The following is a 57,671-nucleotide window of genomic DNA, read 5'->3' as shown; positions in this document are numbered from 1 at the left end:
CCCATCAGCCGGGTCGGCCTCTACGTACCCGGGGGCAGCGCGCCACTCCCCTCCACTGTGATGATGCTGGCTATTCCAGCAGCTCTCGCCGGTTGCCGTGAAGTGGTGCTCTGCACCCCGTCCCCGGCCAGCGACGAGATCCTGTTCGCCGCCCGCGCCTGCGGGGTCGAGAAGGTGTTCGCCATCGGCGGCGCCCAGGCCATCGCCGCCATGGCCTACGGCACCGAAACCATTCCCAAGGTGGACAAGATCTTCGGCCCGGGCAACGCCTATGTGACCGAAGCCAAGGGCCAGGTTTCTCGCGACTGGCGCGGCGCCGCCATCGATATGCCGGCCGGCCCCTCCGAGGTGCTGGTGATCGCCGACGAGAGCGCCAACCCCGCTTTCGTGGCGGCGGATCTGCTCTCCCAGGCCGAGCACGGCCCCGACAGCCAGGTGGTGCTGGTGACCACCTCGCCGCTGCTGGCCGACGCCATCAACGGCGAGATCAAGCGCCAGCTGGCCAAGCTGACTCGCCGCGACATCGCCGCGCAGGCGCTGGGCAGCAGTCTGGTGATCCTCTGCGACGATCTGGAAGAGGCGTGCACCATCTCCAACGCCTACGCGCCGGAGCACCTGATTGTGCAGACCCGCGCTCCCCGTGATCTACTGGATCAGCTTGAGAATGCCGGCTCCATCTTCCTGGGAGCATGGACGCCGGAATCGGTCGGCGATTACGCCAGCGGTACCAACCACACCCTGCCCACCTATGGCTATGCCCGCACCTGCTCGAGCCTGGGCCTCGCCGATTATCAGCGCCGCTACACGGTGCAGGAGCTGAGCGAGCGCGGCATTCAGGGCCTTGGTCCCATCGTCGAGCGCATCGCCCAGGCCGAGGGGCTTGATGGCCACAAAAATGCCGTCACCCTCAGGTTGAACGCCCTGGCCGCCACGTCCCAACAAACAGCACAGCAGAAGGATTTGTCATGAGCATTGCCAACCTGGCGCGCCGCGTGGTGCGGGCCCTCACCCCCTATCAATCCGCTCGCCGCATCGGCGGCAAGGGCCACGTCTGGCTCAACGCCAACGAGGCGCCGCTGGCCTATCCCTTCACCATTGAGGGCGGCCGTCTCAACCGCTACCCCGAGTGCCAGCCGGCCGAGGTGGTGAACGGTTATGCCGCCTACGCCGGAGTCAACCCCGATCAGGTGCTGGTGAGCCGCGGTGCCGACGAGGCCATTGAGCTCTTGATCCGCACCTTCTGTGAAGCGGGTGAAGATCAGATCCTGATCTGCCCGCCCACCTACGGCATGTACGCCATCAGCGCCGAGACCTGCGGCGTCGGCATCGTCGAGCAGCCGCTGACCGCCAGCCGCCAGCCTGACTGGCCCGCCATTGCCGATCGCCTGTCCGACGTGAAGCTGGTGTTCCTCTGCTCCCCCAACAACCCAACCGGGGATCTGGTGGGCCGCGACGGTCTCATCGCCCTGCTGGAGAAAGCGCGGGATCGCGCCATCGTGGTGGTGGACGAGGCCTATATCGAGTTCTGCCCCGAGGCGTCCGTGGTTGACCTGCTGGCCCGCTTCCCCAATCTGGTGGTGACCCGCACCCTCTCCAAGGCCTTTGCCCTGGCGGGGATCCGCTGCGGCTTTACGCTGGCCAGTCCCGAGGTGATCGCCATGCTGGCCAAGGTGATCGCCCCCTATCCCATCCCCGAGCCCATCGCCCAGATCGCGGCGCAGGCCCTCTCCCCCATGGGACTGGAACTGATGCAGGAGCGAGTGGTGGAACTCAACAAGCAAAAAGCCGCCTTCAAGGCCGCGCTGGCAACCCTGCCCTGCGTGAAGGAGGTGTTCGAGGACAAGGGCAACTTCGTGCTGGTGCGCTTTGTGGATGGCGCCGCCGTCTTTGCCGCCATGAAGGCCGCCGGCATCATACTGCGGGATTTCTCGACCAAGCCTGGCCTGGACAACAGCATTCGGGTCACCATCGGCTATCAGGGCGAGATGGATGCCGTACTGGCCGTATTGCGTGACCAGCCCTCTCCCTCTTTTTAAGACAAGGATGTAGCGATGAAGACCCCGTTTTTGTTTATCGACCGCGACGGCACCCTGATTGAAGAGCCGGTCACCGACAAGCAGGTGGACAGCCTCGCCAAGCTGCGCTTCGAGCCCATGGTGATCCCGGTGCTGCGCGAATTGCAGGCCGCCGGCTACGTGCTGGTGATGGTGACCAACCAGGACGGGCTGGGCACCGCCAGCCTGCCGCTGGAGAACTTCCAGCCCCCCCACGCCCTGATGATGCACCTGTTCGAATCGCAAGGGGTGAACTGGGAGCAGGTGCTGATCTGCCCGCACTTCCCCACCGATGGCTGCAGCTGCCGCAAGCCCCACCTCGGGCTGGTGAAGGAGTACCTCGCCTCCGGTCGCATCGACTTTGCCAACTCCTTCGTGATTGGTGACAGACAGACCGATCTGCAACTGGCCGACAACATGGGCATTCGCGGCATCCGCTACCACCCGCAGGATCACGATTGGCTCGCCATCCGTGATCAGCTGCTCGCCAAGGGGCGCACCGCCGAGGTGGAGCGCTACACCAAGGAGACCCGTATCCAGGTGGCGGTGGACTTGGACAAGAGCGGCGGCAACCAGATCGCCACCGGCATCGGCTTCTTCGATCACATGCTGGATCAGATAGCCACTCACGCGGGCTTTCGCCTCAAGCTGAAAGTCAGCGGCGATCTGCACATCGACGATCACCACACGGTGGAAGACGTGGGGCTGGCCCTGGGTCAGGCCCTGCGCCAGGCCCTTGGCAACAAGCGCGGGATCGGGCGCTTCGGCTTCGTGCTGGCGATGGACGAGGTGCTGGCGGTGATCGATGGTCGTCCCCGCCTGGTTGACGGCGCCAATGACAGTGCCCAGGCCCCCTCGTTGACCGAGCTGGACGTGGCCACCGCGCTCGACTTGAGCGGCCGCCCCTACTTCGTGTTCGACTGCCCGAGCGGTTTTGGCCGCGACAGCGTGGGCGAGATGGCCACCGAGATGGTGCCCCACTTCTTCCGCTCCCTCTCGGACGCCATGGCCATCACACTGCAGATGAAGGTCGGCAGCGGCAACACCCACCACCAGGTGGAGGCGCTGTTCAAGGGCTTTGGCCGCGCCCTGCGTCAGGCCATTCGGGTGGAAGGGAGCGAGCTTCCCTCCAGCAAGGGAGTGCTGTGATGGATGTGAGCAAGCAGAAGCTGGTTATTATCGACACCGGCTGTGCCAATCTGGCCTCGGTCAGGATGGCGTTCGAGCGTCTCGGCGTGCAGCCGCAGGTCTCCCGCGAGGCTGCCGACATCGAGCGGGCGGACAAGCTGATCCTGCCCGGCGTCGGCACCGCGGTGGCCGCCATGAAGAATCTCAACGAACGGGGGCTGGTGCCCCTTATTCGCGCCGCCAAGCAGCCGCTGCTCGGTTTTTGCCTCGGCATGCAGATGCTGGCGGAGGCGTCCGAAGAGAGCATGGCTACCGATGGCAAGACCCATGCCTTGATCGATTGTCTTGGCATAGTACCGGGCAGGATCAAGCTGATGGAGGTGGGCAACCTGCGCCTGCCCCACATGGGCTGGAACCAGATTGAGCACGACGAGAGCCATCCTCTGCTCAAGGGGATCCCGAGCGGCAGCTACTTCTACTTCGTGCACTCCTATGCGCTGGAGGTGACCGAAGCGACGCTGGCGACCTGTGACTACGGCACGCCTTTCACCGCCATCGTGGGTGGGGTTGCAGAGCGCAGCAATTTCTTTGGCGCCCAATTCCACCCGGAGCGCTCCGGCGCGGCCGGTGCCCGCCTACTGCAAAACTTTTTGGAGCTGTAACAAGGATGATTATCCCAGCCATTGATCTGATTAACGGCCAAGTCGTGAGGCTCTATCAGGGCGACTACGGCCAGAAGACTGCCTACAGCGACAGCCCACAGGCCCGCTTCGACGAATATGTCTCCCAGGGGGCGGTGCAACTGCACCTGGTGGACCTTGATGGTGCCAAGGATGCCAAGGCGCGCCAGCTCCCCCTCATCGCCCAGCTGCTGTCGGCCACCGAAGCGCCGGTGCAGGTGGGGGGCGGTGTGCGCAGCGAGCAGGATGTGGCAGACCTCTTGGCCGCCGGCGCCAGCCGGGTGGTGATCGGCTCCACCGCCGTCAAATCGCCGGCTCTGGTGGCCAGCTGGATGGAGAAATACGGCCCCGAGCGCATCGTGCTGGCGCTGGACGTCAACATTGATGCCCAGGGCAATCGCCACATCGCGGTGGCTGGCTGGCAGGAGAACAGCGGGGTGACCATCGAGGCGCTGATCGAGCGCTTTCTGCCCGCCGGTCTCAAGCACGTGCTCTGCACCGACATCAGCCGTGACGGCACCCTCTCAGGCACCAATGTTGAGCTCTACCGGGATCTCTGCGCCCGTTATCCTAGCGTCGGTTTTCAGGCCTCCGGCGGCATTGGCGGCATCGAAGACATCGAGGCGCTCAAGGGTTCAGGGGTCAAGGGGATCATCCTCGGCCGCGCCCTGCTGGAGGGCAAGTTCTCGGTAGGGGATGCCATCGCCTGCTGGGGGAATGGCAGCCTGTAAGCAAGCCGCAGCATCGCCATCAGGACGTCGATTGAGAGAGAGGCTCCCTGCCGGGTCGTCCGGCCGGAAGCCTCTTCATCAAGGGGTAAATCGGGGTAAGTCCTTATTACTTGGTAACAATTGACTCTATACTCGAATTCACTGAGACAACGTCACGGAGGACCTATGTTTACATCTCACTCCGCCACCATCCTGATTGTCGATGACTCACCCGAAAATCTGATGGTGCTGACCGACCTGCTCTCTCCCACCTATCGGGTGCTCGCCGCCCAGAGCGGGGAGAAGTGTCTGCGGATCGCCACTGGCAAGACAATCCCGGACCTCATCCTGCTGGATGTGATGATGCCTGGCATGGACGGCTATGAGGTGCTCAAACAGCTGCGTATTACCCCTGCCACCAGTCGCATTCCGGTGGTGCTGCTCACCGCCCTCGCCGACCCCCAGAGCGAGGAGTACGGCCTGTCGCTGGGAGCCGCCGACTACATTACCAAGCCCATCAAACCGGCCATCGTCCAGGCGCGAGTGCGCACCCAGCTGGAGGCCAAACAGGCCCGCGACGGCCTGCAGAATCAGAATGCGGCGCTGGAGGCCGAGGTGGCACGCCGGATGACCGAGAACGACCTCATCCAGCAAGTTTCCATCCGGGCGCTCGCCCATCTGGCGGAGATCCGCGACCCCGAGACTGGCAATCACATCTTGCGCACCCAGGGCTATGTCAGGCAACTGGCCTGTGCGCTGGCCAGTCATCCCCGTTTTACCGACACCCTGACCCCCCGCTACATCGATCTGCTGAGCCGCTCGGCGCCGCTGCACGACATCGGCAAGGTGGGCATTCCGGATCAGATCCTGCTCAAGCCGGACAAGCTGACCCCGGCGGAGTGGCAGATCATGCGCACCCACGCCAAGCTCGGCAGCGACGCCATCGAAGAGGCCGAACGGGACATCGAACAGCCGCTGGTGTTTCTCACCCTGGCCAAGGAGATAGCCCACTGGCATCACGAAAAGTGGGATGGCAGCGGCTATCCCGACGGCCTGCAAGGGGACGCCATCCCGCTCTCGGCCCGCCTGATGGCACTGGCGGACGTGTTCGACGCGCTGATCAATGTGCGGGTCTACAAGGCGGCCATGCCTTATGAGGAGGCGCGCGCCCTGATCCTCTCCGGCAGCGGCCAGCATTTCGATCCGGATGTGGTGACGGCATTCGACAACCACTTCGAGCAGTTCGTCGCCATCGCCGAGCGCTACCAGGATGACAATGAGGCCAGACATGGCTGAGCAGCCCTCGTTGACCCGGGCCCATGTGCTCAACGTCGTGCTCACCTATGCCGCGGTGGCGAGCCTGTGGATCCTGCTCTCCGACAAGGCGGTGGAGTGGCTGTTCAGCACCCCGGCCCAGTTCGCGCTGGCCAGCACCATCAAGGGGTGGCTGTTCATCCTCATCACCGCCACCATGCTCTATACCATGCTGCGCCGGCGCATCGACCAGCCGACGGTGACCACTTCCCCTTCCCGGCGCCAGCTGCTGCCGTTCGTGCTGCTCAACGGCCTGATCCTGACCCTGACCGCCATGGCCATCGCCCAGAACATCAACCTGACCCAGGACAAGGAGGCCGCCCGGCTCGAGACCATTGCCGATCTCAAGAGCAAACGCATCACCGAATGGCTCAGCGCCCGGGAATTTGACGCCCACATTTTGTTTGAAAATCCGCTATATGCGGCCCTCTATCGCGAAGCCCAGGCCACCCGGGCCGGTCACGCCAACCTGATGACCAAACTGGACGAATTTATCTCCATTCGCCGCTTCAGTGCCGCCAGCGTGCTCTCGCCAGAGGGCAACCTGCTGTGGCACACCCCGGATGCCAGCGGCCTGAGCGCCCAGTTGCGCGCGGCATTGAAGGATGCCAAAAGCGGCAGCATCACCCGGGTCGGCCCCTATCTGGACGAACAGGGTCAAGCCCGCCTCGACTTTATCGCCCCACTCCCCATGGCAGGCGACAAGTCGCCTTTCATCGTGCTGCAGATAAGCCGCAGTGACTGGCTCAACAACATTCTCAAATCCTGGCCGGTGCCGGACAGCAGCGGGGAAGCCCTGCTGTTTCGCCGCAGCGGCGATCAGATCCAGTTTCTCAATGATGTGCGCTATCGCCCCGGTTCGGCTCTCACCCTGCATTTGCCCGTCAGCAGCAAGGAGCTGCTGGCAGCCCAGTTCCTGCAGCAGAGTCGCAATGAAGAGGGCAAGGCGCTCTTCTTTGGCAAGGATTACCGCAATACGCCGGTGTTTGGCACCGTACAGCCGGTCATGGGTACCGACTGGTATCTGCTGGCCAAGATAGACAAGGCCGAACTCACCCGGGCGGAGCTCAAAGAGAGCGTCTGGATCGGGCTCATTGGCCTGCTGGTGCTGCTTATCGCCAACACCGGCATCGTGCTGCTGCGCCAGCACACCCGGCTGCAGATGGCCGAGCAGGTTCGCCAGTCCCAGGCCGGCCGCCTGCAGGCGCTGCAACTGCTCTCCGCCATCGCCGACAGCTCGGAAGATGCCATCTTCGCCAAGGACAGAGAGGGCAAATACATCCTGTTCAATCGCGCCGCCAGCCAGTTCGTCGGCAAATCGGCCAGCGAGATGCTGGGTCAGGACGACATGGCCATCTTTCCCCCCGATCAGGCCCGCATGCTGATGGCGCTGGGTGAACAGGTGATCGCCAACAACCGGGTACAGACCCAGGAGGAGTACCTGACCCTGCCAGGCGGCGAGCGGGTGTTTCTCGCCACCAAGGGGCCGCTGCAGGACAGCGATGGCCAGGTGATAGGCATCTTCGGCATCTCTCGCGACATCACGGATTTCAAGCGGGCCGAAGCGGGCCTGCGCGAGCGGGAGGGGCTGTTTCGCGCCCTGGTGGAGCAGTCACTGGCCGGCATCTACATCATCCAGCAGGGCCAGCTCTGTTACATCAACCCAGGTTTTGCCCGCCTGTTCGGCTACGCCTCGACCGCCACCCTGCTCAAAATTGGCACCCTGCACGCCCTCGCCAGTCCGAAAGACAGCGCCAGGGTGGCTGAGCAGCTGCAGCGCTGCGAACAGGAAGACAGCGAGATCCACACCCGCTTCACCGCCCTGCACCACAACCACCAGAACATCGAGATGGAGCTCTATGGGCGCCGTGTCGATTATCGCGGCCAGCCTGCCGTGCTTGGCCTGCTGCTGGATGTCACCGAGCGCGAACAGGTCGAGCAGGCCCTGACCCGTCAGGCCAGCGAGCTCCGTCAGCAAAACAATGAACTGGAGCGGTTCAACAAGGTGATGGTGGACCGGGAGCTGGCCATGCTGGCCCTCAAGCACAAGATCAACGAGCTGTCGCTTCAGCTCGGGCAACAGCCCCCCTATCCGCAGGCCCCCACCCCGCCGGAGGAGTCCCTATGACGCGCTGGTCTTCACTGTGGCACCTTCGCCAACCCAGACAGCGCTGGGGTGTCTGCCTGTTGGCCGTGCTGCTGCCCGTGCTGATGCTGCAGATCCGGGTCCAGCTGCCCATCGCCTTTGGCGAGCGGCCGCTGCTGGTGCTGTTCATGCTGCCCATCACCGTCTGCGCCCTGCTCGGTGGCCTGCTGCCCGGCCTGCTCTGTACCCTGGTGAGCGGTCTGCTCACCACCTACTTCCTGCTCGCCCCGCTTCACGAGCTGCGTATCGGCGCCGGCCAGGATCTGGTGCAGTGGGGCATTCTGATCGCCAACGGCGTTCTTATCAGCCTGCTCAGCGCGGCCGTGCACCGCTCCCGCGCCCGGGAAACCCAGCGCTGGCAAGAGCTCAGCAGCATCCAGTCCCGCCTGCAACAAAGCGAGACCCGTTTTCAGGCCACCTTCGAGCAGGCTGCGGTCGGCATCGCCCTGGTCTCCCCGGATGGCAAGTGGCTGCGGGTCAACCGGCGGTTGTGCGACATGCTGGGCTACCAGGCCGACGAGCTGATGGGCATGACCTTCCAGCAGATCACCCACCCGGATGATCTCTTCATCGACCAGACCTATGTAGCCCAGATGCTGGCAGACGAACGTCAGCACTACACCCTGGAGAAGCGTTATCTGCGCAAGGGCGGCGAGGTACTCTGGATCACCCTCACGGTGGCGCTGGTCAAGGATCTCAAGGGGAAACCGGATTACTTCATCTCGGTCATCGAGGATCACCAGCAACGCAAGGAGACCGAAGAGGCGCTGCGCCGCAACGAAGGGATCCTGCGCGAATCCCAGCACCTGGCCAAGATCGGCAACTGGCGCTGGAACATCGCCGATGACAGCCACTTCTGGTCGCCGGAGATCTACCGCATCTATGGCCGCGATCCCTCCCTGCCCCCCGCCATCTACCCCGAGGTGAGGAAGTACTTTACCCAGGATGGCTGGCGCGCCATCGCCCAGTCGGTCGAACGCTGTCTGCAGGATGGTCTGCCCTACGAGTGCGATGCCGAAGTGATCCACGAACAGGGCGAACCAGTCTGGATCATCGCCCGCGGCGCCGCCCTGCGCGCCAACGACGGCACCATCGTCGAGCTGTATGGCACTGTGCAGGACATCACCGAACGCAAGCTGGCAGAGCAGCAACTGCTGCACAACCAGCAGGTGGCGCTCGATACCCAGCGCCGCGCCAGACTGGCGGCGCTCAACCTGATGGACGATGCCATCAGTGCCCGCATCCGCGCCGAAACCACCAGCAGTGCCCTGCGCGAGAGCGAGCAGCGGCTGCTGATGGCTCAGGAGGGAGCCCACGTCGGGATCTGGGAGTGGAACATGCAGGGTGGCCGGCTCTTCTTCTCGCCCGAATGCGCCCGCCTCTATGGTCGCAGCGCCGAACAGCTCAGCGAGTTCAAGCAGTGGCACAGCTGCCTGCACCCGGACGACAAGCCCCGCCTCGACAAGTTGCTGGCCGAGCTGCCGGCAAGTGGCAAACCCATCGAGATTGAATTTCGCATCCTCTTGCCAAACGGCGATGTGCGCTGGCTCAGCAGCAAGGGCAGCATCTACCGGGATGCCCAGCAGCGCCCGCTGCGCCTGCTCGGCATCCACCTGGACATCACCGAACGCAAGCAGGCCGAGCAGCAGTTGCGCCAACTTTCGCTCGCCCTGGAGCAGAGCCCGGATGGCGTCTTCATCACCGATACCCAGGCCCGCATCGAATATGTCAACGTCGCCTTCCTGGCCGCCAGCGGCTACCAGCAGAGCGAGGTGATAGGGCAGACCCCTTCCCTGCTGCGCTCCGGCCTCACCCCAAAGGCTACCTACATCGCCCTGTGGGATGCAATCAAGCGCGGCCAGCGCTGGCACGGCGAGTTCATCAACCGGCGCAGGGACGGCTCCCACTATCAGGTGCTTGCCACCGTCTCCCCCATTCGCCAGGAGAACGGGGCCGTGACCCACTATGTAACGGTGCAGGCCGACATCACCGAGAAAAAGCGGCTCGGCGAGGAGCTGGACCAGTACCGCTACCACCTGGAGGAGATGGTCAACGAGCGCACCCTGCAGCTGGCTCAGGCCCATCAACGGGCGGAGAGCGCCAACCGCGCCAAGAGTGCCTTCCTGGCCAACATGAGCCACGAGATCCGCACCCCGATGAACGCCATTTTGGGGCTCACCTATCTGCTCAAGCGCGATACGCCGGATCACACCCAGCAGGAGCGACTGGAGAAGATCGACAACGCCGCCCAGCACCTGCTCACCATCATCAACGACATCCTGGATCTCTCCAAGATCGATGCAGGCAAGATGGCGCTGGAGCAGAGCGACTTTTCCCTTACCGCCATGCTGGACAACGTCAGCGCCCTGATGAGCGAGCAGGCGCGCGCCAAGGGGCTCACCATCATAGTCGACATCGGCGATACCCCGGCCTGGGTACACGGCGACATCACCCGCCTGCGTCAGGCGCTGCTCAACTACGCGGCCAACGCCATCAAATTCACCGAGCAGGGCTCGGTCACCCTGCGGGTCCGGGTGGATCGCCCGCTTGCCGGCGGCTATCTGCTGCGCTTCGAGGTGGAGGATACCGGCATCGGCATCAGCCCGGAGCAGAGCGAGAAGCTGTTCCAGGCTTTCGAACAGGCGGATGTCTCCACCACCCGCAAATATGGCGGCACCGGCCTTGGGCTGGCCATCACCAGCCGGCTTGCCACCCTGATGGGCGGGGAAGTCGGGGTCACCAGCGCCCTTGGCAAGGGCAGCTGTTTCTGGTTTACCGCCCGCCTCGCGGTGGGTCAGGGCGAACCGCAGCAACCGGCAGCGCTCGAGCAGACGGTGCAGCAGGCCCTCTTCTTTGCCAACCACGCCAGGGTATTGCTGGTGGAGGACAACGCAATCAACCGCGAGGTGGTGCTGGAACTGCTCAACAACAGCGGCCTCATCATCGAGACGGCGGTCAATGGCCAGGAGGCGCTGGAGCGCGTCAGCCAGCACGCGTTCGATCTCATCCTGATGGACATACAGATGCCGCTGATGGATGGCTACAGCGCCACCCGGGCCATCCGGGCCCTGTCGGGCTGGGAGCAGGTCCCCATTCTGGCGCTGACCGCCAGTGCCTTCGAAGAAGACAGAAAGGCCTGCAAATCCGCCGGCATGAACGACTTCATCGCCAAACCGGTGACCCCCGCCAAGCTGTTCGAGGCGCTGCAGCAGTGGCTGCCCAGCAGCACGGCCGCAGCTCCCAGATACCAGCGGCGGACGACCGACCTGCTGACTGGTCCCCTCACCCGCCTGCAAAATCTGCCCGGGCTGGATCTGCAACAGGGGCTGGCGGCGCTGCAGGGCAACCAGAGCAAATACGTCGCCCTGCTGCGCCACTTTGCCAGCGAGCACAGCCAGGACATGCAGCAGCTGGAGAGCCATCTGCACGCTGGCGACAGGCCAGCCGCCAGCCGGCTGCTCCACACCCTGCGCGGGGTGGCCAGCACCCTTGGGCTGGTTGAACTGGCCGCCCAGAGCCAACAACTGGAGCAGGAGCTGGCCAACAACAGCCAGACCCTGGCCGAGCGGATGGCCCCCATTGCCCGCCTCCTCAGCGAACTGCCAAGTCTGCTGGGGGAGGAAGAACCCAGTCCCGCCGCGAACGCCGCGCCGCTTGGCAGCCACTGGCAGCAACAGCTGCTGCGCCAGATTGAGGAGTTGCTGGTGCAGAGCGACACCGCTGTGATCCCGCTATTTGAGCAGTACGCGGCCCCCCTGCTGCTCGCCTTGGGGACGCCAGGCGAGATCCTGGCTCGCCAGCTGAAAGTGTTTGATTTTGATGGTGCCCTGCTCACCCTTCGTGAGCTGCTGGCTGCAGATGGCTCTCAGCCAGGCTTGAGCGGCCAGACGCCTGCTGGCACCAGCCGGCATCAAGGGCCGAGCAAGCTGGATAAAGGGTTGAATCACTGAATAAAGTCGTGCATATAGTGGTACTCCCCCGAGTGAAGACGCCGCCCGTTTCGGGTCTCTTTTTCCCGCTCAGGAACCCGCTGTTAAAGCATGCAAGCCACCTTTTTCACTCGCCGCCGGGCCCTGGGCCCGTTGGCAACAACGTTAGTTTTAACAGTGCTTTACATGGAGCAACGAGCATGTTGTCAAAGCGTATTATCCCCTGCCTCGACGTCAAAGATGGCGTGGTGGTCAAGGGAGTGCAGTTTCGTAATCACGAGGTGATGGGCGGCATCGTCGAGCTCGCCCGTCGCTACGCCAGCGAGGGGGCCGACGAGCTGGTGTTCTACGACATCACCGCCTCGAGCGATGAGCGGGTGGTGGACAAGAGCTGGGTAAGCCGGGTGGCCGAGGTCATCGACATCCCCTTCTGCGTCGCCGGCGGCATCAAGAGCGTGGAGGATGCCCGCCAGATCCTGGAGTTCGGGGCCGACAAGGTCTCCATCAACTCGCCAGCGCTGGCCGATCCCACCCTTATCACCCGACTGGCCGAGCGCTTCGGCGTGCAGTGCGTGGTGGTGGGCATCGACTCCTATTTTGATGCGCAGAGCGGTCACTATCAGGTCAAACAGTTTACCGGCGACGAGAGCCGCACCCGCACCACCGCCTGGCATACCCTGGATTGGGTGCAGGAGGCACAAAAGCGTGGCGCCGGTGAAATCGTGCTGAACGTGATGAACCAGGATGGCATGCGCCAGGGCTATGATCTCGAGCAGCTCAAGCTGGTGCGGGCCGTCTGCAAGGTGCCGCTCATCGCCTCCGGCGGCGCCGGTGCCATGGAACACTTTCGCGATGCCTTCACCCTCGCCGACGTGGACGGGGCACTGGCCGCCTCCGTGTTCCACAAAGGCCTTATCCCCATTCCCGAACTGAAACGCTGGCTGAAAACCGAAGGAGTTGCCATCCGTGAATAATCAAGCAGTAAACAACGAGCAGTCGCTCGCCGAACGCCTGGACTGGGCAAAATGTGACGGCATGATCCCCGCCATCGTCCAGCATGCCGCCAGCGGCGAAGTGCTGATGCAGGGGTTCATGACCCGCGAAGCACTGGCAAAGACCCAGGCCAGCGGCCAGGTCACCTTCTTCAGCCGCAGCAAGCAGCGCCTCTGGACCAAGGGGGAGAGCTCGGGCCATGTGCTTCAGCTGGTCGCCATCACCACCGACTGCGATCAGGACTCCCTGCTGATCGCCGCCAACCCCGTCGGCCCCACCTGCCATCTGGGCAACCCCTCCTGCTTCGACGGCCACCCCGTGCCGCCCCTTGGCTTCCTGGCCGAGCTCGAGCAGATCCTGGCAGCACGCAAAGGCGCGGATCCGGCCACCAGCTACACCGCCAGCCTCTATGCCAAGGGCACCAAGCGCATCGCCCAGAAGGTGGGTGAAGAAGGTGTCGAAGTGGCACTGGCCGCCATGGCGAAAGACAGGGAGGAGCTCATCAACGAATCCGCCGACCTGCTCTACCACCTCACCGTGCTGCTGCAAAACGAAGGGCTGGCGTTGAAGGATGTGGTACAGCGGCTTTATGAGCGCCACACCAAATAATCGTTGAACTCATATCGACAAAACGGGCCATCAGGCCCGTTTTGTTTTGCTCCTGTCGCAACCTCAACTGCCCAGCTGCTGACGCAGCATAAATTTCTGCACCTTGCCGGTGGAGGTCTTCGGCAGCGGGGTGAAGATGATCCGCTTGGGGGCCTTGAAGTGGGCCATCTGCTCGCGGCAAAACGCAATCAGTTCGGCCTGGGTGAGTTCACGCCCCTCCTTGAGCTTGACGAAGGCGCAGGGCACCTCCCCCCACTTCTCGTCCGGCATGGCGATCACCGCCACCTCGTCCACATCGGGATGGCGATAGAGCACGTCCTCCACCTCCAGACTGGAGATGTTCTCCCCGCCGGAGATGATGATGTCCTTGGATCTGTCCTTGATCTCCACGTAACCGTCCGGGTGCCATACCGCCAGATCGCCGCTGCGAAACCACCCCTCCGCCATCGCCTCGGCGCTGGCGACCGGGTTCTTGAGATAACCCTTCATCACCACATTGCCGCGCAGCACGATTTCGCCCATGGTCTTGCCATCCCGGGGAACCGGCTCGCCGCTGACCGGGTTGATGACCCGCATCTCCCCCTGCAGGGGTGAGGCTACCCCCTGGCGTGCTTTCAGACGCGACAACGTGGTGGCATCCTGCCCCTGCCAGCTTCTTTGCGGTTCGCACAGCACGCAGGGGCCATAGGTTTCGGTGAGGCCGTAAACGTGGGTCACGGCGATCCCCATCGCCTCCATGCCGGCGATCACGGTGGCGGGTGGTGCCGCTCCTGCGGTCATCGCCTTGATGGGGTGGTCGAGCCCGCGCTTGAGGGCCGGATCGGCGTTGTTGAGCATGTTGAGTACAATGGGGGCAGCGCAAAAATGGGTCACCTTGTGCTCGTGCAGTGCCTCATAGATGGCCGCCGCCTGCACATGGCGTAAGCAGACGCTCACCCCGGCCGTCGCCGCCAGCGTCCAGGGGAAGCACCAGCCGTTGCAGTGAAACATCGGCAGGGTCCAGAGATAGACGCTGTGCTTGGGCAGCTCCCAGGAGAGCACGTTGTTGACTGCATTGAGGTGGGCGCCGCGATGGTGATAGACCACCCCCTTGGGGTTGCCTGTGGTGCCGGAGGTGTAGTTAAGCGAGATCGCCTGCCACTCATCTTGCGGCAGCCAGCCTGGCTCATCCCCATTGCCCTCTGCAAGAAACGCCTCATAGTCGAGGTCGCCGACCAGCTCCCCCTCCCGATAGAGGGGATCGTCGATGGCGATGAGCAACGGCGCGAGTTCAATCAATGCCAGCGCCTTGCGCACCACGGCGCCAAACTCCCGGTCTACCAGCACTACCTTGCTCTGGGCATGCTGGAAGATAAAGGCCATCGACTCGGCATCGAGCCGGGTGTTGATGGTGTTGAGCACGGCGCCGCTCATGGGCACCCCGAAATGGGCCTCGAACATGGCCGGGGTATTGGGGGCGACGATGGAGACGGTATCCCCCTCACCGATGCCGCGCAAGCGAAGGGCCGAGGCCAGCTGGCGGCAGCGTCGCTCGGTCTGGGCCCAGCTCTGGCGCAGGGGGCCGTGGATCAGCGCCGGATAGTCGGGGTAGACCCGGGCGGCCCGCCCCAGAAAGCTGATGGGGGTCAGCGTCTGGTAATTGGCGGGATTTTTTTCCAGATCGCGCTGATAGATGTTCTGCTCTGTCATCGGGTTCCTTCCTTGCAGGTAGCAAAAACGGTGCGCTCCCGGGAGCGCTGGCAACCACGTCTGGCGTCCTGCCAGAGGGTGCTTATCGGAGATCACAGCCTAACGCGAGGTGATGGCCACAGGTATTAGCAAAACGTCTTAGAGGCGCCGTGCTGGCGCCGCTAATCTGACCGAACTGCATGCTGGTGCCTGTTTTTTCAGCGACAAATATCGACAGCCAATATCCTCGGCATAAAACCCGGCAAATAATGAATATGCTGATGCTTGCATGCAAACTGGCCATATCTGGTTGCAGGCTTGCCAATATGGATATATTTCGAAACATCGTCATCTGGATATTTATGGCATAAGCAAGCGCATCGGTTTATTGCCAACAAATTAATGGCAAACCTCTCATTAAATATATTTTGTGACGGCTTCCATAAAGCAGGCCCGTAGCGCTGTTCATGCTTCCCCTCGGTGGGTTATGGTTTCTTTGTGAAACAATCTACCGGATGTTCAATATCAGGCCAGATTTCTCGCCATACGATGCGCCACAACCAGTGAGTTTGCGCACTCCCGCTGCATGACGAAGGAACCCTATCGACCCGATATTCCGCCGAGCCCGAACCTGCTTTATCGAGGAGCATTTTATGTGTGCCGAGCCGAATACCCAGACCCGCAGACAATTTCCCACCGCGTTTACCATTTTGTTTTTGATCATGTTGTTGGCCATCGCCCTCACCTGGATAATTCCGGCGGGCGCCTATGCCAAGCTCTCTTATAATGCCGCCAGCCATATGCTGACCATCAACACGCCGCAAGGGGAAACCCGGCGAGTGCCCGCCACTCAGGATGAGCTGACCAGACTCGACATCAATATCGGGGTGGAGCAGTTCGTCAACGGCACCATCCGCAAGCCCATCGCCATCCCCGGTACCTATGAGCGGCTGGCCCAGGCGCCCAAGGGACTCTCCGACGTGGCGGTGAGCATGGTCAAGGGCACCATAGAAGGGGCCGACATCATCGTCTTCATCCTGGTGCTGGGGGGGCTCATCGGCGTCATCAACAAGACCGGCGCCTTCAATGCCGGGCTGGTGGCGCTGTCGCACAAGACCCGCGGCAACGAGTTCCTGTTTGTGGCGCTGGTCTGCTTTGTGATGGCGCTGGGGGGCACCACCTGCGGGCTGGAGGAGGAGGCGGTCGCCTTCTATCCCATCCTGGTGCCCATCTTTCTGGCGCTTGGCTATGACGCCATCGTCTGCGTGGGGGCCATCTTCCTTGCCGCCTCCATGGGCACCACCTTCTCTACCATCAACCCCTTCTCGGTGGTGATCGCCTCCAACGCCGCCGGCATCCCCTTTACCGAGGGGCTGAGCGTTCGCGCCGTTGGCTGTCTGGTGGGCACCCTAGTGGTGATCGGTTATCTCTACTGGTACTGCAAGAAGATCAAGGCCAACCCCGCCTTCTCCTATACCTATGAGGACAGAGAGAGCTTCCGGGCCCGCTTCCTGAAAGAGGGCTCCCTCGATGAAGGGGTCCCCTTCACCCTGCGCCGCAAGATCATCCTGACCCTGTTCATCCTCGCCTTCCCCCTGATGGTGTGGGGCGTCTCCATGGCTGGCTGGTGGTTCCCGCAGATGGCGGCCTCCTTCCTGGCCGTCGCCATCGTCATCATATTTATCTCCGGCCTCAAGGAGAAAGAGGCGGTCGAGGCCTTCACCCAGGGGGCATCAGAACTGGTCGCCGTCTCGCTCATCATCGGGCTGGCGCGGGGGGTCAACCTGGTGCTGGATCAGGGGATGATCTCGGACACCATCCTGGCTTACGCCTCCAGTCTGGTGGCCGGCATGCACGGTGCCGTGTTTGCGGTGGCCCAGATGCTGGTGTTCACCCTGCTGGGGCTGGTGGTGCCCTCCTCCTCGGGGCTGGCGGTGCTCTCCATGCCCATCATGGCGCCGCTGGCGGATACCGTGATGATCCCGCGCTACATAGTGGTGTCGGCCTACAACTGGGGACAATACGCCATGCTGTTCCTGGCCCCCACCGGGCTGGTGCTGGTCACCCTGCAGATGCTCGGCATCCAGTTCAACCAATGGGTCAGGTTCGTGCTGCCCATGGTGGGCTTCGTGCTGGGCTTCGGCGCCCTGATGCTGGTGGCGCAGGTGATGCTGATCTAGGGCACATGGCCCCCGCCCCGGCGGGGGTCATGCCTTATCAAGGGCGCAGATCTGGAAAGCCTAGTGGCGCACCCTGTGCTGCTGGCGAAAACAGAAGAGCTTGAGGCTGATGTCGGCAAGGTCGGCGGGCAGCTCCTGCGCCGTCTCACAGAGGGGTTGATAGAGGGAGTCCAGCAGCCGCTGGGCTTGTTCCCGGGTGATGATGCCGGCCTGCACGGCCGGTTGTATCCATCTTGGCAGCATCGACATATGAACCCCCTTGCTGACCGGATGACCGCAGCCGAACGGGCCTGACTGCGGGTGGCGCCTACCGGCTCACATGGGTGCGGGCCGCCAGAGACGCGCGATTGATCCTCTCTGCCAACAGAGCAAGCATAATGCTTGCCGTGATCTGTTATCGGCCGCCAGCCATCCTGGCAACAGTGATTTATCAAGCGGTTGGCGCACCCTGACTGGCCCTTGTTGACGACTAGGCCCCCCTTGTTTGCCACTGCGCCAGCCGGCGGTGGCAGCAGATTGGTGCAAAATGGGAAAACAGGCCCACCTGAATCGCAAAATGCCACTCGCAGATCGCGTTTGCTGCCTTCCCCCGCCCTTGTCGCCAAAGCCCGACACCTTTTTGACGAGGCTCTTTTCGGTGCAGTCAGGGGCTGTCGTGCCCGCACCGGCCTTGCCTTGTACCTCCTTGCCCTTGTGCCAAGATGACCGCAAGCAAGAGACGCATCCCGTGATGCATTTGAGGAGAAGAGAAAATGAACAAATCCATGTTGGCAGGAGTCGGGATCGGTGTGGCCTCTGCGCTGGCCTTGTCAGCCGCCGCCAGCGGATCCCTGTTTTCATCACAGCCTCAGTTCGCCGAAGTGCTGGCCAGCAAAGCGGTGACCGAGACCATCAAGACCCCCCGTCAGGAATGTCGCAACGTCAGCGTGACCCACCGCAAGCCGGTGCAGGACGAGCACAAGATCCTGGGTACCGTGGTCGGCGCGGCGCTGGGCGGGGTGCTCGGCAACCAGTTTGGTGGCGGCAACGGCAAGAAGGTGGCGACCGCTGCGGGCGCCGTGGCCGGTGGCTATGCCGGCAACCAGGTGCAGGGCAACATGCAGGCCGGTGATACCTATACCACCACCGAGCAGCGCTGCAAGACGGTGCAGGAGAGCAGCACCCGCACCCTGGGCTATGACGTCACCTACCGCCTCGCCGGTCAGGAAGGGGTGATCCGCATGAACAAGGCCCCCGGCGCCACCATCCCGGTCAAGGATGGCAAGCTGGTGATCGACGGCCCCCAGAGCGGCACCTAATCCCGTCGGCGTCTCCAGCTCAGAGGCCCATCCTGGTGATGGGCCTCGCTGTTTTCGGTACTTTGGCCTGCAACAGCAAGGTGGCTGACAACAGAAAGGGGCCCGCAGGCCCCTTTCTCATTGCTCAATCATCCTCAGTGGCGACCGAAGGGCCACCAGGACTTGTCGTTGTCCAGAATGTCGACCCGGGTCTCCTGCAGGTTACCCGGCTGGCCACCTTGCAATGCAGCCAGGCTCACCTTGAACTGCTCGGTCGGCTCAACAAACCAGTCATCGATGATCAGCACCTTGACCGACTTGCTGCCCCCCTCGCCCGCGGCCCAGCTCACCGATTGACCAAACCAGGGCAGGAAATCCAGCCCCCAGCGTGCCGTGACCCCGTCAAGGGCCACCCGGGCCCGGGCCGGCTTGCTCAGATCGCCGCTGCGCACCAGGGGGATCTCGGCAAACCACTGCCCCTCGTTCACCGTCAGGCTGGCGCGCGCCAGCGAGATGGTGGACGGCGCCAGCTTGTCCTTGATGGTCACCAGGGTCTGGTGCTGCTCGCCCAGGGTCGCGCCACTCGGGTCAAACAGCTCCAGGGTAAAGGTCTCGTCCCCCTCGTTCAGGGTGTCGCTCTTCACCGGGATGCTGATGGTCTGGCTGTCGCTCTGTCCGGCGGCCCAGTGCAGGGTGCCGGTAAGCGGCGCCACGTCGTTGGCATCGGCGCTGCCGTAGGCAATGCGGTAGCTGACGCTGGCCTCCCCATAGGTGCCGTCACGGCGCGCCACGCTCAAGGCCAGGGTGTTGCCCTCCTCCACGTTGGCAGCGGCGCTCTCGAGGCTCAATACCCCGGCGGGCGGCAGCGGATACTGAATGGCTACCAGCACGGGATCGTGATCCGAGGCGCTGAAAGGCCCTTCGGATTTCGCCAGCTGGCCGCTGTACTTGCTGCCGTACTCGAAGAAGTTGCTCTCGGCGGAGTTGATGTGCCAATCCTCGATGCCGATCACCTTGGCCGCGAGGCTCGGGTTTGCCAGGGCGTGATCCAGGTTGCCGAGCTCCCCTTCGTAGCTGTAGGAGTAGGTGTCAGTACCGTGGAAGCGGGTGTTGAGGTTGATAAGGCCATACCCCTTGCCAAGGGCACTGCCGCTCTCCTCGAAGGGCTGGCCCGCCAGAGTGGTGAAGGAGGCGCTCATGATCTGGCGCGCCTGGGCGGCCGGATCATAGTTGGTCAGCACCCGGATGGGATCCTCCATGCCGTAGGCGTTCATGTCGCCGATCAGCAGCAGATCCCCGGCCAAATCCTTGAGGTGCTCCCCCAGCACCTTGGCGGCAGAGACCCGCAGCGCATTGCAGTGGCCCTGGCCATCGAGGGGATCGGCAGTGGCGTAGTCGGGATAGTCCTCGAAGCAGGCGGAGCCCTTGGACTTCAGGTGGTTGACCACCAAGGTCAGCGGCGCATCCCCCTTGGGCGAGCTGAAGCGCTGCACCAGCGACTCGCGCATCCCCTGATTGATGGTCACCGGCTTGCCGCTGGCGTCCACCGCCTCGGCCTGCTGCACCGGCAGTGCGATAAGGCTGGCAGCCCCCTCCGGGGTCACCTTGGCGGGTCGGTAGATGAGCCCCACCGTGATGGCGTCGGTGCCAATCGGCTTGCCATCTGGCGAGGCAATCCAGCGGTAGTGATCCGCCTCATCCGGCTGGGCAGCGTTGAGGGCCGCCACCAGGTTGGCGATGGCGGAGTTGTCACCGTAGCCGTTGTTCTCGATCTCCATCAACCCCACCACGTCGGCATTGAGGCGGGTGATGGCGCTGACTATCTTGGTGCGCTGCAACTCGAATTCCGCCACCGTCGGGGCGCCCCGGTTGCTGCCGGTGGGATTGGCATCGCCCCCCACCACAGTGGTGAAGAAGTTGAGCACGTTGAAGCTGGCGACCCGCAGATCCCCCGCCTCGGCCAGTTCCGGCGTTTCCACCCGATCCCAGCCACTGTGATCTATCTGGCTGGCGTCAATGCGGTTGCTGGCCACCAGTCGGAACAGGTTGTAGGAGTAGCCAAGCGCCCCTTCCAGCCCGTTGAGCTTGTCGCCGATGCGCAGGTAACCATCCTCTGCGTTGAAGCCGGGGAACCAGGGCAGCACACCGTCCGGCGCCTTGGCGTCGGTCTCCACCACCAGCTGGTTCTGCTGGTTGCGCAGGGCCCAGTTGCTCGCCTCCTGGCTCATGGCGGCAAATTTCTGGGTCGACTTGATGAGCGGCGCACCATAGGCCAGCACCAGGTTGTTGCGCTTGCCGTCGTAATCGAAGCTGAAGTTGCGGGTGACCACCAGGCTGGAGCCCGGCACCAGCCGTACCTGCATCCCCTCGTGACGCTCCAGCAGCTGGCTCAGGCTCTCACCCGCTACCGGCAGCAGATCCACCGCGGCCGGAATGGCCCCCTGCGGCCGGGTCACCACCAGCTCGTCGGCGTTGAGCTGAGTCTGGTTGAAATACTCCTTCACCTTGCCCGAGACGCACACCTCGGCCCCCGGCACGACGGCAGCATTGGCCTTGGTGCTGTAGACGAAGAGGCCGTCGGAGGTGGCCGGATCGCCGTCCCCCAGCTCATCTTGAATGAAGAAGCCCTTGTAGAGACCGCTCACCACCTGGGTCACCACGCCGCGGGTGGCGTAGGCCTGTTCCGATTCGAACTTGCCGGCCGGCACCAGCGGGCTGCTGGTGCCTGAACCCTGAATGGCGGGCACCGGCACCAGGCTGTCCACCGGGCAGACGAAGGCGGGCGGCTGGGTGCCATCGCAGGGACCATCGCCACTGCAACCCAGGCCACTGGCGTCATCTTTCGGGGCGGCCACGTATTCGAGCGCCGGATCGAAGGGGGCGGTTGCATCGGTCCGGCCGGTGGTGACGGTGGCCTTGCGGCGCAGGGTCATGTCCAGAGTCGAGACGTTGCCCGACACCCAGGCCGTGCCCGGATCCACACCGACCTGGCCGAAGCTGTCCACTATCTCGCTGCCGCGATAGAGCACCAGGGCGTCGTCACCGTTGAACACCAGGTTGCCGCTGGTGCGATTGGCCTTGGCCAGGATCTCGCTGCTCGCGGAGGGGTTGGCCAGCACCAGGGTGGCGCCCGGGGCCAGCGTGCCTTGCAGCGCCAGGCTGTTGGTGGGCGATTCGCTGATGGGTTTGCCGTTGGCGTAGAGCGCCAACCGGTATTGGGAGAGATCGACGAGGTCGCCGCCGAGGTTGCTCAGCTCCACCGCCTTGTTGTTGCCCGATCCTTCCAGGTATTCGCTGATGAGCAGCTGTGCCTGTGCCGGTCCCGCCAGCGCCAGCCCGACGGCCAGCGCTACCAGAGAGTGTCTTCCTGACATGCCAGTTTCCTTTTTCTTTTTGATGTTATGTTTTGCGCCCCGCCAGACGGGCCGCAGCACCTGATTACAACCCTGATTGCGCATCATGGCAGCCTCGGCCGACCATGGCGCCTACTCTGCCCGTTTGCGCGAAGGGTCGCCGCGAGCTGGCTAACAATTACAGAAAAATGTTGCGCCCACGTGACAAAAAAGGGGGCTTTTTTCAGAACCCTCGCCACTATTTTCCGTTATTTCCCACCCGCCGGTATTTGCTGCCGCCAATAGGCAAAGGCGGCGCACAAGATGGCGACACAAGCTGACATATCGCGTAAAAACAGTCGCTTGCCACCCCACCAGCTGCCGCACGCAGCAGCCTGTTTATTATTCAGGCGAGCAGGCGAACGACACGGGATAAGTGCCCCCCATTGCCCGCCCGAAATAACGGGATGCGCGCTTGAGCGGCGGGGTGAAAATAACCTCCCGGCCTATTTCAGGCGCTGTCACCTCGCTGCCGAACACGGTTTGAGAAGCTAATCGAGGGGCGAACCCATCACCCCTTGCAGCACTTCTTCACCGCCCGCACCACGTTCTGATAACCGGTGCAGCGGCACAGATTCCCCGACAGGCCGCGGCGGATCTCCGCCTCGGTCAGCGGGCGGCGATCTGTCTTGTCGAGCAGGGCCGCGCTCGCCATCACCAACCCCGGGGTACAGAAGCCACACTGCACCGCCCCCTCGTCGATAAAGGCCTGCTGCACGTCGGAGAGCTCGTTGCCTCTGCGCTCCCCCTCCACGGTGCGAATGGATTTGCCATCGGCCCACACCGCCAGATAGAGGCAGCTGTCGATGGCCGTGCCATCCACCCGCACGGTACAGGCGCCGCACTCGCCAACACTGCACCCCTCTTTTACGCTGATAAGCCCCAGCCCGCGCAGGAAGTGAAGCAGCGACATGGTGGGCGACACCGCATAGGAATAGGGTTTGCCGTTGATCTCGCACTGGATCGCAACAGTGGGACAGCTTTGCGGTTGCATCATAGGATCTTGCCTCCGGCACGTTCGACGGCGCAGGCGACCACCCGCTGCGCCAGGGTTTTGATGAGGTGCAGGCGAAATTCCTTTTCTGCCCGCCAGGAGGAGCGCGGCGCCACATCGGCCACCACCGCCTCGGCAATCGCGGCCAGGGTGGCGCTAGTCAGCGGTTGCCCCTCGGCCGCCGCCTCGGCGTGCGGGGTGCGCACCGGCGTCGGGGCCGCCACCCCGTAAGCCAGCCGCAGGCGCTTGAAGTGACCATCCTCAATCTGGCAGTAGGCGGCGCAGCCGATGGTGGCGATGTCCATGGCCCCCCGCATGGCGTATTTGAAGTAGTGGGAGCCCACCTGGGGGTGCGCGTCCGGGGCAAAGTGGAATGCCACCAGGATCTCCGCCGGTTGCAGAGCCACCTTGCCGGGGCCGGTGTGAAAACCGGCGATGGGGATGCGGCGCGTGCCATCGGGGCCGGCGATCTCCAGCTCTGCTTCCAGCGCGACCGTGGGCGCTGCCGAGTCGGCACTGGTGGCGCCGTTGCAGATGTTGCCGCCATAGGTGGCGACGTTGCGGATCTGCGGGCCGGCGATGGTGGCGGCGGCTTCCGCCAGCATCGGCAGGCGGCGCTGCACCAGCTCGTTTTCAATCAGCTCGGTAAAGGTGGTGCCGGAGCCGATGCGAATCGAACCGTCGGCCAGCTCGCTCACCCCCTTGAGCTCGGGCAAGTCGTGAATATCGACGATATGGCGATAGGCGGCGTTGAGGTGATGAAGCTGGATCATCACATCGGTGCCACCGGCCAAGAGGCGCGCCTCGGGGTCAGCCTGGCGCAGGGCGACCGCCTCGGCCACGCTGTGGGCCTTGTAGTAACGGGCAATATCAAACATGGCGTTGCTCCTCCCCTGCTCCCTCGCCAATCAAACCCGCCGCGACAAACTCCCGGAACAGGGTCTTGGGGGTGATGGGCAGCTCGTTGATGGCGACGCCGGTCGCCATGCGAATGGCGTTACGGATGGCGGGGCCCGGCGAGATGATGGGCGGTTCCCCCAGTGATTTGTGGCCATAGACAGACTGGGGCTCGTAGGTCTGCACGAAATCGCATTCAAGCTCGGGCAAATCCAGCATGGTGGGGAACTTGTAGTCGAGCAGGTTGGGGTTGCGCACCACGCCAGTCTTGGCGTCGATGATCATCTCCTCGAACAGGGACCAACCGATCCCCATCCCCATGCCACCGTGCACCTGCCCCTCTGCCAGCTGCGGGTTGAGGATCTTGCCCGCATCGTGCAGGTTGAGAATGCGATAGATGGTCACCTTGCAGAGATCGATATCGACACTGAGATCGACAAAGGTGCAGCCAAAGCTCGGCGGGTTGGTGGTGGTCTTGTGGGAGACCTCGGAGGTGATCTGGCCGCCGATGGTGAGGTGGTAGTAGGCGTTGACCGACACCTCGGCGACGCTTATCAGCACCTTGTCCGGCGCACCGGCCAGCACCACGTAGCCATCGATCAGGGTGAGCGACCCCACATCCTGATGGCAGAGCTGGGCCGCCAGCGACAGGATGCGCGCCCGCAACTGCAGCGCCGCCTGATGGATGGCGGGGGCCGCCACATAGCTCTGGCGCGAGGCGAACGAACCCGGATCGTAGGCGGTGATGTCGGTGTCCTGGGTCGAGATGACCCGGATCTGCTCGAACGGGATCCCCAGGGTCTGGGCCGCCATCTGGGCAAAGATGGTGTCCGACCCCTGCCCTATCTCGGTGGCGCCGATCTGCAGATTGACGGTGCCATCCTGATTGAGCAGCATGCGGGCGCCGGCAATTTCGACCCCCACCGGATAGGTGTTGGATCCATAACTGAAACAGGCCACCCCGATGCCGCGCCGTACCCGGCTCGCCGGATCCTGTGCCAGACATTCGGCCTTGAGCCGCTCCCACTCGAACTGCTCGCCACCCCTGCACAGGCACTCGGGCAAGCCCGCGCTGTAGATGGTCTTCTGGTTGACCTGATTGACGTCCCCCTCGCGGGCCACGTTGGCGATGCGCACCGCAAGCGGATCCAGCCCCAGCTCGGCGCAGGCATCGTCCAGCATGCATTCGAGGGCAAACACCACCTGGGGCGCGCCGTAACCGCGCATGGCCCCGGCGGTGGGCAAATTGCTGTAGAAGGTTTTGGCGTCATAGCCAAAGGCGCTGCGCGGATAGAGGTAGCTTATCTTGTTGGCACCGGCGCTGGCGATGGAGTGGCCGTGGGAGGCATAGCCGCCAGTGTTGGAGAGCACGTCCAGCTGATAGCCCTTGAGGGTGCCATCCCGGTTGATGCCGAGGGTGCCGTCGATGGCAAAGCCGTGGCGGGTGCGGGAAGCAAAGAAGCACTCCTCCCGGCTCAGGGTCACCTTGACCGGCACGCCGCCGAGCTGGTAGCTCAAAAATGCCGCCATCGGCTCTTCCAGCACATCCTGCTTGTTACCAAAGCCGCCGCCCATGTAGGGCTTGATCACCCGCACGCTGGACCAGGGCAGACCGAGGGACTTGGCCACCCGGCTGCGCACAATCTGGGGGATCTGGGTGCTGGTGACGACGATGATGTGGTCCGGCTGATCCATGTAGGCGTAGCAGGTGACCGTCTCCAGATGGCAGTGCTGCACCACCGGCGTCTGGTAGTGCCCCTTGAACTGCAAGTCGGCGGCGGCGATGGCCTGTTCCGGCTCACCCGCCCGGATCTGGCTCTGGCGCAGCAGGTTGCCGGTCGGGTGGATGGGACAGGCCCCCTCGGCCAGGGCGCTGGCCGCATCCGTCATCACCGGCAGCGGCTCGTAGGTCACCTTGACCAGGGCGGCGGCCTTCTCGGCCACCAGGGGATCGCGGGCTACGACGATGGCGACGCCATCGCCAAAGTGACGCACATGGTCGGTGAGCAGGCGGCGGTCTTTCACATCCCGCTTGGTCTCATCGAGGGACCAGGCGTGACCGGCGGTGCGAAAACAGGTGGTGGGCACATCCTCGTGGGTGAACACGGCTTCAACCCCGTGCAGCGCCAGCGCTTCGCTGGCATCGATGGTGAGCACCTTGCCGTGGGCGATATGGCTTCGCACGTACTTGGCGTGGCGCATGCCGAGCATGATGTTGTCGTCGGTGTAGCGGGCGCTGCCGGTCACCTTGGCCTCGGCATCCACCCGCTTGAGCGGTAATCCTATGGACATATGCAAGTCCTTTGTCAGGCAGAAAAAATCAGAACCGGTATAAAAAACAGCAAGATATGCGCCCGTTTCCGGCAAGGCGGGCCAACCGGGGGCAAAGGCGGCGAGCAAAGGGAAGAAGTGTGAAGAAGATCCCATCCGGCGCCCATCAGGCTCTTCGTCATGACCGTGACCGGTCCCGCAGCTGCAGCCCATGGAAGACTCGGCGGCGCCATTGCCGGGCGGTGTTATCAATCTGGTAAGCCTCGTTATCAAAATGGTATGAGTGCGGTTTGAAAGGCAGGGCCGGCCAAGAAAGGCGGGCCCCGCCAAGAGAAGGAGGTGATGCGGACTAGATGGCCCAGCCGCCGGCGTAGAAGAGCACCAGCGCCAGGGCGATGATGACGGTGCCGACGTTGAGCTTGCGCCACTCCTTCGAGCAGATACGGCCGATCACCAGGGCGCTGAAGCCCAGCATGATGCCGGTGACGATGTTGCAGGTGAGCACGATGAAGACGGCGCACAGCAGGCCGGACATGGCCCCGACAAAGTCATCGAAGTCGAGCCGGGCGACGTTGCTCAGCATCAGCAGCCCCACGTACATCAACGCCGGTGCGGTGGCATAGGCCGGCACCAGGTAGGAGAGCGGCGAGAGGAACAGCATCAGCAGGAAAAAGACCCCCACCACGGTGGCGGTGAGGCCGGTCTTGCCGCCTGCCGCCGTGCCCGCCGCCGATTCGATGTAGACGGCGGCCGGCGCGGCCCCCACCAGACCGGAGAAGATGCTGCTGATGGAGTCGGCGCTGAGCGCCTTGCCGCTGTTGATGATATGGCCATCCTTGTCCAGCAAGTTGGCCTGCCCCGCCACGGCGCGAATGGTGCCGGTGGCATCAAACACCGCCGTCATCACCAGCGCCAGCACACTTGGCAGCACCAGCGGCGAGAGCGCCCCCATGATGTCCAGGCTGAAGATGAGGGACTTGCCCTGCTCGTCGGCGAGGCTCGGCATGGCGAACAGCCCCTGGTACTTGACCGCCGGATCGAAGATGAGGCCGAAAATGGAGATGGCGATGATCACCAAGAGGATCCCGCCCGGAACTTTAAGCTTCTCCAGCCCGACGATCACCGCCAGCCCGATGAGGGACATGATGACCGGCATGGAGGTAAAGGCCCCCAGCGCCACCGGCAGCCCCTCCAGCGGGTTCTTGATCACCAGCCCCACCCCGTTGGCGGCGATCAGCAGCAGGAAGAGTCCGATGCCGATGCCGGTACCGTGGGCGATCCCCATCGGCAGGTTGTCGAGGATCCAGCTGCGCACCCCGGTCACCGAGATGGCGGTAAACAGCACCCCCATCAAAAAGACGGCGCCGAGCGCCACCGGGATGGAGATCTGCTGCCCCAGCACCAGACTGAAGGCGGTAAAGGCGGTCAGCGAGATGGCGCAGCCGATGGCCATCGGCAGCTTGGCCCAGAGCCCCATCAGCAGCGAACCAAAGCCCGCCACCAGACAGGTGGCCACGAACACAGCGCCGGGGGGAAAGCCCGCCTTGCCGAGCATGCTGGGCACCACGATCACCGAATAGACCATGGCGAGGAAGGTGGTGAGCCCCGCCAGCACCTCCTGGCGCACATTGCTGCCCCGCTCGCTGATCATGAAGTAGCGATCGAGCGCGCCGCCGGCGGGCTGTCCCGCCGCCGCCCCCTTGTCCGCAACTGCCCCGTCCATTTCATTTATCCTGTTTGTCTGGCTCATGGCCGACTCCTTCCTGCATCCCTGAATGTGTCGTGACGAAATGGCGGTCGGTGCCGTGGATCTCTGCTGCCACGGTCGCCGGCATCATGGGGTTGGCAGGCAAGGCAAACGTTTGACTTGCCGTCTAAAAAAACCGGGCCATTTCACCTGCTGTGGCGGGGCAAGCGCCCCGCCTGTCGTGCGGCGCAGGCACCACGCTGGTCCCTGCTGCCGTGTTCCCGGGGCGAGCCTGCCCGCCCCTCTGCTTTGAAAACCGGATCAGCCCCGCTCGTGCACCAGCTGGCCATCCACGTAGGTGCGGTAGATGGATCTGTCATCCCCCAGGGTCAGCAGCACGAACAACTTGTCGCGCAGGGTGGTGGAGTTGTCATAACGCAGCTGCTGCAGCGGGGTGGCGACCGGGTCGAGCACCACGAAATCCGCCTCCTTGCCCACCGCGAAGCTGCCGATCTGCTCGTCCAGCCCGAGCGCATGGGCGCCGCCCAGGGTCGCCAGGTAGAAGGCCTGATAGGCCGAAAGGCGCTCGCCCTGCAACTGCATCACCTTGTAGGCCTCGTTGAGGGTCTGCAGCATGTTGAAGGTGGTGCCAGCGCCGATGTCGGTGCCCATCCCCACCTTCACCTGCTTGTGCCACGCCTTGTGCAGCTTGAAGAGACCACTGCCGAGATACAGATTGGAGGTGGGACAAAACGCGATGGTGGAGCCGGTCTCTTTCAGGCAATCCCACTCCTGCTCTTCCAGATGGACGCAGTGGGCAAACACGCAGTGGTGGCCGGTGAGGCCGTGCTGGTGATAGACGTCGAGATAGCCCTGATGCTCTGGGAAGAGGGATTTCACCCAGGCTATCTCGTCCTTGTTCTCGCACAGGTGGGTATGCAGATAAGTGGTCGGATACTCTTCGCGCAATCGCCGCGCCATCGCCAGCTGCGCCGGGGTCGAGGTGGGGGCAAAGCGCGGCGTGATGGCGTAGAGCAAGCGGCCATTGCCGTGCCAGCGCTCGATGAGCGCCTTGCTCTGTTCATAACTGCTCTCGGCAGTATCCAGCAGATAATCTGGCGCGTTGCGATCCATCATCACCTTGCCGGCGATCATCCGCATGTTGATGCGGCTGGCCGCCTCGAACAGGGCATCCACCGACTCGGGGTGGACGGTGCCAAACACCAGCGCCGTGGTGGTGCCGTTTCGCAGCAGTTGCTTGATGAAGAAGGTGGACATCTCGCGGGCGTACTCGAGATCGTTGTAGCGCCGCTCGGCCGGGAAGGTATGGCGGTTGAGCCACTCCAGCAGCTGTTCGCCATAGGCCCCCACCATCTCGCTTTGCGGGTAGTGGATGTGGGTGTCGACAAAGCCCGGCACTATCATCTTGCCGCGATAGTCGCGCACCCGCACCTGGGCTGGAATGCGATCACGGCCCTCCTCCCACTGGCCGAACCAGTCGATGCAGCCGTTGCGGATGATCAGCAGGCCGTCTTCGATGAGGCGGGCATTGGGCTCTATCTCCTCAGGCTGGCTCACCACCCGGGTGATGTCAAAGAAGCTGCCGCGCACCGCCTTGACGGAGTTGTCGTTTTTCATCTCTCAATTCCCTCTTGTTGTTCGTTAGCCGCGATCCACTTGCGGGGCACGCACCTGGGCCTCGTCCGTCGCCAACCCCTGTTGGCGGGCTGTGGCCGACGGGGCGGGCCGGGTGGCAAAACGGGTGTCGGGTTTGTCGCTCAGCTGGATCAGCTCCACCGCCTCGGCGGCATTGGCGGCCGCCTTGCGGCTGCGGCTCTGGGGCAGTACCAGGTTCATGATGATGGCGGTGATGCCGCCGGCGCAGATGGGGTTCTCCACCAGCATGTAGATCCCTGCCGGCAGCACCTTGAAGACGTTCGGGTCGTAGGAGACCCCGAGCCCCAGCCCGAGCGAGGTGGCGACGATCAGGGTCTCGCGCCGATCGAAGCCATGGCTGATGATGATGCGCCCGCCGGCGATGGCGATCATGGAGAACATGATGACCATGGCCCCCCCCATCACTGGCGACGGTATGGTGGTGAAGAAGCGCCCTACCACCGGGAAGAGGCCGAGCAGCACCAGGATGACGGCGATGAACTTGCCCACGTGGCGCGAGGCCACCCCGGTCATCTGGATGACGCCGTTGTTCTGGGCGAAAGTGGTGAGCGGCAGGGAGCCGAGCGCCGAGGCGATCACCGACACCAGACCGTCCGCCAGCACGCCGCCGGAGAGCCGTTTTTGAAACTCGGGGCCCTGGATCTGCCGGTGGGAGACCATGGCGGTGGCGGTGATGTCCCCCACCGCCTCCAGCACGCTCAACAGATAGATGGTGCCGGCCAGCACGAAGGCGTGCAGATCGAAAGAAAAACCGTACTTGAACGGGATGGGCACAGTGATGAGCGGCAGGTTCTCAAGGGCGGAGAAGTCCACCATGCCGAGCATCAGGGCCACCGCATAGCCCACCAGCAGGCCGATGGCGATGCCACTCATGCGAAGCAAGGGGCTCTTGCTGCAGTTGAAGGCGACGATGACGCAGAGCACCAGCAGCCCCAAGCCGATGTTCTCGTATTTGCCGAAGGTGCCGCTGCTCATGGCGGAGAAGCCGCCGCCAAAGTCGATGATCCCCACCTTGATGAGGCTCAGGCCAATCATCAGCACCACCACCCCGCTCACGGTCGGGGTGATCACCCGCTTGAGGTAGGGCAGCACGAAGGAGGAGCCCATCACCAGGAAGGCCCCGACGAAGGAGACCCCGAGCAGGGTCGAGACGATCAGCTCCTCGTGCAGGCCATCTTTTTTCATGGCGCTGCCCAGCGCGATCATCACGGTGACGAAGGAGAAGTTGACCGACTGGATGGAGAGCAGCCCCGAGCCGATGGGGCCGTAGCGGTTCACCTGCAGCCAGGTGCCGATGCCGGAGGCGATCATCGCCATGGAGACCAGGTAGGCGGTGGTCTCGGTGGAGAGGCCGAGGGCCCCACCCACGATCAGGGCCGGCGTCACCATGGGCACGAAGATGGCCAGCAGGTGGGTCACGGCCCCCATCAGGGTTTGGTAAAAGGGAGGTTTGTCTTCGAGCGCGTAAATCAGGTCCGAGTGCTTGCGTGTTGTTTTAGACATCTTGATTGTCCCATCACACAGAATATGGGCGGAGTACTCATTCCGCTGTCAGGTGCTGGGGGCGAGCCTGCGCCCGCCCCTCACCTTTTCTTTTGTTATGCCGACGCTTGTTGCTCCAGCTTGCCCAACTCGCGCAGGATCTGCTCCGGCGTGAAGTGCCACTTGCGCAGCCAGACACCGCAGGCGTCGTGGATGGCGGTGGCGATGGCGGGCGCGGCGCCGTTGACCCCGATCTCCGAGATGGACTTGGCGCCGTAAGGGCCGACCTTGTCGTCACTCGGTACCAGGAAGGCCCGAAAATCGCGCGGAATGTCGCCAATCTTGGGCGCGCCATAGCTCTTGAGATCCCGGGTGAGCGGAATGCCCTTGCCGTCGTAGCAGATCTCCTCGGTCAATGAGTGGCCGATGGCCCGCATGGTCGCCCCGTAGATCTGGCCGAGCGCCAGTTCCGGGTTGATGGGGGTGCCGCAGTCGAGCAGGGCGTAGAACTTGTCGAGCCGGATCTCGCCGGTTCTGACGTTGACCGCCACCTCGGCGAAGTTGGCGCCGTACGGGAAGGCAAGCTCAGAGGTGATGTAGCTGGCGGTGCCCACTAGGATGCCGAAGCCGGTACCGGTCTCGGCCTTGTGGGCCAGCTTGGCGAGGCTCACCTCCCCCAGCTTGCCGCGCACCAGGCCCGGGAACGCCAGCTCAACATCGGCTACCGGCTCGCCCAGCATGGCGGCGCCATGGAACAGGATCTTCTCCTTGAGGTTCTCGGCCGCCTTCTTGGCCGCGTTGCCGGAGAAGCAGGTGCCTGACGAGGCGTAAGCCCCCTTGTCGAACAGGGCGTGGTCGGTATCACCGGAGATGACGTGCACATCCCCGAGCGGGCAGTGCAGCACTTCGGCAGTCAGCTTGGCCACCACGGTATCGAGGCCGGTGCCGATATCGGCGCCACCGGAGTGGACGATAAAGGTGCCGTCCGATTCCAGCTTGACCATGCAGTTGGCCTGATCGATATCCGGGATCCCCGATTTTTGCATGATGATGGCGACGCCACGGCCGATGCGCCAATCCCCGTCAGCGGGTTTGGGGCTATCCCAGGCGATAAGTTCGCGGCCCTGTTTGAGGATGGGTTCGAGGGCGCAACTGGCGGCGTGGGGCACCGAGGTGGGCATCTTGCCCTCGCCGATGGCACCCAGCACCTTAAGGATGTCCCCTTCATGCACCCGGTTGTGCTCCACCATGTCGAGCTGATCGATACCCAGTTTCTCGGCAAGTTCCGCAATGGCCATGGTCAGCGCGAAGTTGCCCTTGGGCGCGCCGTAGCCCTGATAGGCGCCGGTCGGGCAGATGTTGCTGTAGTAGGTGTTGACGGTAAAACGCACGTTGTCGCACGGGTAGAGCGGCAGGGAGAGCGCTGGGCCGTTGCTCGGCACCGTCAGAGAGTGGTTGCCATAAGGGCCGGTGTTGGCACGAAAATCCATCTCGATGGCGGTGATGGTGCCATCCTTCTTGGCACCCACTTTGACCTTCACCTTGGCCACATGGCGCGAGGTGTTGCTGATGAACTCCTCTTCACGGGTGTAGCGGAAGGTAACGGGACGGCCGGTGACCTTGGTCGCCCAGGCGCACACCTCTTCCAGCAGGATATCCTGCTTGGAGCCAAAGCCGCCCCCTACCCGCTCCTTGATCACATGTACCTGGTGCTGCTTCATACCGACGATGCGCGCCACCTGACGGCGCACGTGCCAGGGCACCTGAGTGGATGCGTGAATGACCAGACGATCGCCATCCATGTAGGTGAAGCAGATGTGTGGCTCGGTCGGGCACTGCTGGGCCTGGGTCGATTCGTAGGTGCGCTCGACAATCTCGTCCGCCTCGGCAAAGCCTTTGGCCACATCGCCGATCTGGCCATGGACGCTGGCGGCCAGGTTCTCGTGCGGACGGGAACCGATGGGGAAGTTGATGATCATGTGCTCGTCGCCGCGGCGCACCGAGCAGGCGTTCTGCTGCTCGAGATCCGCCGGCGCACCGGCCATGTAGACAATGGGCTCGTCGTGCACCAGCGGTGCATTGGGGGCCATCGCCTCGTCTATGTTCATGACTGCCGGCAGCACCTGATACTCGACCTCGATGAGATTGAGCGCCGCCAAGGCGATGGCTTCGCTCTCGGCCACCACGGCGGCAACACGATCACCGACGTGGCGCAGCTTACGGCCAAACATGCGGCGATCCAGCGGTGACGGCTCGGGGGCGCTCTGGCCACCCGGGGTGTAGTAGACATCCGGGCAGTTGAGGTGGGTGATGACGTGCACCACCCCCGCCATGGCTTCGGCGCGGCTCACGTCGAGCCGAGTGATCACCGCATGGGGATGGGGGCTTCGCAGCATCTTGATGACCAGCGCATCCTCGGTGACCCTGTCCTCCACGTAGCAGGGTTTGGCCTGCACCATCTTGGCGGCGTCCACTTTCGGGCAGCTCTTGCCGATGTGGCGCAGGTCGTCACGAAACTCGGGGGCAATCTGGCACAGGTAATCGGGATCCTTGAGGCGCGAGCTGGCAAGCTCGATGGCCTGATAGAACTGCTGGTAACCGCCATCGCGGTGAAACAGACCCGAGAGCGCGTCGTCGATTTGATCACGGGTGGGCTCGGGGTGGCGATCAAGCAGGTCGGTGACGATGAGCGCCGCGGCCGGATCGTTGTAGCCGGACTGCACCACCCCCACATCCACCATGGCCTGCTGTACCAGGCTGAGCTGGTTCCAGCTGCCGAGCGACTCGGCGGTACGCACCTGCGCCCCCTCCAGCTGGGCGGCGATCAGCAGGGAGGCGTTGATCACCTTGCCATTGAAGAGGATGGCGTCGGAGCCGGCGAAACCGAAGCCGTCGTCACTGTTGCGCACCGAGTGCATCCGGCACTGATTGAACAGCACCCGCTGGGCATTCTCGCCCGCCGGAGCGATGACGGTGCGCAGGGCACCGTTCAGTGTGAAGTTGAGTTCCATCATGCCTGTACCTCCTGCTGCTGGCACTCCACCAGCAGATCCGCCACCACCACGCCGCTGATATAGCGCTTGTAGGCCACGCTGCCACCGAGATCCGCGCGCGGTGCAACCAGCTCGCTCACCGCAGCCTCCAGCGCCGCATCCCGCAGCTCATGACGCTCCACGTCCCGCAGACGCATCGGCTGCGGCGTCACGCCCGCCAGGGCGACCCGCATCTCGCCAAGGGCGTCGAGGGCCACCGCAGCAGTCATCACCGCCAGACCATCGGCGTTGCGGCTGATGCGGCGAGTGGCGCAGCGCAGCTCGGGCTCCGGCAGCACCACCCCCAGCACCAGCTCCTTGCGCTGGCCCGCCAGGTAGGCATTGATGGGTTGCAGCTGGTTGTTCTCCAACACCACCACGGCTTCGAGCACCAGCAGTACCGGCAGCAGCGGGGAGTCCTGCTGCTGGCAGGCAATTTCGCCGCCAATGGTGGCCTGATTGCGCACATGGCGGGAGTAGACAAACCCCAGCGCCTCGCACAGGGCAGCCGGGGTACGGGGGTCATCTTTCAGGGCTTGCAGGGTAACGGTGGCGCCGATGTGGAGCTGACCGTGCTGCTGCTCGATCTGGCCAAGTCCGAGCTTGTCCAGCGAGATGGCCACCTTCTTGTCGGTGCGGGTCGGCGCGGCGTTGAGCTTGCTGCCGCCCCCCATGTAGACGGCGTCGTTACCGAAGCTGGCCTTGAGTTCCAAAGCCTGACCCAGTTGCTCGGGTCGGAAGAATTGCTCAATCATGTGTCGTCCTTACTCTTGCTGCCCGCCGCCGGGAAAATCCACAGGGCGGGCAATCCAGTCCAAACGTGCGGAGGGTGGCCTCAGGCCAGCTGATCCATCCGTTGCCACAGGCGGCTCGCCACCTTGCTGGCCTGCTCATAAAGGGGCGCGACGTCAAAGGCGAACTCGCGATCCTGATAGACCATGCGCCCCTCCACCATCACGCTATTGACCGAGGATGAGCCCATGCCGAAGGCGAGATGGCCGCCGAGGTTGCGCGGTGCCAGCGGAGTCGGTGCGGCGTAATCACAGATGGTGAGGTCGGCCTTGTAGCCCGGCTCCAGCCGGCCAAATTTGGCGCCGAAGTTGCGCTCAAGCAATGTGTTGCCGTTCCAGAGGAAGCGGGCAAAGCTGTCGGGCCAGAGCGCCCCGCCTGCATCCTTGTGCTTGAAGTAGGCAAACTTGAGCTCTTCGAGCATGTCGGAGCCGATACCATCGGTGCCGAGTGCCAGATTGCGGTACTCCGGCAGGTGCATGTTGTAGCCCACGTGGTTGTTCATGTTGGAGCGGGCGTTATGCACCAGGAAGGCATCGCGGCTGTTGAGCAACTCGATGTCAGCCGGGCTCAGGTAGATGCCGTGGGCGATCAGGGTCTTGCTGTCGACAAGGCCAAACTCGTCCAGCCGGGCGATGGGCTCCTTGCCATAGTGATGGTGACCGTGGGCCATGTCGTAGCGGTCTTCCGCCACATGGATATGCAGCCCGCGACCGGTGACCTGCACCGCTTCGCGCAGCATGGCCAGCCCTTCGTCAGGCACGGTGAAGGGGGCGTGGGCACCGATATGGGCTTCCACCAGATAGGGTTCGCTCCCCTTGGCCTTGGCGGCATCAATGGCCTGCGCGAACAGGATGTTCTCCTCCACCCCGGCCTGCAGCTCGGCGAGGCCGCCGTTGCGATCCGTGGTCTCGAAGCAGGTCATGCTGCGCAGACCCGCCTCCATAAATCCTTTGCGCAGCACGTTCAGGGAGCCCTTGATGAAGTTGGGCGAGGCGTGGTGGTCGATCACCGCACTGCAGCCGCTCTTGATCGCCTCCAGCGAGCAGATGAGACCGCTGTAGTAGAGGGACTCTTCATCAAGCGCCCGATCCAGCCGCCACCAGAGGTTTTTCAGGGTGGAGATAAAGTCCGGGCAGGGGGCGATATTGGCCATGATCCCCCGCGACAGGCCGGAGTAGAAGTGGTTGTGGGCACAGACGATGCCCGGCATCACCAGCTTGCCGCCCATCTCCCGATAGTTGGCCTGCGGGTAGAGGGCCCGCAGATTGGGCCCCACCGCTTTGATAAGCGATCCTTCGATGGCGATATCCACCCCCTCCAGCACCAGGGTCGGCTCCAGCTGGATGGCGGTGACGTTCTTCAGAATAAACATGGTTGGCTCCTTCGCTTATTCGTTGTTCGCTCAGGCCTCGACGGCCCCCAGCAGGTAGTGGTGATGGGCATGGACATGGCTGATGATGCGGCACATGTCGCCAAGGGCCGCTGGCACGTCCTTGATCCGGCTCTGGGCGTCTATGGTCAGGCGATAGGTCTCGCCGCCCTGACGTACCCGCAGCTCACCGCCATCCGCCAGATAGAAACCGGGGTTGCGGCTGTTGTCGAAGTCCTCGGGCAGGCTGAAGATGGTGACCTTGTCCTGATAGGGCTTGCCCTGCCACGGGCAGAACTGGGCGCAGTTGCCGCACTCGTTGCAGTAGGCATCCAGGTGCAGGGTCTGGAACTGGTCCTTGAAGCCCGGCACCGCGATGGCGACGTTGGCCCGGTTGGGGCAGACATCCACGCACTTGCTGCAGAGGTAGTTGCACTCGAGGCAACGGTGCGCCTCTTGCGCCACGAAGGCATCGCGCTCGTTCTTGTCAACCATAGTGACGGCGATGTTTCCCTTGCGGCGGTAGATCTCGTCCTTGCCCGACGGCTGGGTGGCCACGTCACGCTGCTGGCTGGCGATATGCTCACGGGCCAGCACCAGATCCGCAGCGCGGCGAGCACCGCCGATGGCACCGACGATGGAGGACGGGCCGCTTTGCACGTCACCGATGAGGAAAACGTTGCGACGGCTGGTTTCGCCACTCTGGCCATCCACCTCGGGCCAGCCATCGCTGCCAAGGGGAATGCCCATGGCTTTCAATACTTCGCAATCAGGCTGCTCGCCGATGGCGGTGATCAGCGCATCCATCTGCATCACCTCGGTCTGCTCGGTGGGCACAGGGCGGCGGCGGCCCTGCTCGTCAGGATCCCCCAGCGCCATCATCCGCACAGTGAGCTTGCCATCTTTCTCAAAGCGCTCCGGATTGGTGAGGAAGCAGAAACGCACCCCATCCTCCACCGCTTCCAGATACTCCTCACGATAGGCGGGCATCTCTTTTTCGCTGCGACGGTAGATAACGGTCACATCGCTGACACCGGGCACCTTGAGGGCGGCGCGGGCACAGTCCATGGCGGTGTTGCCGGCGCCGATCACCGCCACATGGCGGCCCAACGGCAGCGGCTTGCCCTGATTGAAGCTGCGCAGGAAGTTAAAAGACTTGTAAATCCGCTCGTGCCCCCCTTCGAGGCGCATGCCGCCATTCTTGTCGGCACCGATGCCGACGAAGACATAGGTAAAGCCCTGGGCGTGCAGCTTGTCGACGGTGAGCGCCGGATCGCAGCCGAACTCGAACTTGACCCCGTGGGCGGCGACAAAATCGATGTCGTGCTGGATCAGCTCGGCCGGAATGCGGAACTCGGGGATGATGTGTTTGACCACGCCACCGGCATCCGCTTCACGCTCGAACACGGTGACCGGATGACCGGCGCGAGCCAGGAAATAACCGGCGGAGAGACCGGCCGGACCAGCGCCAATCACCGCAACCGGGTGCTTGTCTCCGCTGCCTGCCGGCTTGTGCCAGCGCGCCTTGTACCCTTCCCAGCCGCGCTCCAGCGCGACCTTCTTGAGCTCACGGATATTGAGCGGGCTGTCGTAATCGAGACGGGTGCAGTTGTACTGGCACTGGTGATCGCAGATATGGCCGGTGATGGCAGGCAGGGCATTGCGCTGATAAATCAGCTCAAGGGCTGCCACATACTCCCCCTCGCCCATCAGGCGAATGTACTCGGGGATATCCTGATGCACGGCGCAGGCGGTGACGCAGGGTGCCACATAGCAGTCGGTCAGCGGCAGGCCGCCGCCCACTTCGATGCGATCCTCGGACTTCCACTCCTTCTGGGTGTAATCCATGGTGAGCGCCTTGGCGGCAAGGGCTTCCAGCTTCTCGACATCTACCTGGGTCATGGCCCAGCTATCGGAAGCGTCGATCTCGTTGAGGCACTCGATCTGGCGCAGATAGCCACCCGGTTTGAGCAGGTCGGTGGCCATGGTGATGGGACGAATGCCGGTCTCGAAGATCTCCGCGATGTTGAACTTGCTGGCGCCACCGGAGTAGGAGATGGGCAGCTTGCCATCGAAGGCGCGTGACAGCACGGCGGCCACGTTGATGGAGAGCGGGAACAGTGCCCGGCCGGACATATACATCTCATCGCCGGGCAGCGCCCCTTTGCGATTGATGGTGCCAAGGGTGTTGGTGAGTTTCACCCCAAAGGTGAGCCCCTTCTCGGCCCCCAGCGCCATCAAGCGGGTCAGCATCGCCTTGGCCTGATCCAGTTTGAGGTCGTGATCGAACGACGCTTCGCTCAGACCAATGTAATCAAAGCCACAGGTATCGAGGATCTCGCGCACCCGCGGGTAACCCAGCAGAGTCGGGTTCAGTTTGACGAAGGTGTTGAGTCCCTTCTCTTCCAGCATGTAGCGGCAGATGGCCTCGATTTCGTTCGGTGGGCAGCCGTGCATGGTAGAGAGGGTGACACCGTGCACCAGCTCGGCCGGAATGCGCTCCACCAGCTGTTGCAGGCGAGCCCGCCGCGCCCCCAGCCCCAGCTCGGCGATAAACTGCTCGTCGGCCACCAGCTCGCGTACCACCTGCTGGTACTCGGCAAACTTCGGACTTTGGCTTGCATCCATCAGGCTGTGGATAAACTGCTGCATCGGCGGCTGTTTGATGCCGTCAAGGTTGTACCCCACGCTCATGTTGAAAATGAAGGACTTGGCCTCCCCTTCCAGACGGGGATCAAACACCTCTTCCAGCAGATAGAGGGCAAACCAGGCTTTCAGGTACTCATCAAACGCCTTGGGCAGAGTGAACTCGGTAGACCACTCGGTGTTGAAGCACTCGTCTTCGGCATCGATGCAGGGTTTTTCCAGTTCGAGACGGTCCAGGATCTGCACCGTCTTGAGCTCGATAAAGCGCCCGCCGGTCAGCCAGGAGGTGACGATGTTCTGGGCCAGCTGGGTATGGGGGCCGGCCGCCGGGCCGATGGGAGTCTCGCAGGTTTCACCGAACACCTTGATCTTGCGCTCGTCCTGCTTGCGATAGAATTGCGCGGCGGGAATGCCGAAGATGGATTGACTCGCTTTATATTCCGAGAAGATACGGACCAGAAGGTTCTTGAAGGGAACGGGTCGCATAATATCGCCCATGTTGATCTCCTTGCAGCGGCACTGCTCATTGACAGGGTGAATAAATGGGGCCCATCCATAACCACGCATAAAAAGCCCCTTGAAACTGACAAGAGCAACAATCAGGCCAGCGCCGGATCTTTTTATTTTTCTGCCATAAAAACGTGAGGCACCTCCAATTAATAAAACATCGAAAGCCGATACCAGTTTCGACAATGAGAGTGGCTATCAACACCGAATTTAAATAATGGAAACACCGCCCTCGTTGCTGAAAATGATCTCACTTTGGCGCGGCGCGCTATCAGTTTGATAAAGAGTGCGGCCATCGCCATTATCAGGCCGGCCAGGATGATAACGGCCGCTGTCGGCCCCAGATAACGGGTTAGACAAGGGGATAAATATGCAAACGAAGGCCGGGCAAGCCCCTGCCAGCCGACCACTTCAGCGCTCGAATGCTTCGTTTGCCAGCAGCGCCTGATAGCGCTCCGGGGTGTCCACATCCTGCAGGATGGCGTCGCTCTGCACCTCGATGAATCGATGGGGGTGCGCCAGCAGCCAGCGGCGCACCGAACCCTGTGCCGGCGCCGCCGCCAGCGTCCTGGCAAGGGCTCTGGGCAACAGCACGGGGTGGCCTGCCTCCCCCTGATAGGAGGGGAAAAGGGTCTCGTCCCCCCGCACCTGCCAGAGCGAGCGGTACACCTCGGGGGGGATGCAGGGCAGATCGCCGTGGCTCACGAAGAGGTGATCGCTGGTACAGGCGGCGAGCCCCGCGCGGATGGAGCTGCCGAGCCCCTGTGCATAATCATGGTTGTGCACCAGCCGGATACGGGGGTGATTGGCGTAGCGACTGATCAGCTCATCGGCGCGGTGCCCCACCACCAGAATGACCCGGTCACACAGCACCAGGGCATTTTTGAGACTCTCATCAAGAATCGTGCTCTGGCGATACGGTAGCATCAATTTCCACGCGCCCATTCGTGATGAGAGCCCGGCCGCCGTAATTAGGCAGTCGCACCGCTCGCGCGAATGCCAGTGCTTCTCACTGACCGCGCCTCTATTTTCATCGGTCGTCGCCATGGCTATTTCATCACCCATTCTGCTCACCTCGCCAAATATCGAGAGTGTATTAAACCCGCTCACCGAAAATATTGATGGGCGTACCACTTTAATTAGTCTTTGCGGCGCCGGGGGGAAAACCAGCACCCTCTTCTGGCTGGCCGACTATTTCCATCAACAGGGCAAGAAGGTGCTGCTCACCACCAGCACCCGGATGTTTCTGCCCACCCCCTCCCCTCGGCGCACCCTGCTGATCGAGGCCGATCCCATCCGGCAGCTGACCCGCTGCCAGGCCCTGCCCGATGAACCGATGCAGCTGGTGCTGTTCAGCCACCTCGATCGGGCCAGCGGCAAGGCGGTGGGGCCGAGCCCTCAGCAGATCGATCTGCTCAAGGGACAGCAACGCTTCGACATCATCCTGGTGGAGGCGGACGGCGCCCATCAGAAGTTATTGAAAGCGCCCGCTTTGCACGAACCTTGCATTCCTCAGCACAGTGATTGGGTGATCGCCCTGGTAGGCGGCGCCATGGTGGGAGCCAGCGCCGACCCGGCGCAGATCCATCGCTGGGCCGAGTTCCAGGCCCTGTGCGAGATTGCGGCCGGTGAACGGCTCGACTGGGCCCTGTTTGACCGGCTCATCGCCCACCCCGAGGGGGCGTTCAAGGGCACCCCGCCCGGGGCGCGCCGAGTCTGGTTTATCAATGGCGATTATCAAAATGAGCAGCAGTGGCTGCCCGCCCTGATAAACCTGCTGCAGCGCCACCCCGAGCTCCACGCCATCTGGCAGGGGGCCGTGCGTGAACCCGGCGCCATTCACCATGTTTGCTGTCGGCCTGCCCCCGAAGCCGCGCAATCGCTGACCCGTTAAGGATGATACGAGGTACCTTATGAATCTGTTTGCACACGCTGCCCGACTGGAGCAGGAGAACACCCCCTTTGCCATGGCCCAGATCATCGAGAGTCGCGGCTCCACCCCGCGCCATCAGGCCCAGATGCTGGTGATGGCCGATGGCCGGATCCTCGGCACCATCGGCGGCGGCATGATAGAGCGGCTGGTGATCGAAGAAGCAGTGGCCGCCATTGCCGAGCGCAAGCCGCGCATCTTCCACGGCCGGATGGCGCGCAACGGCGAACATGCGGTGGGCTCGGATTGCGGCGGCGCCATGTCGGTCTATATCGACGTCTACGGCCTGCGCCCCCGCCTGGTATTGATCGGTGCCGGCCACGTCAACCGGGCGCTGGCCCATGCCGCCGCGCCGCTCGGCTTTGACATCCATGTAGGGGATTGCTTCGAGGGGAGCCTCAGCCCAGATCGCTTCCCGGCCGGAACCCATTTGCAGCAGGCCGACACCATCAGCGCGGTGATCGAGCAGCTTGCCATCGAGCCCGCCAACTTCGTCATCATCGCCACCAACCATCAGGACAAGGAGGCGCTGGATCGGCTCATCAGCCGCCCCCTCACCTACCTGGGGCTGCTCGCCAGCAAGCGCAAGGTGCAGACTTTCACCCAGGCGCTGCGCCAGCAAGGGGTGAGTCAGGCCCAACTGCAGCGGCTGCACGCCCCCATCGGCTACAACATAGGTGCCGAAACTCCGGAAGAGATCGCCATCAGCATCCTCGCCGAGCTGTTGCAGGTGAAAAACGGTAAATCGGGTGGCCTGATGCAGGATGACGTGCGCCTCAAGCGGGATCAGCTGGTGGTGATGCGCGGCTCCGGCGATATCGCCACCGGGGTGGCGCTGCGCCTCTACCATGCCGGCTTCAAGGTGGTGATGCTGGATCTCGACAAGCCCACGGTGATCCGCCGCACCGTCGCCTTCGCCCAGGGGATGTTCGACGGTGAAACCAGTGTCGAGGGGGTGCGAGCCAAGCGGGTCGAGAGCGTCGAGCAGGCATTCGAGCAGCTGGATCTGGGCATCATTCCGCTGCTGGTTGACCCCGACTGCGCCACCCTCGCCGAGCTCAAGCCCCGCTACCTGGTGGATGCCATCTTGGCCAAGCAGAACCTCGGCACCCACAGGGAGATGGCCCCTATCACGGTGGCCCTGGGCCCGGGCTTTGAGGCGGGGCGTGACTGCGATGCGGTGATTGAGACCAACCGTGGCCACCATCTGGGGCGGGTCATCTATCAGGGCCCTGCCCAGCCCAATACCGGCATTCCCGGGGTGATCGAGGGGCACTCCGCCCGCCGGGTGGTGCGCGCCCCCGTCGCCGGGGTGATGAAGAGCCTGATCAAGCTCGGTGATCTGGTGCAGGAGGGGGACGTGATCGCCCACGTGGGGGACGCCCCCATCATAGCGCCGCTCTCCGGCATGGTGCGGGGTCTGCTCAGCGATGGCATCGAGGTGACCGTCGGCTTCAAGATCGGTGACATCGACCCCAGGGGCGAGCGGGCCGATCCCACTACCGTCTCTGACAAGGCGCGGGCCATCGGCGGCGCCGTGCTGGAAGCCATGATGCATCTGGCCCAACGCAGATAAGGGCAACGCCATTGCCCTATCGGCAAGGCCCGCGTTATCGATCGGCGGCGTCGTACTGGAGGCCATGATGCATCTGGCCCAGCGTAGATAAGCCAGCTCGCCAACAAAAAGGGCCCGCCATGATGGCGGGCCCTTTTTATCTCTTTGCCGGCAGTCGGCTTAGCCCTGCTTGACCCGGGTCTCCCCCGCCACCGACACCACGGAACGCTTGCCCTTGCGGCTGATAACGATGAGCGCCAGCACGATAAGGGCGATGCCGCTCCCCTCCACCGGCCCCGGGTTTTCGCCGAGCAGCCACCAGGAGAGCAGCACGCCGCTCACCGGCACCGCCAGGGTGCTGAGCCCGGCGATCCCCGCCGGCAGCTTTTTCAGCACGAACAGCCAGAGGCTCCAGGCCAGCGCCGTGGCGAAGATGGCGCTGTAGGCGAGCGCACCAAACACATAGGGCTGCCAATCGATGGGTCGCTCCGGCACCAGGGCCGCCACCAGCGCCATCACCAGGGTGGCGTAGATCATCTGCCAAGTAGTGAGGGACATCAGATCCACCCCGGGGTGGCGGGCATACATCCGCTTGGCGATGATGGCGCTGATCCCCCAGCAGATGCCGGAGGCAATGCCCAGCAGCGCGCTCTTCATGGAATCCAGATGCAACTGCCAGGGCTCGATCACCAACAGCAGGCCGCAGGCGGCCACCCCGACCGCCAGATAGTGGAGCTTGCGCATCCGTTCACCCAGAAAAAGCGCCGCGAAGATCACCACCCAGAACGGCATGGTGTAACTCAGAATGGCCACCTTGCCCGCCCCGCCGCTGATGAGCGCCCACTGGGCCAACCCCACCATGCCGCAGGTCTGGAACAGGGCGATGGCGAGGGTATAGCGAAACGGGGTGGGCCTGAGATAACGGCGCCCGCGCAGGCACTGCACCAGCAGCAACACCAGGGATCCGCACAGGCAGCGCAGGGCGGTGAACTCGAACGCCCCCGCGTAGAGCATCACCTGCTTCATCACGATCCAGCTGTAACTCCAGATGGCGGTGAGCAGGACCAATCCCCCCAGCGCCGCCATGTTCAACTTGCTATTCATTGTGCTGCCTTGTTGCTGCGGTCGGTACGTCCGCCATTCGGGGCGCCATTTTACTCCTCTGCCGTCCCCCTGCCCACTGCGGATAAGAGCTGGCCGGCCCATGCTTCCCGCCTGCCAATCCCTGGCACCGGCCAACAGAAAGGGGGCCTTGGGCCCCCTGTTTGCAACCATCAAAGGCGAGGCTACAGGCTGATCAGGGTCCCAGTCTTGCCGGCAATGCCGTCGGCGGCCTTCTCCAGCAGGGTGATCAGGGATTTGCGCCCCGCCATGGAGGTGGCGAACGAGAGCGCCGCCTCCACCTTGGGCAACATGGAGCCCTTGGCAAACTGCCCCTGTGCGATAAATCTGTTGGCATCGGCCACGCTCAGGGTATCGAGCCACTGCACCTCGGGCTTGCCGAAGTTGATGGCGACCTTTTCCACCGCGGTGAGGATGATCAGCATGTCGGCATCGATGAGCTCCGCCAGCCTGGCACTGGCCCAATCCTTGTCGATCACCGCGCTGGCACCGCGCAGGTGGTTGCCCTCGCGCAGCACCGGAATGCCGCCGCCCCCGACGGTGATCACCACCTGACCGGCGGCCAGCATGGCAGAGACGGTCTCCTTCTCGATGATGTCGACGGGTTTGGGAGAGGCCACCACCCGGCGATAGCCGCGACCGGCATCCTCTTTGAGCCGCTCGCCCTTGGCCATCAGCGCCTCGGCCTCCTCCTTGCTGAAGAAGCCGCCGATGGGCTTGCTGGGATCGAGGAAGGCGGGATCGTTTTTATCCACCTCCACCTGGGTCACCAGGGTGGCCACCGGCTTGTGAATACCGCGCTCCAGCAAGGCTTCGCGCAGGGCGTTTTGCAGGTCATAACCGATATAACCCTGACTCAGGGCCACGCAGACCGACATGGGCAGATGGGGCGCTTTAGGGTCGTGGCGGGCCGCCACCTCGAACGCCTGCTGGATCATCCCCACCTGCGGGCCGTTGCCGTGGGTCACCACCACCTCGTGCCCCTGGGCGATCAGGTCGGCAATGGTGCCCGCCGTGCTCTGCACCGCCTTCATCTGCTCGGGCAGGTTGTTGCCCAGCGCATTGCCGCCAAGGGCCAGTACGATTCTCTGTTTCATCTTGTTATCTCCAGTGATGGGACAAGCCGGCGCAATACCGGCCCACCTTTCGTTGTGCACATAAGCTTGCGGGTCAGCCTGCTTCGAACAGATTGTCAGCCCGCCACCACGGGGCAAGGCGAGTGCTGCTCCGGCACCAACGCCGGATCAAAGGGCGCTCTGGCCAGAAAGCGGCCATGACCACGCCGCCCCAGAAACTCGCCGTCGCGGGCCACGATCTCGCCGCGACTGAGGGTCATCCTGATCTGGCCGGGGCAGCGCATCCCCTCGTAGGGGCTGTAGTCGCCGTTGTCGTGCAGGGCGGCGTGACGGATCAGGGTCTCGCCACGGGGATCCATCACCACCAGATCGGCGTCAGACCCCGGTTGCAGGTTGCCCTTGCGCGGCCAGAGGCCAAACAGGCGCGCCGGGTTGGTGCTGGTGAGGGCCACGAAGCGGGACGGCGAGATGCGCCCGCCCAATACCCCGTGGGCAAACAGCAGCAGCATCCGGTTCTCCACCCCGGGCAAACCATTGGGGCAGCGGCTGAAATCGCCACCTGACAAGGTCATGCGCTGGGCGTGGGAGAAGTTGCAGTGATCGGTCGCCACCGTATCGATGTCGCCCGCAGCGATGCCGACCCACAGCTTGTCCTGCTCGCTGCGCCCGCGCAGCGGCGGGCTGAGCAGATAGTCGACCCCGTTCTCCTTGTAATAACACTGCTCATCGAGCAGCAGATATTGCGGGCAGGTCTCCACCCAGACCGGCTGCCCCTGGCGGCGTGCCAGCTTGAGGTACTCCAGCCCCAAGCCGTTGGAGAGATGGACGATATAGAGCGGCGTATTGCCAGCGAGCCCCGCCAGATTGATCATCCGGGCGATGGCCTCCGCCTCACACTCCAGCGGGCGGCTTTGCGGGTGATACCAGGGTTCATGGTGACCGGCGGCCAGCAGGGCCGCCCGGCGCGCCGCAATGGCGGCATCGTTCTCGGGATGGACGGTGGCAAGCGCCCCCACCTCCTTGAGGCGGGCCAGGGCGCGCAGCACGTCGTGGTCCCCCAGCTTGTACTGGTAGGTGAGATAGAGCTTGAAGCTGCTGATCCCCTCCTCCTGCACCATGGCGGCCATCTCGTTGAGGATGGCGTCATCCACATGCTGAACAACGCCGTGAAAGCTGTAATCGACCACTGCCTGATCGACGGCATAGTCGTGATAGCGGGCCAGCTGGTGATGCAGATTGCACCCCGCCGGGCCAAATCCCATGTGATCGACGATGGTGGTGGTACCACCACAGGCGGCGGCACGGGTACCACTGAAAAAATCATCGCAACTGCGGGCAATCCCGACATCGATGTTGAAGTGGGTATGGACGTCGATGCCGCCCGGCATCACGTAGCAGCCGCTGGCATCGATCACCGCGGTCTCGCCATCGGGCTGGATATCGGTGGCCCGAGCGCGGATCACTCCGTCTTCGATCAGCAGATCCTGACGATATTCACCTTGTGAGTCGACCAGCACACCCTGTTTGATCAGCCGTTTCATCCCCACCCCCTCACACATCCGATCGCGTCAAACAGCAAGGCCCCGCCTGCTAAAGACGGGGCACTTGCCACACATGCAACAGCCGGGCGGTGATGGCAGTCACCGCCCGGCAGACCCCTTACTTGTCCAGCTCGGCCAGATAGAGCATGGGGATCACGGCGTACATGGCGGCGCACTTGACCAGATGCTCCTTCCAGGTCTTCTCGTTCGGGGCGTGGGCCTCCGGCTCTTTGCCCGGGCCAAAGCCGATGACCGGGATGCCGTGACGACCCATGATGGAGACCCCGTTGGTCGAGAAGGTCCACTTGTCCACCACCGGCGCCTTGTTGAACAGCTGGGTGTACGCCTTGGAGAGGGTTTTGACCGTGATGTGATCCTCTTCCACCTTCCAGGTCGGGAAGTAGCACTCGGTCGGATAGACCAGACCGGTGTAGGCCGGACGGTCGTACTGGTACATGGAGACCTCGGCACCGGCGGCTTTCACTGCAGGCAGGGCGCGGATCTCGTCGAGCGCCCCTTGCCAGGTCTCGCCCCAGGTGAGACGGCGGTCGATGGAGACGGCGCAGCTGTCCGCCACGGCGCAGCGGCTTGGCGAAGTGAAGAAGATCTCGGAGACGGTCAGGGTGCCCTTGCCGAGGAAGTCGTCATGGCCGAGGTTGTGGCTGAGTTCCTGCAATTCACCCAGGATCGGGCCCATCTTGAAGATGGCGTTGTCACCGCGCTCCGGCGCGGAGCCGTGGCAGCTGACACCCTGAACTTCAACGCGGATCTCCATGCGGCCGCGCTGGCCACGGTAGATCTGGCAGTCGGTGGGCTCGGTACTGACCACGAACTCGGGGCGGATCTTGCTCTGCTCGATGATGTACTGCCAGCACAGACCGTCGCAATCCTCCTCCTGCACGGTGCCGGTCACCAGCAGGGTGTACTCGTCTTCCAGACCCAGATCCTTGATGATCTTGCCGGCGTAGACCATGGAGGCCATGCCCCCTTCCTGATCGGAGGCGCCGCGACCACCGATGATCTCGTGATCTTCCATCCCCTCATAGGGATCGAAGGTCCAGTTGGCGCGGTTACCAATACCGACGGTATCGATGTGGGCATCCATGGCGATCAGGTGCGGGCCGTGGCCGATATAGCCCAGCACGTTGCCCATGGGGTCGATCTCGACCTTGTCGAAGCCGACCTTCTCCATCTCCTGCTTGATGCGCAGCACCACCCGCTCTTCATCGCAGCTCTCGCTCGGGATGGCGATCATGTCGCGCAGGAACTGAGTCATCTCGGCCTTGTACTGGTAGGCCTTCTCCAACACCATTTCAAACGGAATTTGCTTGCTCATTGTGATTCTCCATAACAACTGAGAGTGCGCGGCCTGTTCGTCGGCAGCGCCCTGTGCCCGTTACCGCACCCCGTTGGCGAGGCGCGATCAGTTCTTCAATTCATGTCTCTGTTCTCGCAGGGATTAGTCGCAGGCGGGGTGCTTGCCTTCCCACACCACTTCCCGGTAATGGGCCACGTCGGTGTCCCCTTCGGTGTTGATCACCAGCACCACCGACTGCTCATCGAGCCCCAGCCGGGCCATCAGCACCGCGCGATCCGGGTGGTGGCGCACCGCCGCCAGCACGCCAGTGCCGACCGAGCCGGATTCACCGGAGATGATGCGGGGGTCATCGCCAAGGGGATTGCCGAGCACTCGCATGCCGAGTGCCGATACCTTGTCGTGACAGGAGATGAATTGGGTGGTGCAGCCGCGCAGCACCGGCCAGCCGAGGGGATTGGGTTCGCCGCAGGCGAGACCGGCCATGATGGTGCGCATGTCGCCCCCCACGTTGACCATCTCCCCCGCCACGCCGGAGCGGTAGATGCAGTCGGCCTGATCCGGCTCGACGACTATGCTGTGCAGGTTCTTCGCCCCGAAGCAGTCCACCAGATAGCCGAGCACGCCGCCCGCCAGCGCCCCGACCCCGGCCTGCAGCAGCACGTGGGTGGGCTGCTTGATGCCCATGGCCTGCATCTGTTCGACCGCTTCGTCGGCCAGGGTGGCGTAACCCTGCATGATCCAGGTCGGGATCTTGGTGTAACCCTCCCAGGCGGTGTCCTGCACTATGTACCAGCCGCGCTCCTCGGCCATCTTCATGGTCAGGCGCACTGTGTCGTCGTAGTTCATGTCGGTGACGATGCACTCGGCCCCCAGCGCCAGAATGTGATCCACCCGCTCCTGGGCCGAGCCCTTGGGCATGTAGACCACCGCATGCTGACCCACCTGCTTGGCGGCCCAGGCAACGCCGCGACCGTGGTTGCCGTCGGTGGTGGTGGCGAAGGTCATCGGCTCCTTGATGGTGCGCTTGATGAGATCGAAGGTGAAATCCTCCACCGCCACCCCGTATTTTTCACAGAGCAGGTTGGCGATGGCGTAGACGCCACCCAGCATCTTGAAGGCGTTGAGGCCAAAGCGCTTGGACTCATCCTTCACCAGGATGTTCTTCACACCGATATAGCCAGCGAGCGCCTTCAGATCGCACAGGGGGGTGGGCTCATAACCGGCCAGTTTTTTATGAAAGGCGCGGGCCTTTTGCGCCTCGGCACGGGAAAACAGGGGCAGCGACTCACCGGTAAAGAAACGGTTATCGGCAATCTCCATCTTCAGGGAAAATTGGGACATGAATACCTCGCAAAGAGTCATCTCGCCGGGGATCATCGAGTGAAAAGCGCCCCGGGGAGAGAACCCGTGACAATAATTGCGTGATGACGACGGCCGGGCGGGACTTATTTCCCGCCCGGCCAGGCCAGGCCAGGCCATTATTTGACGCGTTTTTGCGCCTCTTTTATCAAGCCTTCGAGGGCAGCGCCCGGTGCCGAGAATTTACGGGCGACAATCATGGCGGCGATAATATAGGGCTTCCAGCTCGCCTCTTTATAAGTGGCGATCCGGTATTTCTCGAATACCCCTTCACTCACTTCCCCTTCCTTGCAGGAGACGCCGGAAATATCCGCCGGCAGGCAGTGCATATAGAGTGCCTCGCCCCCCTTGGTGAGGGCCATCATCTCTTCGGTGCAGTGCCAATCCTTGTGCTTGGCGTTTTGCGCCAGGCAATGCTGCTCCAGCTCTTTCAGGCCCGCATGATCGTTGGCCCGCAGCAGCTCGGTGCGCTGCTCCATCACCTGATAGGGGGCCCAGGACTTGGGATAGACGATGTCGGCATCCTTGAACGCCTCTTCCATGGAGGTAACCTGGCGGAAACTTCCGCCGGAGGCCTTGGCATTCTCCTTGGCCACTTCGATCACGTCCGGGATCAGGTCATATCCCTCTGGGTGGGCCAGGGTCACGTCCATGCCAAAGCGGGTCATCAGACCGATGATGCCCTGCGGCACGGAGAGCGGTTTGCCGTAGCTCGGCGAGTAGGCCCAGGTCATGGCAATCTTCTTGCCCTTGAGGTTCTCGAGGCTGCCGAAGTGCTCCTGCAACCAGGCGAGATCAGCCATGGACTGGGTCGGGTGATCAATGTCGCACTGCAGGTTGACCAGCGCCGGGCGCTGGGGCAGCACCCCCTTCTCGAATCCCTCGTCAAGCGCGGCGCCCACTTCACGCATGTAGGCGTTGCCGGCCCCCAGGTACATGTCGTCGCGAATGCCGATGGCATCGGCGCAGAAGGAGATCATGTTGGCGGTTTCACGAACGGTCTCGCCGTGGGCAATCTGGGACTTGCCCTCGTCCAGATCCTGCTGGGTCAGGCCGAGCAGGTTGAGGGCGGAGGCGTAGGAGAAACGGGTACGGGTGGAATTGTCACGAAACACCGAGATGCCAAGACCGGTATTGAACAGCTTGGTGGCGATGTTTTCGGCCCGCAGTCCCTTGAGGGCCTCGGCCAGTTTGAGCACCAGCGCCAGCTCCTGAGGGGTCTGCTCCCAGGTCAGCAGGAAGTCTTTTTCATGCAGGTTGGACTTGAGTTCATTGATCTCTTTGATTAACTGGTTCACTGCTTTCATCGTTAGCCCCAATCTGTTGATGAGAAATGCATTGCTCCCCTTCCACTCACAGGTCACCGAAACAAGGGCCATTGGGTGAGTTCATCGGTCAGCGTCAAATAAGGGCAATCAATAAGCGTGCCAACGCATAAATAAGCGGGGAATAACCAGAAAAGGCGTCTTGAATGTGAGCCGGCGCACAGCCTGAGGCTATATGGCGCCCCGCCAAGGCAGGTGAGATAGCTTATTTTGAAGCGGATGACTGAGCGCCACTGAAATAGCGCGAGAATAGGGTGAGAGGAGGCCAAGCCGGCCCTGATAATTATCAGTCCGGCTATCACCAGAGCCTGCCAATTGATAGAAAGCGGGACGACATTCTCATAATGATAACGCCGCGATTATCGGTCGCGGCGCGGTCAAGCGGGGCCGCCAGGCGACCCGAAACGAGATCAGGCCTGCACGGCTATCTCGTACTTCTTTATCTTGCGATAGAGGGTGGCGATGCCGATCCCCAGAGCCTGGGCGGCCAGCTTCTTGTTGCCAAGGCGCAGCAGGGTCTCCTCTATCATCTGCTTTTCCATGTTCTCCAGCCCGTTTTCGCCAAGTGGCAGCGCCAACCCGCGCTCGACCTGGCCGGCCCCCGGCTCTGGCAGGCTTGCCTCTGGCGATGACCAGGGAGCCCCCGTAACCGCTGCCGGGTTGCCAGCGGCAGGGCTGAGCGCAGGGTCGGCCAGCACGCCATGGGAATAAGGGTCGGGCGAGAGCGGCATGCGCGCGATTTGCGCCGTGCTGCGTGGCGGTTCGTCCGCCCCACTGCGCTGGTTGCGCAGAATATTGGGGGGCAGCAGGATGCTCTCGATCACCTCTCCCGCCTGCACCACGTTCACCAGGTACTCGATGAGGTTGCTGAGCTCGCGCACGTTGCCGGGCCAGCGGTAGCCCTCGAGCATTGCCATCACCTCCGGGCTCAGCCCCGGATACAGCAGACCGATGCGGCTGGTGTGCAGGTTGAGGAAGTAGTGGGTCAGCAGCGCCACGTCCCCCTCCCGCTCGCGCAGGGGCGGCAGGTGGATGGGAATGACGTTGAGGCGATAGAAGAGATCCTCGCGAAACTTGCCCTCGGCGATGTACTGCTCCAGATGCTGGTGGGTCGCGGCTATGATGCGGATGTCTACCGGCACCGGCCGGCTGGCGCCGATGGGGGTCACCTCCCGCAGCTCCAGCACCCGCAGCAGCTTGGCCTGCATGGTGAGCGGCATGTCCCCTATCTCGTCGAGAAACAGGGTGCCCTGCTGGGCGGCCTGGATCAGCCCCTGCTTGCCGGTGCTGGAGGCCCCGGTGAAGGCCCCCTTCACGTAACCGAACAGCTCGCTCTCGAGCAACTGCTCGGGGATGGCGGCGCAGTTGATGGCGATGAAGGGCTTGTCGCGGCGCGGGCTGAGCCGGTGGATGGCGCGAGCCACCACCTCCTTGCCGGTGCCGCTCTCGCCGCACACCAGCACGCTGGAGGGGCTCAGGGCGATGCGATGGAGCAGCTTTTTCAGGGCCCGCATCGGCTTGCTCTCCCCGATCAGCATGCTGACTCCCTCGTCGGGCTCCAGCGGCGGGTTCGGCGTGCCATGAGACTGGTGAAACGCCATCAGAAATAGCTGCTGGCCCTGCACGTGGTGCAACTGGCCGATGATCAGCTCCTGACGATCCCCCAGGGTGACGATGTGTTGCAGGTGGCCGGTCAACCCCTGCTGGGCAAAGGTGAGCGGCCGCAGCCCTATCTCGCAGCCCAGCAGCGCCTCCTGCTGGCAGTTGAGCTGCTTGAGCGCCACCTCGTTGGCGTAGAGCACCTGGCTCTTCTCGTCGAGCAGCAGGCAGCCCTGATCCATGTGGTTCATCAGGCTGAGGAAGACCTTGTTGACCCCGTCCGACAGGCCGCGCGAGTCGAGCAGCTTGGCCACGAAGATGCTGGAGATGTGCTGCACATAATCGCACACCTCCTGCAGGTTGTTGTTGAGGCGGGCCTGCTGCTCCGGGTTGAAGGCCACCAGGCTGATCACCCCGATGCAGTTCTCCTCCACCATGATGGGCACCCCGAGAAAGGCCCGCTCCCGGCAGCTCTCCTTGCAGCTGCACCCCTCGCAGACCGGATCCTCGCTGGTGTGGGTGACGATCTTCTCGCGCTGATGCTCGATGACGTAGCGCAACAGGCGGGAGTCCCCCTCCAGCTGGCGACCGAAGAACTTGCCGTAAGGGCCGGTTCCCGCCACCCGCACCATGTTGGCGTCCACGATTTCCACTTCCAGTTGCAGCACGCTGGCCAGCATCTTGGCAAAGCGCAAAATGGTGGGCTGGATCTGCATCAACAAACATTGGTTACTGACGGACATCATGTTGTAAATCCCCTGGCTCCCACCCCGGGTGGGATTCATGCTGGCCAGATACTATGCCAATTCGATGGCAACGACTTCGCCGAGGATCACGAAAAGGGAACTTGCACTCACCCCGCTGCCAGGAGTGGGAGCTGGCGCAGGCTGGACGTTCTGGTCAGTCTTGAGGGTCTGGTGGTCGTAATCGATCAGGATGTCTTGCCCAAGAGCTTTGACTCGGGCAATCAGGGCGGCAGCGATCTGCCCGTCCAGTTGCCAGTGACCACTCGCCACATCGAACGGACGACCATCACGGGCCTTGAACGGGCCGACCGGCAGCAGTTGGTACCAGCCATCGCCTTCGGGGGTGAGCTGCGCATCGAGCACCGCCAACCGCTCCCCGCTGACGGGGTTGGCTTGGAGGATGGCCACGAAGGGCGCTGAGTATGGGGTCTTGGGTATGTTCATGCCGCCATAGTGCGGCGGCATGAAGGGGGATGGGGTTTATGGTGGGTTAGAATACATTTCACACTCACCAAAAGAGCATAACCCATTGATATACAAATGCTTTTATGTAAATATTTTTATCAAACACCAATTAATATTTTCTGATTCTGGTACTTACTATGAACGAAAGTGAAAAATGTCGGTTATGCAAAAACAAATCAAAATTACAAGTGTCACATGCAATTGGCAATGCCGTATTCAAAAGAATATCAAGAAAGAGCTCGGGAAAAGCTATTTTATTATCCAATGATATTCATGAAGAAAATAAATATAGCAGTGATAGTTGGGCTGAACACATGCTGTGCAGAAATTGTGAGGCACTATTAAATGATAATTATGAAAGATACGGTTTAGATGTATTAAGGGGAAAAGTTGGGAAATACAACAAAACGGAAGTAGGTATTAAATTCTCAGGATTAAACCTACAAAGGATGAACATGTACTTTCTCTCTATACTATGGCGCATAGCATGTTCAGGGCATCCCAACTACTCTAATGTATATATAGATCCATCAGTTAAAGAAGTATTACGACAAGCCCTTATAAATAATTCACAAATACCAACATGCCAGATCTCTGTAAAATTGAGCAGGCTGATAGATAAAACTCCAACTGGAGGTTTTAGCTTATCTAATTTAAAAGATATAATTCTTTCCCCATTAATAATGGAAGGCTCAATTTGTTTCATTTACGAAGGTTTTGCAATAGAGTTTTTTATACCCGGATTGAAACGTTCATTAAGCTCACAAGCAGGAGTTATCAGAAAACAACAAACATATCTCTTTGTTCCATTTGTTCACTTTTCCGACATTCCAGAGCTTTTTGAGGTGATGCTAGTCGCTTATGGAAAGCAGATTGAAGGAAAAACTACTGTCCCTATGGGAAAAAACCAAAATGAATACCAATAAACTAAACGATAAAATCTCATACCCTAAATTGTTCACTTTACAGCAATCTAAAACCACGCTATCAATTGATCGCCGTTGTATCGTAAGGTGAGCGGTGTAAGGCTGCCCAGAGACCTCTGGTCAGTACCCGCCGCCGCGAACATGTGGAGGACGGGACTTCAACTTGAACCGAAGTCCGTCCGGCCATTATCCAATCCATACCGTCATGGACTTCAATATCAAACTGATTGAGGTCACAACCATGGGTAACATCGCCAAACAACGCCATCAGGCTGCCGTTCGTCAATCCTTTCACTGCTTCTATTGCGGACTGCCAATGTGGGAGGCCTCCCCTGCCGCATTGATGCATCAATACCGCCTCACCCCTGCCGAAGCCCGGTTATTGCAGTGCACGGGGGAACATCTACAACCACGCAGCAACGGCGGTTCGAACCAGACCGCCAATATCGTGGCCGCCTGTCGGCACTGCAACGGCACCCGCCACAAAACCCCCAAGGTGCTATCCCCTGAGCAATATCAGAAAAAGGTACAGGCGCGGGTGGGTAAAGGGGACTGGTTTCCGAAAGGGATCACCAGCAAGGTCAAGGGGTACAAAAGCAATGGTGTTTAAGACTGTTTAACCGCGCCAATGGCTCACACCTTGCTATCAGGCTGACCATCCACCCTAGTGGGTAACACGAATGCAGGGCCGTAGGTTCGATTAGCGAATCGTAATCGAACTTTCTGTTCAGCAATAAAAAGGACGCCCTCAGGCGTCTTTTTTATTGCTGAGCAGGATCAACTACCCAGATGCAAGGCCAGCCAGACCGCCAACGGGATCACCAGAACCGAGAGCGCATTGCCGCCGAGCACGATACTAGCCACCTTCTCGGGCTGGCACTGGTACTGCTCGCACAGCATGTAGTTGAGCACCGCCGGCGGCAGCGCCACCGACAGCATCAGCAGCGGGATCCAGGCCGGTTGCAGTGGCAGCAGCCAGACCGCCAGACTCAGGGAGATGCCGCCGGCCAGCAGATAGAGCAGGTTGCACTTGAGGGCGAGCCCCAGATGATCCAGCTCCCCCTCCATCAGCCGGATACCGAGGGCAAACTGTAGCCCGCCGCCGAAAATGAAAAAGACTTGCGGGGAAAATGAAAAGCTACCGGCCCGGTAGTTTATCAAACTTGATGGCACCGGAATCACTGAGTTTGATAACCCCGTTAAACCGGCATTAAACCTCTATCTCATAGGTCGGTAAATCCGGCGCCTCTCCTGCCAGCTCCCCTCCCCTGTAAAACGCCTTCTTGCCGATGGCTATCCCGGTGCCACGTACTGTGATCGTTCCACCCGCCAACGCGCTGAGAGTCGTGGTCGTGGTACCTACTGCGGTCACGGTACCAACCAGCAAGGGATCTGCGCCTGGTACCAGCTCAAGGAATCGCTTAAACAGGTTCATAGAAATCGCTCCACACTCAGCTGTTGGCGTACCGTCATGGCCCTGTTCTGCAGCGCAGCAGAGACCCTGACGCCCCGGTTGTAACCCTTCCAACCGTCCACGGCGAGCAGAGCCCCCGGCAGGATCAAGCCGGTATCAGCTGACAACGGCAGTTCAATGGTTTGGGTACGTTTGGGCATGGTCTTGGCCAGACCGACTACGCCTTGGGCACGGGCAGCCGTCACATCACACACCAACGGGTGGGTGATGGTCGGCGCTTGCTGTTCGCCAGCCGTCCCTTGGCGCACCACCCGCGCACTGATGCCCTGGTGGCCACCGCTGACCCAAATCCCGTTGGCGGCATGACCCGGCTGGAAGTCACTGCCCAGGGTGGTAATGATGGCTCTGGGGATAGCCACATCGGCCACAGCAGTATCGAGCTGCCATGGTGCTGTGGGATAACGAGGCTTGATGACCAGATGGCGGTTGCGCTGGTGTGGCAACACAAAACCACCGCCCGCCTCGGCCAGGTACCTGACCACCTCGATCGGGGTCTGGTTATCCAGGCTAAAGAACCCGGCAGGTACCAACCAGTCAGCCGCTTGCCAATCCAGCGTCCACCCCACCGGCAATACGGCTGCAGCCAGCTGGGCCATTGTTGCGGCAGCAGGCTCACTCACCGCCTGCGCCAATACATGGGTTGGCGACAAGTAAGCGGTACGCGAGCGTCCCGTCAGCGTTGCCGACTCGCGACCAAAGCTCTGGCTCGATTGCCAGCCATCGCACACGCAGTCCCATTGCTGACTATTGATATGGATGCTGACCTCTTCCTCATCGGTCAGCGCAGCCGCCGCGATACGGGGAATTTGAGCGCTGAACTGCCACGCCCAGGAGTCGGTATCGAGCTCGATACTCACCGCTGTGGCTGGGATATCGAGCCCATCGCGTACCCGCACGATCTTTGCTGTGTTGCTCACCAGATAAACCCTCCGGGTTGGAATGACGATTGCCGCATCACTGCCCTGCCAGACGAACTCCAGCTCTGCCGTGTCGCGCTTGCGCCCAAACGCCAGCCGCAGCACCCGCTTATCGGGGCGGATGGGTGGCTTGGGTGGTTCTGGTGGCGGCGTCTTGCCCTTGGGTGGCCACATGGCCTCGTCCCAGCCATCACGCCAACCCTCAATCAGCGGCTGGCCGTGGTGCCAGGCTTGGGCGGCCACCCCTTTACCGATGGGGATGCCTTCTTGCCACTGGTCAGCCTGCCAAACCTGGTCAAAGCGCGGCGGGTTGGTGAACCCGACCAGGCGCCAGCTACTGACCGGCGCCGCCTCGACCCACAGGGTGTGATTCGCCACATGGCCAGCGGCCAGACTGTCATAGCCCTGGCGGGTCTGCTGGCTGACCGGCAGCCCCTCGGCAAAGCGTTGCTGATTGGCCATGAACGTCTGGGGCATCTGCTCGCCCAGCTCGGCCACCTGCTGCTGATGCGCGGCGGCCTGTTGCCACAGGGTGCGGCTGGTTGACCGCTCAGTGCCTGCCGTCTGCCATTCGCTACTGAGGTGTTGGGAATGGCTATCTGCCCGATCCCACGCATCCCCCATTGCACTGGCAGGGCCTCGGAATACGTTCTGGTCATACTCCCCGGCGATCACCGGCAGCGGGGCACGTGATGTGCTGGCCATTGTGCATTCAATGACGAACGCGCCGACTAGCTCCCCACGGCTATGGGTATGACTGGCAAGCACCGCATCAAGTACCACAGAGCCGCCCAGCATCGCGCTGGCGCGATGCGGGGCGCCATCCAATAGGCTATGTCCCAATTACGTGTTGCATGGGGCGCCCCAGCGCCTCATGCAAGCAA

The 57,671-nt window shown here is 62.5% G+C and carries 40 protein-coding genes and 1 pseudogene (1 of these 41 running past the window's edge); 16 read left to right on the top strand and 25 right to left on the bottom strand.

What is annotated here, in order from left to right; genetic code table 11:
• From hisD to hisIE, 10 genes are all read left to right on the top strand, one after another.
• On the top strand, window positions 1-969 hold the 3' portion of the coding sequence (hisD, locus tag QLG02_RS13845; protein ID WP_282465440.1) for a histidinol dehydrogenase. The gene continues 357 nt to the left of window position 1, outside the view; 969 of the gene's 1,326 nt are visible here — the last part of the coding sequence; its start codon lies beyond the left edge, outside the window; the stop codon is at window positions 967-969.
• Window positions 966-2,036, top strand: coding sequence for a histidinol-phosphate transaminase (gene hisC, locus QLG02_RS13840; RefSeq protein WP_282465439.1), 1,071 nt, complete (start codon window positions 966-968; stop codon window positions 2,034-2,036). Before hisD ends, hisC begins: the two co-directional genes overlap by 4 nt.
• A gap of 15 nt (window positions 2,037-2,051) precedes the next feature.
• The gene (gene hisB, locus QLG02_RS13835; protein ID WP_282465438.1) at window positions 2,052-3,203 is read left to right on the top strand and encodes a bifunctional histidinol-phosphatase/imidazoleglycerol-phosphate dehydratase HisB; all 1,152 of its coding nucleotides are present in this window, start codon (window positions 2,052-2,054) and stop codon (window positions 3,201-3,203) included.
• On the top strand, window positions 3,203-3,844 hold the full coding sequence (gene hisH / locus QLG02_RS13830) for an imidazole glycerol phosphate synthase subunit HisH (protein ID WP_282465437.1): 642 nt from the start codon (window positions 3,203-3,205) through the stop codon (window positions 3,842-3,844). The genes hisB and hisH overlap by 1 nt, the downstream gene beginning before the upstream one ends.
• A gap of 5 nt (window positions 3,845-3,849) precedes the next feature.
• Window positions 3,850-4,593: a 1-(5-phosphoribosyl)-5-[(5-phosphoribosylamino)methylideneamino]imidazole-4-carboxamide isomerase gene (gene hisA / locus QLG02_RS13825; RefSeq protein WP_029300840.1), complete on the top strand. Its 744-nt coding sequence runs from the start codon at window positions 3,850-3,852 to the stop codon at window positions 4,591-4,593.
• 165 nt (window positions 4,594-4,758) lie between these two features.
• Entirely contained in the window at window positions 4,759-5,868 is a 1,110-nt protein-coding gene (locus QLG02_RS13820; protein ID WP_016350784.1) for a two-component system response regulator, read from the top strand.
• Window positions 5,861-8,014 (top strand): PAS domain S-box protein, encoded by a 2,154-nt coding sequence (locus tag QLG02_RS13815; protein ID WP_282465436.1) that lies wholly within the window; start codon window positions 5,861-5,863, stop codon window positions 8,012-8,014. Before QLG02_RS13820 ends, QLG02_RS13815 begins: the two co-directional genes overlap by 8 nt.
• A complete protein-coding gene (locus QLG02_RS13810) occupies window positions 8,011-11,982 on the top strand; it encodes a PAS domain S-box protein (RefSeq protein WP_282465435.1) in 3,972 nt (1,323 codons plus the stop codon). The genes QLG02_RS13815 and QLG02_RS13810 overlap by 4 nt, the downstream gene beginning before the upstream one ends.
• Before the next feature lie 179 nt (window positions 11,983-12,161).
• The gene (gene hisF, locus QLG02_RS13805; RefSeq protein ID WP_010633929.1) at window positions 12,162-12,935 is read left to right on the top strand and encodes an imidazole glycerol phosphate synthase subunit HisF; all 774 of its coding nucleotides are present in this window, start codon (window positions 12,162-12,164) and stop codon (window positions 12,933-12,935) included.
• Window positions 12,928-13,563 (top strand): bifunctional phosphoribosyl-AMP cyclohydrolase/phosphoribosyl-ATP diphosphatase HisIE, encoded by a 636-nt coding sequence (gene hisIE, locus QLG02_RS13800; RefSeq protein WP_226031724.1) that lies wholly within the window; start codon window positions 12,928-12,930, stop codon window positions 13,561-13,563. Before hisF ends, hisIE begins: the two co-directional genes overlap by 8 nt.
• Before the next feature lie 63 nt (window positions 13,564-13,626).
• Here hisIE and QLG02_RS13795 read toward each other — a convergent pair whose 3' ends face one another.
• Window positions 13,627-15,252: an acyl-CoA synthetase gene (locus QLG02_RS13795; protein ID WP_282465434.1), complete on the bottom strand. Its 1,626-nt coding sequence runs from the start codon at window positions 15,250-15,252 to the stop codon at window positions 13,627-13,629.
• A 632-nt stretch (window positions 15,253-15,884) separates the two neighbouring features.
• Here QLG02_RS13795 and QLG02_RS13790 point away from each other — a divergent pair.
• Window positions 15,885-17,411, top strand: coding sequence for a YfcC family protein (locus QLG02_RS13790; protein WP_282465433.1), 1,527 nt, complete (start codon window positions 15,885-15,887; stop codon window positions 17,409-17,411).
• A gap of 60 nt (window positions 17,412-17,471) precedes the next feature.
• Here QLG02_RS13790 and QLG02_RS13785 read toward each other — a convergent pair whose 3' ends face one another.
• Window positions 17,472-17,660 (bottom strand): hypothetical protein, encoded by a 189-nt coding sequence (locus tag QLG02_RS13785; RefSeq protein ID WP_017764436.1) that lies wholly within the window; start codon window positions 17,658-17,660, stop codon window positions 17,472-17,474.
• A gap of 503 nt (window positions 17,661-18,163) precedes the next feature.
• Between QLG02_RS13785 and QLG02_RS13780 the strand changes: the two genes are divergently transcribed.
• Window positions 18,164-18,709 (top strand): glycine zipper 2TM domain-containing protein, encoded by a 546-nt coding sequence (locus QLG02_RS13780; RefSeq protein ID WP_029300832.1) that lies wholly within the window; start codon window positions 18,164-18,166, stop codon window positions 18,707-18,709.
• A 134-nt stretch (window positions 18,710-18,843) separates the two neighbouring features.
• On the opposite strand, the gene QLG02_RS13775 is transcribed toward QLG02_RS13780, so the two are convergent.
• The 12 genes from QLG02_RS13775 to mocA form a co-directional block, all read right to left on the bottom strand.
• On the bottom strand, window positions 18,844-22,062 hold the full coding sequence (locus QLG02_RS13775; RefSeq protein ID WP_282465432.1) for an ExeM/NucH family extracellular endonuclease: 3,219 nt from the start codon (window positions 22,060-22,062) through the stop codon (window positions 18,844-18,846).
• Window positions 22,063-22,591: 529 nt separating this feature from the next.
• On the bottom strand, window positions 22,592-23,077 hold the full coding sequence (xdhC, locus tag QLG02_RS13770) for a xanthine dehydrogenase iron sulfur-binding subunit XdhC (RefSeq protein ID WP_282465431.1): 486 nt from the start codon (window positions 23,075-23,077) through the stop codon (window positions 22,592-22,594).
• Complete coding sequence (gene xdhB, locus QLG02_RS13765; protein WP_282465430.1) at window positions 23,074-23,952, bottom strand: xanthine dehydrogenase FAD-binding subunit XdhB; 879 nt, start codon at window positions 23,950-23,952, stop codon at window positions 23,074-23,076. Before xdhB ends, xdhC begins: the two co-directional genes overlap by 4 nt.
• Window positions 23,945-26,263: a xanthine dehydrogenase molybdenum-binding subunit XdhA gene (gene xdhA, locus QLG02_RS13760; RefSeq protein ID WP_282465429.1), complete on the bottom strand. Its 2,319-nt coding sequence runs from the start codon at window positions 26,261-26,263 to the stop codon at window positions 23,945-23,947. Before xdhA ends, xdhB begins: the two co-directional genes overlap by 8 nt.
• A 328-nt stretch (window positions 26,264-26,591) precedes the next feature.
• Entirely contained in the window at window positions 26,592-27,965 is a 1,374-nt protein-coding gene (locus QLG02_RS13755) for an NCS2 family permease (RefSeq protein ID WP_282465428.1), read from the bottom strand.
• Window positions 27,966-28,250: 285 nt separating this feature from the next.
• Complete coding sequence (gene guaD, locus QLG02_RS13750; RefSeq protein WP_282465427.1) at window positions 28,251-29,567, bottom strand: guanine deaminase; 1,317 nt, start codon at window positions 29,565-29,567, stop codon at window positions 28,251-28,253.
• A gap of 24 nt (window positions 29,568-29,591) precedes the next feature.
• On the bottom strand, window positions 29,592-31,109 hold the full coding sequence (locus tag QLG02_RS13745) for a nucleobase:cation symporter-2 family protein (protein ID WP_282465426.1): 1,518 nt from the start codon (window positions 31,107-31,109) through the stop codon (window positions 29,592-29,594).
• A gap of 95 nt (window positions 31,110-31,204) precedes the next feature.
• The gene (locus tag QLG02_RS13740) at window positions 31,205-34,102 is read right to left on the bottom strand and encodes a molybdopterin-dependent oxidoreductase Mo/Fe-S-binding subunit (protein WP_282465425.1); all 2,898 of its coding nucleotides are present in this window, start codon (window positions 34,100-34,102) and stop codon (window positions 31,205-31,207) included.
• Entirely contained in the window at window positions 34,099-34,875 is a 777-nt protein-coding gene (gene ygfM, locus QLG02_RS13735; RefSeq protein ID WP_282465424.1) for a molybdopterin-dependent oxidoreductase FAD-binding subunit, read from the bottom strand. Before ygfM ends, QLG02_RS13740 begins: the two co-directional genes overlap by 4 nt.
• Window positions 34,876-34,955: 80 nt before the next feature.
• Entirely contained in the window at window positions 34,956-36,284 is a 1,329-nt protein-coding gene (ssnA, locus tag QLG02_RS13730; protein ID WP_282465423.1) for a putative aminohydrolase SsnA, read from the bottom strand.
• 30 nt (window positions 36,285-36,314) lie between these two features.
• Window positions 36,315-39,425: a putative selenate reductase subunit YgfK gene (gene ygfK, locus QLG02_RS13725; protein WP_282465422.1), complete on the bottom strand. Its 3,111-nt coding sequence runs from the start codon at window positions 39,423-39,425 to the stop codon at window positions 36,315-36,317.
• 420 nt (window positions 39,426-39,845) lie between these two features.
• Window positions 39,846-40,481 (bottom strand): molybdenum cofactor cytidylyltransferase, encoded by a 636-nt coding sequence (gene mocA / locus QLG02_RS13720; RefSeq protein ID WP_282465534.1) that lies wholly within the window; start codon window positions 40,479-40,481, stop codon window positions 39,846-39,848.
• Here mocA and yqeC point away from each other — a divergent pair.
• Together yqeC and yqeB are read left to right on the top strand one after the other, a co-directional pair.
• Window positions 40,480-41,328 (top strand): selenium cofactor biosynthesis protein YqeC, encoded by an 849-nt coding sequence (yqeC, locus tag QLG02_RS13715; protein WP_282465421.1) that lies wholly within the window; start codon window positions 40,480-40,482, stop codon window positions 41,326-41,328. The two genes, mocA and yqeC, sit on opposite strands and share 2 nt — an antisense overlap.
• A 19-nt stretch (window positions 41,329-41,347) precedes the next feature.
• The gene (yqeB, locus tag QLG02_RS13710; protein ID WP_282465420.1) at window positions 41,348-42,940 is read left to right on the top strand and encodes a selenium-dependent molybdenum cofactor biosynthesis protein YqeB; all 1,593 of its coding nucleotides are present in this window, start codon (window positions 41,348-41,350) and stop codon (window positions 42,938-42,940) included.
• A 159-nt stretch (window positions 42,941-43,099) separates the two neighbouring features.
• Here yqeB and QLG02_RS13705 read toward each other — a convergent pair whose 3' ends face one another.
• The 8 genes from QLG02_RS13705 to QLG02_RS13670 all read right to left on the bottom strand — a co-directional run bounded on the left by QLG02_RS13705 (window position 43,100) and on the right by QLG02_RS13670 (window position 53,413).
• Window positions 43,100-44,023, bottom strand: coding sequence for a DMT family transporter (locus tag QLG02_RS13705; protein ID WP_268010778.1), 924 nt, complete (start codon window positions 44,021-44,023; stop codon window positions 43,100-43,102).
• A 182-nt stretch (window positions 44,024-44,205) separates the two neighbouring features.
• On the bottom strand, window positions 44,206-45,138 hold the full coding sequence (arcC, locus tag QLG02_RS13700) for a carbamate kinase (protein WP_282465419.1): 933 nt from the start codon (window positions 45,136-45,138) through the stop codon (window positions 44,206-44,208).
• A gap of 95 nt (window positions 45,139-45,233) precedes the next feature.
• A complete protein-coding gene (gene hydA / locus QLG02_RS13695; protein WP_282465418.1) occupies window positions 45,234-46,658 on the bottom strand; it encodes a dihydropyrimidinase in 1,425 nt (474 codons plus the stop codon).
• A gap of 118 nt (window positions 46,659-46,776) precedes the next feature.
• Entirely contained in the window at window positions 46,777-47,994 is a 1,218-nt protein-coding gene (locus QLG02_RS13690; protein ID WP_282465417.1) for a YgeY family selenium metabolism-linked hydrolase, read from the bottom strand.
• Window positions 47,995-48,117: 123 nt separating this feature from the next.
• Entirely contained in the window at window positions 48,118-49,317 is a 1,200-nt protein-coding gene (gene dpaL / locus QLG02_RS13685) for a diaminopropionate ammonia-lyase (protein ID WP_282465416.1), read from the bottom strand.
• A gap of 137 nt (window positions 49,318-49,454) precedes the next feature.
• On the bottom strand, window positions 49,455-50,642 hold the full coding sequence (gene ygeW, locus QLG02_RS13680; protein WP_011706019.1) for a knotted carbamoyltransferase YgeW: 1,188 nt from the start codon (window positions 50,640-50,642) through the stop codon (window positions 49,455-49,457).
• A gap of 428 nt (window positions 50,643-51,070) precedes the next feature.
• Window positions 51,071-53,005 carry a sigma 54-interacting transcriptional regulator gene (locus QLG02_RS13675; RefSeq protein ID WP_282465415.1) on the bottom strand — a complete coding sequence of 645 codons (1,935 nt, stop codon included), beginning with the start codon at window positions 53,003-53,005 and terminating at the stop codon, window positions 51,071-51,073.
• A 51-nt stretch (window positions 53,006-53,056) separates the two neighbouring features.
• On the bottom strand, window positions 53,057-53,413 hold the full coding sequence (locus QLG02_RS13670; protein WP_282465414.1) for a phage protease: 357 nt from the start codon (window positions 53,411-53,413) through the stop codon (window positions 53,057-53,059).
• Between the two features lie 194 nt (window positions 53,414-53,607).
• Between QLG02_RS13670 and QLG02_RS13665 the strand changes: the two genes are divergently transcribed.
• Entirely contained in the window at window positions 53,608-54,396 is a 789-nt protein-coding gene (locus QLG02_RS13665; RefSeq protein WP_282465413.1) for a hypothetical protein, read from the top strand.
• Between the two features lie 205 nt (window positions 54,397-54,601).
• The gene (locus tag QLG02_RS13660; RefSeq protein WP_282465412.1) at window positions 54,602-55,006 is read left to right on the top strand and encodes an HNH endonuclease; all 405 of its coding nucleotides are present in this window, start codon (window positions 54,602-54,604) and stop codon (window positions 55,004-55,006) included.
• Between the two features lie 167 nt (window positions 55,007-55,173).
• On the opposite strand, the pseudogene QLG02_RS13655 reads toward QLG02_RS13660, so the two are convergent.
• The 3 genes and pseudogenes from QLG02_RS13655 to QLG02_RS13645 all read right to left on the bottom strand — a co-directional run.
• A pseudogene (locus tag QLG02_RS13655) lies at window positions 55,174-55,605 on the bottom strand (AEC family transporter); the annotation flags it as partial.
• A gap of 1 nt (window position 55,606) precedes the next feature.
• A complete protein-coding gene (locus QLG02_RS13650; RefSeq protein ID WP_282465411.1) occupies window positions 55,607-55,831 on the bottom strand; it encodes a hypothetical protein in 225 nt (74 codons plus the stop codon).
• A complete protein-coding gene (locus QLG02_RS13645; RefSeq protein ID WP_348994632.1) occupies window positions 55,828-57,585 on the bottom strand; it encodes a hypothetical protein in 1,758 nt (585 codons plus the stop codon). The genes QLG02_RS13650 and QLG02_RS13645 overlap by 4 nt, the downstream gene beginning before the upstream one ends.
• Window positions 57,586-57,671: the final 86 nt, after the last annotated feature.

The organism is Aeromonas sp. V90_14 (genome assembly GCF_029967615.1).
GTDB classification, from domain to species: Bacteria; Pseudomonadota; Gammaproteobacteria; order Enterobacterales; family Aeromonadaceae; genus Aeromonas; species Aeromonas hydrophila.
This window is presented reverse-complemented; position numbering and strand designations above follow the sequence as displayed.

What these genes read in the sequence shown, in the direction of transcription:
- hisC (WP_282465439.1), top strand. Translation starts at nt 966, where the DNA reads ATGAGCATTGCCAACCTGGCGCGCCGCGTGGTGCGGGCCCTCACCCCC.
- hisB (WP_282465438.1), top strand. Translation starts at nt 2,052, where the DNA reads ATGAAGACCCCGTTTTTGTTTATCGACCGCGACGGCACCCTGATTGAA.
- hisH (WP_282465437.1), top strand. Translation starts at nt 3,203, where the DNA reads ATGGATGTGAGCAAGCAGAAGCTGGTTATTATCGACACCGGCTGTGCC.
- hisA (WP_029300840.1), top strand. Translation starts at nt 3,850, where the DNA reads ATGATTATCCCAGCCATTGATCTGATTAACGGCCAAGTCGTGAGGCTC.
- QLG02_RS13820 (WP_016350784.1), top strand. Translation starts at nt 4,759, where the DNA reads ATGTTTACATCTCACTCCGCCACCATCCTGATTGTCGATGACTCACCC.
- QLG02_RS13815 (WP_282465436.1), top strand. Translation starts at nt 5,861, where the DNA reads ATGGCTGAGCAGCCCTCGTTGACCCGGGCCCATGTGCTCAACGTCGTG.
- QLG02_RS13810 (WP_282465435.1), top strand. Translation starts at nt 8,011, where the DNA reads ATGACGCGCTGGTCTTCACTGTGGCACCTTCGCCAACCCAGACAGCGC.
- hisF (WP_010633929.1), top strand. Translation starts at nt 12,162, where the DNA reads ATGTTGTCAAAGCGTATTATCCCCTGCCTCGACGTCAAAGATGGCGTG.
- QLG02_RS13795 (WP_282465434.1), bottom strand. Translation starts at nt 15,252, where the DNA reads ATGACAGAGCAGAACATCTATCAGCGCGATCTGGAAAAAAATCCCGCC.
- QLG02_RS13790 (WP_282465433.1), top strand. Translation starts at nt 15,885, where the DNA reads ATGTGTGCCGAGCCGAATACCCAGACCCGCAGACAATTTCCCACCGCG.
- QLG02_RS13785 (WP_017764436.1), bottom strand. Translation starts at nt 17,660, where the DNA reads ATGTCGATGCTGCCAAGATGGATACAACCGGCCGTGCAGGCCGGCATC.
- QLG02_RS13780 (WP_029300832.1), top strand. Translation starts at nt 18,164, where the DNA reads ATGAACAAATCCATGTTGGCAGGAGTCGGGATCGGTGTGGCCTCTGCG.
- QLG02_RS13775 (WP_282465432.1), bottom strand. Translation starts at nt 22,062, where the DNA reads ATGTCAGGAAGACACTCTCTGGTAGCGCTGGCCGTCGGGCTGGCGCTG.
- xdhC (WP_282465431.1), bottom strand. Translation starts at nt 23,077, where the DNA reads ATGATGCAACCGCAAAGCTGTCCCACTGTTGCGATCCAGTGCGAGATC.
- xdhB (WP_282465430.1), bottom strand. Translation starts at nt 23,952, where the DNA reads ATGTTTGATATTGCCCGTTACTACAAGGCCCACAGCGTGGCCGAGGCG.
- xdhA (WP_282465429.1), bottom strand. Translation starts at nt 26,263, where the DNA reads ATGTCCATAGGATTACCGCTCAAGCGGGTGGATGCCGAGGCCAAGGTG.
- QLG02_RS13755 (WP_282465428.1), bottom strand. Translation starts at nt 27,965, where the DNA reads ATGGACGGGGCAGTTGCGGACAAGGGGGCGGCGGCGGGACAGCCCGCC.
- guaD (WP_282465427.1), bottom strand. Translation starts at nt 29,567, where the DNA reads ATGAAAAACGACAACTCCGTCAAGGCGGTGCGCGGCAGCTTCTTTGAC.
- QLG02_RS13745 (WP_282465426.1), bottom strand. Translation starts at nt 31,109, where the DNA reads ATGTCTAAAACAACACGCAAGCACTCGGACCTGATTTACGCGCTCGAA.
- QLG02_RS13740 (WP_282465425.1), bottom strand. Translation starts at nt 34,102, where the DNA reads ATGATGGAACTCAACTTCACACTGAACGGTGCCCTGCGCACCGTCATC.
- ygfM (WP_282465424.1), bottom strand. Translation starts at nt 34,875, where the DNA reads ATGATTGAGCAATTCTTCCGACCCGAGCAACTGGGTCAGGCTTTGGAA.
- ssnA (WP_282465423.1), bottom strand. Translation starts at nt 36,284, where the DNA reads ATGTTTATTCTGAAGAACGTCACCGCCATCCAGCTGGAGCCGACCCTG.
- ygfK (WP_282465422.1), bottom strand. Translation starts at nt 39,425, where the DNA reads ATGGGCGATATTATGCGACCCGTTCCCTTCAAGAACCTTCTGGTCCGT.
- yqeC (WP_282465421.1), top strand. Translation starts at nt 40,480, where the DNA reads ATGGCTATTTCATCACCCATTCTGCTCACCTCGCCAAATATCGAGAGT.
- mocA (WP_282465534.1), bottom strand. Translation starts at nt 40,481, where the DNA reads ATGGCGACGACCGATGAAAATAGAGGCGCGGTCAGTGAGAAGCACTGG.
- yqeB (WP_282465420.1), top strand. Translation starts at nt 41,348, where the DNA reads ATGAATCTGTTTGCACACGCTGCCCGACTGGAGCAGGAGAACACCCCC.
- QLG02_RS13705 (WP_268010778.1), bottom strand. Translation starts at nt 44,023, where the DNA reads ATGAATAGCAAGTTGAACATGGCGGCGCTGGGGGGATTGGTCCTGCTC.
- arcC (WP_282465419.1), bottom strand. Translation starts at nt 45,138, where the DNA reads ATGAAACAGAGAATCGTACTGGCCCTTGGCGGCAATGCGCTGGGCAAC.
- hydA (WP_282465418.1), bottom strand. Translation starts at nt 46,658, where the DNA reads ATGAAACGGCTGATCAAACAGGGTGTGCTGGTCGACTCACAAGGTGAA.
- QLG02_RS13690 (WP_282465417.1), bottom strand. Translation starts at nt 47,994, where the DNA reads ATGAGCAAGCAAATTCCGTTTGAAATGGTGTTGGAGAAGGCCTACCAG.
- dpaL (WP_282465416.1), bottom strand. Translation starts at nt 49,317, where the DNA reads ATGTCCCAATTTTCCCTGAAGATGGAGATTGCCGATAACCGTTTCTTT.
- ygeW (WP_011706019.1), bottom strand. Translation starts at nt 50,642, where the DNA reads ATGAAAGCAGTGAACCAGTTAATCAAAGAGATCAATGAACTCAAGTCC.
- QLG02_RS13675 (WP_282465415.1), bottom strand. Translation starts at nt 53,005, where the DNA reads ATGATGTCCGTCAGTAACCAATGTTTGTTGATGCAGATCCAGCCCACC.
- QLG02_RS13665 (WP_282465413.1), top strand. Translation starts at nt 53,608, where the DNA reads ATGAACGAAAGTGAAAAATGTCGGTTATGCAAAAACAAATCAAAATTA.
- QLG02_RS13660 (WP_282465412.1), top strand. Translation starts at nt 54,602, where the DNA reads ATGGACTTCAATATCAAACTGATTGAGGTCACAACCATGGGTAACATC.
- QLG02_RS13650 (WP_282465411.1), bottom strand. Translation starts at nt 55,831, where the DNA reads ATGAACCTGTTTAAGCGATTCCTTGAGCTGGTACCAGGCGCAGATCCC.
- QLG02_RS13645 (WP_348994632.1), bottom strand. Translation starts at nt 57,585, where the DNA reads ATGCTGGGCGGCTCTGTGGTACTTGATGCGGTGCTTGCCAGTCATACC.